Here is a 56,724-nt window from a genome sequence, read left to right as displayed (position 1 = left end):
GCCCTGAACAAGGGAACGCTGACGGGTGCGCTGTCCCGAGCTCGCAAATCAGTGAGGCGTCCTGAATCCGCTGCAAGCCAAGCCCGGCTGCAACCGGCTGCACCCGGCTGCACAGGACTGCAGAATGCGCCGCAGGGCTGCACGGGGCTGCAGATCGCTGCTGCCGACGACATTCCGCTGCATCAGACGTCAAATCGAGGCGATGGGCTTCCGGCCACTGCAACTGGCTGCGGGGTGCTGCAGATCGCTGCGGCCAGCGCCGCACCGCTGCAACCACCTGCGTTGCCGCCCGCTTCGGAGAAAGGGGGAGAAAAAGGGGGGCGCGGCCCTCCCGCTCCGTCGCAAAGGCGCGACGGCGTGTCACCGGCCATGCATCGCGGAGCGAGGCTTTTGGCCCTGAATAATCTGGAGAATAAGCATGACGAAGTCTGACATGGAAGTGGTCGGGAACGGCGCTCGCAAGAGCGGAGCCGGCGACATCAAGCCGCCGCCAGAAGCCTCGGCCAGGGCGACCGTAGCCGCTAACTCTGGGGCGCCGTCGGCTCGGCCGTCGCGGTACTTCTACGACATCACGGCGGACGGGACCCATCAAGGCAAGAGCACGATCGCTACCCGCCTCAGGGCTCATTGCGAGGACGCCGGGCTGTCGGTCACGATGGTTCGCATCGAATCCGAGCACGTCGCGAAAGGTCTCGGTGACGACGACGTCCTCGTGCCGGTCGAGGAAATCGGCCAGGCCGGTAGGGTCGTGGGCGGCATCGTGGGTGTGATGGAGCCCGCATTGACGGCGGTGACGCGCATGATCGAACGCGGTGGCGTTGTCGTTATGGACTGGGGCGGGGGCCTCGGGGAATACCGGCTCGAGCTGCTCGCGGCCACCGGGCTGGATCATGTGCTCGCCCAGGAAAACATCCCCGCCTGGACGATCGTGGTCGCCACGGACATCGAGACGAGTATGGCGCAGGCATTGCGCGTGCTCGAAAGGACCGCGCTGATGGCGCCGGAGTTGCAGCGCGCAGTGGTCTTGAACAGGCTCCATGGAGCTTTCGACGCCGCATCGTCCACGCCTCAGGGCCGCAGGAAAGACGCGCTCCTTTCCCACAAGGGTCTCGGTGCGACACTTAACTTTCCTTTGGTGTCGGGCCAGTCGATGGCGGCGCTGGCTCCGCTCGGGCTCGACCACCGGGCGATGCTGGAACTGATCCCTGAGGAGGTTGCGAGGCGCTTGGGGATCTCGCCTTTCCTCGCTCGCGCGCTGCTGGCTCATTTCGCCGCCTGGTACGCCAAGTCCACGGAGGAGATGGAGAAGATCGCCCCCTTTTCCGAATAGGGATGCGAACACGCATTTTCTTTTGCGCCTTTGGGAAATGGAACGAGCAGGTATCACTGCCACAGCGAAAGCTGTTTACTGGCGCAAAATACGATCGGGCTATGTACATGCTGCTATATCGGATCTCGTCGATCCGACTTGGCGGGCAATATTCACAGTGATTTTTCATTTCGAGAAATGGCTGATGAAACGCCTTGATCTGAAATAGGTGAGCACCAGGGAGGGGGAAAATGCCCCTCCCATTCGATCTTGACTGCCTAGTTGCCGGTCTGTCGGAGATTGAAATCAATGTTTGGACTGCACCCATAACGCCAGACGCGTTCGGTTAGATGTGCAGCCGGAAGGCATCGACTGCGCCTTGCCTCGCGTCGAGCGCCTGCTGGGCACCCAAGCGCTGCGTGCATGGCAGCTGCGGTGCAGTTTGCCCATGGACGGCAGCGAATTCTGTGATGTCGACGGTCAGCGCCGTATCGTCAGCGCGGCCATAGGAGCTCAAAGCTGCGTGGACAGACGTTGCGTCAAAATCCCGCACGGCAACTGCTCTGATACGCCGAATTTCTCGATGTCGTAGTCGATATAGCGATGCTCGGGGCAGGGTTCAGCAGCTGGAGACCCGCAAGAACCTACCGGCAATGCCGATTTTGTGATTCACTTTGGCCTCGGCGCAGTCAGCGGGCGGGCTCATGGACCAGCGTTCGTTTTTCGGGTTGTCGGAGCATCTTAAGCGGTTGAGTGCGAACGGCGATCCTCTTGAGGTTCTGGAGGGCGCCGTCGACTTTGAGTATTTCCGTGGCTGGCTGGTCGAGGGGCTCGGCTACGGCGAGGGGGCCAAGGGCGGACGTCCACCTTTCGACCCGGTCTCGATGTTCAAGGCACTGATCCTGCAGGCGCAGCACAATCTGAGCGATGCGAAGATGGAGTTCATGATCCGGGACCGGCTGTCCTGGATGCGCTTCCTGCGCTTTGATCTCGGCGGGCCGACACCGGACGAGAACACGATCCGGCACTTCCGCAACAGGCTGACCGAGACCGGCACGCTGCGGCGGGTGATGAAGGCCTTCGACTGGCAGTTGCAGAAGAAGGGCTACATCCCGATGTCGGGCCAGATCGTCGATGCCTCGCTGGTGCCGGCACCGAAGCAGCGGAACACGGATAGCGAGAAGGAGGCGATCAAGGCCGGCAAGACGGCGAAGGAGATCTGGCAGGACGAGCCGAACAAGGCGGCGCAGAAGGACGTCGATGCCCGCTGGACGCTGAAGATCGGCGGCAAGATCCGCTATCGGCCCGATGGGACGCCCCTGCCGCAGATCGCCTTGCCGGTCTTCGGCTACAAGTCCCACATCGCGATCGACCGGCGTTTCGGCTTCATCCGGGAAAGCGCAGTGACCTCGGCTTCGCAGGCGGACGGGCGGATGCTGCCGCGGCTGGTGACGACGCAGAACACTTCTTCCGAGGTCTGGGCCGACAGCGCCTATCGCTCGCGGAAGAACGAGAAGTGGCTTTCCGCGAAGATGCTGGTCAGCCGGATCCATCGCCGCAAGCCGCCGGGACGGCCGATGCCGCAGCATGTCGCGCGCGCCAATGCCGGCAAGTCGTCAATCCGGGCGACGGTCGAGCATGTCTTCGCCCATCAGAAGAACCGGTTCGGCCTGTTCATCCGCACCATCGGCCTTGCGCGGGCCGAGGCGAAATTGACCCTCGCCAACATCGCCTACAATTTCGACAGGCTGATCTTCCATGAGCGTGCCGGCGCCAGGGGATGAGTCCGCCCGGAACCCGGTAGACGCACTGAAATCGGCCACCGTCGGTCGCCGATCAGACCCCGCAAACGCCGATCTTCGTTCTCGCGCCCGGCACCACCGTACGCATACGTCGAAATCACCAGGTTCTTGCGGGTCTCCAGCTGACGCACGCTCTCATGGCGCGCAAAGGGTTCACCTCTATCGCCTCTCTCAAAGGAGGCCGCGTCGGCATTCTCAATCAGACCGAAGGTACATTCTCACAGATACGAACGATGCTGGCGCGCCACGGACTTCAATATCCCGGCGATTACAACATTGTCGAAACGGGAGGAGTCCCTGCACGCCATAAGGCGCTGCTCTCTGGGACGATCGACGCGGGCCTGCAGTCGATTCCCTGGTGCTTCGAGGAGGAGGATCTGGGCATGACGAATTTGGGTTACGTCAGCGATGTGATCCCTGACTGGCAATTCGTCTCGGTCAATGCCGACCAGCGTTGGGCGGCAGGTAATGCTGGAGCTGTCGAGCGTTTTCTGAGAGTGCTCCGGGAGGCCACGGAGTGGGTCTACTCAAACAGGGACGCGGCCGCGCGGATCGCTGCGGAAAAATTGCCGACACGGCTCGACTACGCCGGACGCGCTTGGGATCATTATACCAATACCAATGCCCTGACGCGCGACATGCATCCCAGCGAAGCCGGTTTGAGTGAAGTCATCCGCGTCCAGAAGGCGAACGGCATCCTGCCCACGACCGCGTCGAACCAGACAGCGTCCTATTTGGACCTCCGCTATCTGGCCAAGGCCTGATCGGCGTAGCATCGGTCCGGGCCGGACTCCGGATAAATCGATACAAGTCGAGGATGCGGCCGCACCGCATCCGAGCTTTCGGCGGTGCGTCAATGCAACGATGGGCGGCAGGCCAGGATCAAGTCGGGTCAGCGAGCGCTTTCCGCTGCGTTGAGGTTGGCGAGAATCCGATCGAACATCGCGAAGAAGAGCGTATTCTGTTCGGTAGACAATCCCTTGTACGCCGTTTGACAGCCTGCATTCCGACCGGGCGATCTTGCGAAGAGCGACGACGCGCTGGGGATGCGCGCCATCTTTTCAGGCCCGTCGTGGTCAGCGACCGAGGCAGCTATTGAGCGCCGCCACCAGTGCTTGGGGGCGCTGACGGCCGGCCTGGGCCGGATCCATGGCGTTCATGGAGTAGCCGAAGCCGAGATTAAGATCAGGGTCGGCAAAAGCGGTCGCCCCGCCGGCGCCCAACATGCCGATCGTCCTCGGGCCGGTGCTCGGGAAGTTCTCGGTTGGCATGAGGAAACCGAGGGAAAGTGAGAGCAGCCGATCCTGCACGTCCTTCCCTGTCCATTGCACCTCCGCAGCGCGCTCGACGGCTGCCGCGCTCAATAGCCGGACGCCGTCGATCACGCCGCCGCAGGCCAGGACGCCGCAGATTCGCGCGAGCGCACGCGCATTCGTATGGGCGTTGACGGAGGGGATCTCGGCGCGCCGCCACTCGCGGCTGTTGAAATCCTCATCATCCCAGAAGATCTTCCAGCTCTTGGCGAAGATGTTCGTGCCTTCGTCGATCCAGGCCTGCGATATGTGGTCTTCCTTGTCCAGGAAGGTCGCGACACGCGCGTCCTCTTCGTCGCGGAGGCCAATCACGCAATCGATTCCAAGAGGCTCGGCGATCTCTTTGCGCAGGAACTCCCCGACCGAACGGTTCGTCACTCGCCGAAGAACCTCCCCGATGATGAAGCCGTAGTTCGCGGAATGATAACAGGGTGTCGTGCCCGGCTCCCACAGCGGCGCCGTCGCAGCCAGGCCTTCCGTCATGCGCGTCCAGTCATAGGCCATTCCAGGCGTAGCGCCGGCGACGATCGGGATACCGCAGCGGTGGTCCAGCAACCAGCGAACCTTTGTCTTTTCCTTTCCCGCCTGTCCGAACTCCGGCCAGTACGTCGTCACGAGTTCATCGACGTCGATCAGCCCGCGGTCGACGGCCATGTGGAAGGCGAGGGCGGTAATTTCCTTGGAGACCGACTGGACACAGCAGATGGTGTCCTTCTGCCAGGGCTCCTTTTGCGCGGCATCTGTGTTTCCGCCCCAGAGATCGACGACGGTCTCTCCGCGGATGGTCACGGATACCGACGCACCGACTTCACCGCGCGCGGTGAAGTTCTTGTAGAAGACATCCTTTACCGCGGCGAAGGCGGGACTGCAGAAGCCGCTTATTTCGATCGAGCGGTCAGGATTGTTGATGCTGCGCACCATCACGTCGTCTCCAGGAAAGGCATGTGCAAGCGGCGATTGGCGGCGGGAGCCGCCGATGCCGACTATTTGAGGCGAAGGTCGAGGGCCTTGTACAAGGTGACGGCCTGGTTGCCGTGCGCCTTCATGGGGGCGAGGCGAGGGCCCATGATCATGTAGGCCTGATCGTGGACGAGCGGCATCCACACATCGTCCTTGTGCACGATCAGCTGGGCCTGCTTGTAGGCCGCCTCGCGTTTCGCGGGGTCGGTGGCGGACCGTGCCTCCCAGACTAGCTTGTCGAACTCCGCGTTGCGCCAGTTCATGCGGTTCGGGACGGGGATTGCGGTCGATGCAAAGTTCTCCGACATCATCATGCCCGAGGTCAGGTATGGCTGCTGCAGCCCATACATCTCGAAGTCCTGCTGGGCGGCTCGCTGGAAGAACACGGCTCCGTCGAGCAGCTCGAGCTTGGCGTCGACGCCGATCTGGCGCAGAGAGCCCTGAATGGCCTGGGCGACGTCAGCCATGATTGGCGCGGGGATCACCACCACCGGAGCCAGGCGCACGCCGTCCTTGGCACGGAACCCGTCCGCTCCGCGGGACCATCCGGCCTGATCCAGCAACGCATTGGCTTCAGCCAGGTTGAAGCGGGACAGGACCGGCTCGAGCTCGGGATTGTAGTCGGTCGACTGGGGATGCGTATAGCTGTAGGCGGGGTCGGATCGGCCAAAGAACACGGTGCGGGCCAGTTCATCCCGGTTGATGGCCATGTTCATCGCCTTGCGCACGCGGGCGTCCGACACCATCGGGCGATCGGTCTTGAAACCGAGATACAGCAGCGAGAAGAAGGTCGCTGGCCGGACCACGGAGAATTGCCGGGCCGCCTCGAAGCGCGCGATTGACCAGCGCGGCACGTACTGCGTGAGATCCGCTTGCCCGGCCGTCATCGCGGCCATGCGGGTGCCTTCGTCTGGCACCTGCTTCAGGACGATCTGCTCGACATGCGCCGGGCCGCGGTTCTGATAGAAGTCGGGTCCCCATTTATAGTGGGGATTGCGCTTCAGGACGAGTTCGTTGCGGGGCAGCCAGCGCACCCAGCAGAACGGGCCTGTGCCGTTGAAATGCTTGACGCCGAAATCGGTCCCCAGCTTCTCGACCTCGTTGCGATCGATGATGGATGACGACACCTGCGTCAGGTTGATCAGCAGTTCCGAGTGCGGCTCGTTGAGTTCGTAGACGACCGTCGTGTCGCCCTCGGCTCTGATGTCCTTCACGCTTCCGGCCTGGTTTGCGAGCGGAGCCCGCGTCTCCGGCGCGATCCACCGCTTCAGCGAGAAGACGACGTCCTCGGCCTTCATCGGGCGGCCATCGCAGTAGCGGACGTCGTCTCGCAGCGTGAACCTGTAGGTCAGGCCGTCCGGCGAGGTGTTCCATGACGTCGCCAGCAGCGGCTTCACCGTCTTCTGATCATAGTCCAGCGCCAGCAGCGTATCGGCGAGCAGGAACGCGATCTCGGTCATCGGCCGGCTGACGACCTTGTTGGGATCGTAGCGCTCGGCTTCCGCCGCGCGCAGGATCGTGACCTGGCTCGTGCCCTGCGCCGAAGCGCTTGAGCCGGCGAGGGCGAACGCCAGCAAAAGGGTGGCCTTGAGCGATTTCGACATTCCTCTTTCCCTTTCGATCCGGTTCGCGATCAGGAGGCTTCGGCGGCAACCTGGGGGGCGTAGGCTCTTGCCAACGCCGTCAGCCGTGGCGAGACGAGTGCGGCCGGCGGCGGGGCGAATGGCGCAATCGTCGCGACGTGATGGCAGGCGACGACGTGATCGTCGGGCAGACGCACTGCCGGCGGTGGCGTCGTGCAGATTTCGGTGGCGTGCGGGCATCGTCCGCGGAATGCGCAGCCATCGGGTCTGTCGAACGGAGATGGAGGTTCGCCCTTCAGCCGCGCCCTGGCGTCCGGAACCGCACCCGCTCGCGGGATCGATGCCAGCAATGCCTGCGTGTAGGGATGCCGAGCCCCCGAGAACAGAACGTCCGAGGGAGCGCTTTCCACGATCTGTCCGAGATAGAGGACGGCGACGCGGTGGCTGATATGGCGAACCACCGCAAGATCATGGGCGATGAAGAGGTACGAGAGCCCGCGCTGTTCCTGCAGATCCTTCAGCAGGTTGATGATTTGTGCCTGAACGGAGACGTCGAGCGCGGAGACCGGTTCGTCGCAGACGATCAGCTGCGGATCGCAGGCAAGGGCCCGGGCGATGCCGATGCGCTGACGCTGCCCGCCACTGAACTGGTGCGGATAGCGTGAGGCGAGCTCCGGTGCGAGGCCGACATCCTCGAGAAGCCTGTCCACGGCTGCGTTCAGCGGAGCGCCCGAGAGACCGTGGTGAAGGCGCACGGGCTCGGCGATCAGTTGCCGGACGGTGAGGCGCGGATGCAGCGAGGCGTGCGGGTCCTGAAAGATGATCTGGATCTTGCGGCGAATCTCGCCCGAGGTCGCCAGCGCCTGCAGATCCTGGCCTCCGAACGTGATCGATCCGCCGCTCGTAGGCATCAGGCCCAGCAGCATTCGCCCGACCGTCGATTTCCCGCTGCCGCTTTCGCCGACGAGTCCCAGGGTCTCACCACGGTCGATCTCGAAGGATACGCCGTTCACCGCGTGGACTCCCCGACCGGCGCGGCGGAAGAATGACTGGGAGCCGAAGACTTTCTCTAGGTTGCGGACCGATAGAAGCTGTTCCCCATCCGTCATGCGCGGCCTCCGAGTCCGTCGGCGGTCGGTAGCGGCACGCGGAAGCATGCCGCACGGTGATCGGCCGCAGCCTCCAGGAGTGGCGGCGCCTCTCGCCGGCAGGTTTCCAGCACCCAGGGACATCTGTCCGCGAAGCGGCAGCCCGACTTGACGGTCCCGGGCAGCGGCACCCTGCCGCCGATGGTGGTCAGGCGTCGCTCGCGCACGCCGAGCTTGGGAAGCGAGCCCAGCAGGCCGATCGTGTAGGGGTGCTGGGGCTCGCGGAACAGGCTGGCGGCCGGTGCATGTTCGACCACCTGGCCGGCGTACATCACCATGACATGCGTGGCGATCTCGGCGACGGCGCCTAGATCATGCGAAATCAGAATCGTTCCCATCCCGCGCTGATCGCGTAGCGAGCGCAGGAGCTCCAGAATCTGGGCCTGGACCGTGACGTCCAGCGCCGTCGTCGGCTCGTCGGCGATGAGGATCGAAGGGTCCCCCGCCAGCGCGATGGCAATGACCACGCGTTGCCGCATGCCGCCCGACAGCTGATGGGGGTAGGCATCGACGCGCTGGGCCGGATCCGGGATGCCGACCTGGCGCAGCAGATCGATCGCCCGCGCCCGCGCCTGACCACGCGAGACCAGGCGGTGGGTCAGCAGCACCTCCGCGATCTGGTCGCCTATGTTGTAGACCGGATTCAGCGCCGTCATCGGGTCCTGGAAGACCATCGCGAGTTCGGTCCCGCATAGCCGCCGCCGCTGCCGGCTCGAAAGACCGCCGAGCTCTCGCCCGTCGAGCGTGATCGTGCCTCCTGCGGCCAGGTTGGGACCGAGCAGGTCCATCATCGCAAGAGCGGTGAGGCTCTTTCCGCTACCGCTTTCGCCGACGAGGCCAAGTGTCTCGCCGGCGCGGAGGACGAAGGAGACGCCTGCGACCAGGTCCACCCGGGAGCCATCGTCGCCATCGTAGACGACGGTCAGATCTTCGACGTCGAGCAGCGCCGGCTTCATAGGAGCCTTTTGTCCAGTTTGTCGCGCAGGGCGTCGCCGAGCACGTTGAGCGAAAGAACCAGCAGAAAGATCGCCAGGCTGGGATAGGTCGCCACATGCGGGGCAAAGGCCAGCACGTTGCGTCCTTCTGCGGCGAGAACGCCGAGTTCGGCCGTTGGTGGCGCGGCGCCGAGACCGAGGAAGTTGAGCCCGGCTCCGAGAAGGACGATGAATCCGAACCTCAGCGTCAGGAACACGAACACGGTCGGCACGCAGTTCCATGCCAGATACTTGAAGAAGAGCGTCGCGCGGCTGAGGCCGATGGCCTTGCCGCTTTGCATGTATTCCTGACGCGCCACGACCAGGGCGGCGGCCCGGGTGATGCGCCCCACCTCTGGGATCGTCGCGATCGCGAGCGCGATCGTCACGGGCAGGAGACCGGGGCCGAGGCTCGCGCCAAGTGCCAGGCCGAACAGCACGGCGGGAAACGACAGCAGGATGTCGAGCAGGCGGCCGATCGGTCCATCGGACGCTGGGAAGAAGACAGCCACCAGGCCGAGCAGCGCGCCGAAGACACTGCCGATCAGCAATGCGGTCAGGCTGGTGAGCAATGTCAGGCGTGTACCGTACATGATCCGGCTGAGCAGGTCGCGCCCCTGCATGTCCGTGCCGAGCCAATGCTCCCAACTCGGTTCCTGGAGCGCGGACGGCAGGTCGACTTGATACGGATCGTAAGGCGCGAGCTGCGGGGCGAAGATTGCAGCGAAGGTGATGACGCCGATCACTGTCGCTGCAGCGATCGTGGCGATCTGTCCCCGCGCCCGGCGGCGCTTCGATTTGGGGCCGGTCGTTACCTGCTTGGCTGCCACGGCCATCTCAGGACAACCTCGGATCGAGCGCAGAATAGAGGAGATCGACCATCAGGTTCACCATCACGAAAACACAGGCCATCAGCAGCAGCCCGCCCTGCGCGGTCGCATAGTCGCTGTTCATGATCGCGCCCACGATCAACCGCCCGACGCCCGGCCAAGCGAAGATCGTCTCGATGATCACGGTGCCGCCGAGCAGATGGCCGATCTGCATTCCAATCAGCGTGACGATGGGCAGGAGCGCGTTGCGCAGACCGTGCTTGATCACCACCCGGTATTCGGGAACCCCTTTCGCCCTGGCGAGCTTGATGTGCTCGGCATGCAGCGTCTCCAGAAGGGCAGTCCGCGAGATGCGGGCGATAGGCCCGATCAGCGTGAAGGCAGCCGTCAGGGCTGGCAGAGCAAGTCCCTGCAGGCCCTCCAGCGTCCACATGGGGCCGAGCCGCCCCGTGAAGGGCAGCAGCCCCCATTGCACACCGAAGGTGAGGATCAGCATGTAGCCGACCCAGAAGACGGGAAGGGATATGCCTGCGACCGCCAGGGCCATAATGCTTCGGTCGATGATCGTGCCGCGCTGCACAGCCGCGACGACGCCCAGTCCGATGCCGACCGGCACGGCGACGAGCAAAGCGGTCAGCACCAGCTCGGCGGTGGGGCCGAAAGCCTCGATCAGTTCTTCGAGCACGAGGCGGTTCGAGATGATCGACCGGCCGAGGTCTCCGACGATGACATCGCCGAAATAGTGGATCAGCTGGACGATCCAGGGCTTGTCGAGCCCCATCTCGATCCGCAGCTGCGACACCACCTGAGCCGATGCCGACTGCCCGGCAAGCAGCGCGGCCGGATCGCCCGGCACGACCCGCAGCAGCACGAATCCGAAGAGGATCGCTCCCGCCAAAACGGGCACCGACAGCACTAGGCGGGCGGATACGGCCTTCAGCAAGGCTCGACCCGGACAAGCCGGCCCTTTCTGGCGTTAGCGCGCGATCTGCGGAATTTCAGCACGTCCCTCTCCGCGGGGTTATCCCCTACTCGCGTCAGGAAGTTAGTTATGCTAACTAAGTTATAGGCGAAGTCGGGCTTGTCAATCCGGATTGTTGGTCTAAATCGCCGAGCGAGTTTCAAGTGTAGGTAGCGCCGCGTCCTTTTCGCCTCGGCATCTGCGGGAATGGAAGATTTGCACGAGGGCTCGCGGCGGCCGGTGCAGGAAGAATGAGTGGAGCGTCTTCCGGCAATCGCGCCGGGGCCGCGCTCGAAACGGAACGTCGGGGAGGGCCCGCATGGGTGACAGATCGGACACGGCCACGGCCCTGCTGGCTCCCGGCGGGTGCCGTCGACAGAGGCTGTCGGAGGAGGAGCGTCGGGCGCTGTATTCCGGCCCGTGGAATGTCGGATACCTGATCCGAACGGTCAGCCGCCGGGCGCGGGATCAGATCAAGGTTCTGCTCGGCGAGCAGGGTATCAACATCGGGATGTGGCCCTATCTCTGGGCCCTCTACAAGAAGGACGGCGTACCGCAGGTGGTCCTCGGGCGTTCAGTCAAGGCCGTAGGCCCCTCGGTCGTCAGCGCGGTCAACCAGCTCCAGCGCGCCGGGCTTGCGCGGCGCGTCCGGGATGAGCGGGACATGCGGGTCGCCAACATCCATCTGACCGACAAGGCGCGTGCGCTAAGGCCGCGTATCGAACAATGCGTCAGCGACGTGAACGAGCGCGCGCTGCAGTTCCTGTCCGATGAGGAGGTCGCCCTCCTCATTACCATCGTCGAGAAAATCAATGCCGGGCTCGATCAGGATGTTCGCCAGCCTTAGCATTGAAGTTACATAGTCACCGGCGAAACAGAGCCCGCATGCCTGCTGATCTGTTATCGAGTCGCTGCGCGTTGCTAGATCGCCTCGAGCGCGATAGCGATGCCTTGACCGACGCCGATGCACATGGTGGCGAGCGCGCGCTTCTTGCCCGTGAGCGAGAGTTCCAGCGCCGCTGTGCCCGCGATGCGGGCGCCCGACATGCCGAGCGGATGGCCGAGCGCGATGCCGCCGCCGTTCGGGTTTACATGGGCGCCGTCTTCCGGAATCCCGAGTTCGCGCAGGACCGCGATGCCCTGGCTGGCGAAGGCCTCGTTCAGCTCGACGATATCGAAATCGGAAGGCTGCACGCCGATCAGCTTGCAGAGCCTCTGGGTTGCGGGCGCGGGCCCGATGCCCATCACGCGGGGCGCGACGCCAGCGGTTGCGCCGGCCACGATGCGCGCAAGCGGCGTCAGGCCGAAGCGCTTCATCGCCGCTTCGGAGGCGACAATCAGCGCGGCCGCGCCGTCGTTGACGCCGGATGCGTTGCCGGCGGTTACGGTACCACCGTCTTTCCTGAAGGGCGTCGGCAGCTTGGCGAGCTTTTCGATCGTAGTGTCGCCACGCGGATGCTCGTCAGTGTTGACGATTGTCGCATCGCCCTTGCGGCTCGGGATCGTCACCTGGACGATCTCCCTTGCGAGCCGGCCGCTCGCTTGGGCTGCAACCGCCTTCTGCTGCGACCGGACGGCGAAAGCGTCCTGATCTTCGCGTGAGACCTTGTAATCGACCGCGACGTTCTCGCCGGTCTCCGGCATCGAATCGACGCCGTACTGCTTCTTCATCAGCGGGTTGACGAAGCGCCAGCCGATCGTGGTGTCGTGGATTTCGGCATGGCGCGAGAAGGCGCTCTCGGCCTTGGGCATGACGAAGGGCGCGCGGCTCATGCTCTCGACGCCGCCTGCGATGACGAGTTCGGCTTCGCCCGCCTTGATGGCGCGCGCGGCCGTGATCACGGCATCCATGCCAGAGCCGCAAAGCCGGTTCATCGTGGTGCCGGGCACAGTCTCGGGGAGGCCGGACAGCAGCAGCGACATGCGCGCGACGTTGCGGTTGTCCTCGCCCGCCTGGTTGGCGCAGCCGTAGATCACCTCGTCGATCGCGGCGGGATCGAGGTCGGCATTGCGCTCAAGCAGCGCCCTTAGCGGCACCGCGCCAAGATCATCCGCGCGCACAGCAGACAACGACCCACCAAACCGCCCGATCGGCGTGCGGATGTAATCGCAGATATAGGCCTCGGGCATGATCTTCCCTGTCACTCGTTAGGATGTTGGCTTTTCGCCGTCGATCTCGGCGATGAGTTCTGCGGCCTCTGCGAAGGCGGTGTTGCCGGCGGGTACGCCGGCATAGATCGCCGTCTGCATCAGCACTTCCTTGAGATCGTCCTGCGTGAAGCCGCCGCGGCTCAAGCCGGCGCGGACATGCAGGCGAAACTCCTCCCAGCGGCCGAGGCTCGCGGTGATGGCGAGCACCAGCAGGCGGCGCGTGCGGTCGTCCAGCCCGGGCCGACTCCAGATCTCCTGCCAGGCGATGCGCGTGATCATCGCCTGGAACTCGGCGTTGAACGGTGTCCGGTTGGCGAGGGAGCGATCGACCCAGGCGTCGCCCAGCACGCGGCGGCGGTTCTTAAGACCGGCCTCGAACAGCGTTTCGGCGGCGTCGCCGGCGTCCGGTCCCGGCGAGAGGAAGCCGCGCAACGCTCCGACCAGCGCCGCGGGAGCCTCGATGGGCGGGAGGTGGGAGCTGTCGAGATGCACATGGCTCGCGCCGGGAATGGCGGCCAGCAGCTTCTCGCCATGGCCGGCGAGGGGCGTCGAGACGTCGCGCTCGCCAGTGACGACCAGCACCGGGCCGGCGATGCCCGGAAGCCGGCCGATCACGTCCATGTCGCGGATGGCGGCGCCGGCCCCGGCATAGCCCTGCGCCGACTGGGCGACGAGATTGCGCTTGAGGCTCGCTGCGACGGCCGGATTCCCGGCTGCGAAAGCGGGCGACAGGAAGCGCTGCAGGGCGGCATCGGCGATGGAAGCGGTGCCGCCGGCACGCACCTGCGCGATGCGATCCCGCCAAACGGTGCCGTCCATGGTTGCCGAGGTGCAGATCAGGGCTATCGCCGAGACGCGCTCAGGGTGGCCGAGCGCCAGTTCCATCGCGATCATGCCGCCAAGCGAGACGCCGGCGATCGCGGCGCGCTCGATCCCGGCCGCATCCATGACGGCGGTGACATCACCGGCCAGCATCGACAAGATGTACTCGCCATCGGGTGCATCGGAGGCGCCGCTGCCGCGCGTGTCGATCCGCAGCGTGCGAAACGAGGCGAGGAGGCCGGGCATCGCTGCGTCCCAGAGCGACATGTCGGTGCCGATCGAGTTCAGCAGGACGAGAACCGGCCTGTCCTCGGCGCCTTCCAGCTTCCAATAGATGCGGGCGCCGCTGCTTGCTGCGAAGGGCATGACCTGTCCTCAATCGTTGATGACGAGAAGATCGGCAACCAGCGCCGCGCTCTCGCCGATATCCGTGCCGACGCCGGCTGCCGCGAGGTTGCGGGCGATCGCGGCCTCGTCGACCTCCAGCCCTTCCGCGACGGTCGCCATCGCCTCGGTAGCACCGGCCGCGAGCAGGAAGAGATCGGCGAGCGCCGGGCCTTCCGCCTGCCAGCCGCCCAGCCCGCGCTCCTGCTCGGCCGGCAGCCCGGCGAGGATGCCGGCAACGAGGCCGGGGGCGCGCAAAGCGGCCGAAAGGGTGATCTGGCATCCGGTGGGGTTGCGCTTGTGGGCCATGGCGGAGGAGCCGCCACGGCCAGGAATGGCGGGTTCGCGGGCCTCGCCTATGCCGTTCTGGGCGAGAAGCGAAACGTCCCGCGCCATCTTGCCGAGCGAGCCGATCAGGATGGCGAGCGCTGTCGCGATGCCGGCAATGCCGCCGCGGCGGCTCTGCCAGGGCGCGGCATCGGGGAGGGCCAGCATGGCCGCGAGGCGTGAGGCGATGGCGGCAGCCTTGCCGTCCAGTCCGCTGCGGGTTCCGGCCGCACCGCCGAATTGCAGTGTCGCGCTGGTTTCGACTTCACGGCTGAGCCGTGCTGCAGCCTCGGCGATGCCGGCCTGCCATTGCGCGATGCGCAGGCCGAAGCCGATCGGCAGGGCATCCTGCAGCAGGGTGCGGCCGATGGCGGGGGTCGTAGCGTAGCGCCCGGCAAGCGTGGCAAGCGCCGTTGCGAGGCGCGCGAGATCAGCGTCGAGCAGGCGGAAGGCGGCGCGGATCTGGCAGGCGAGAACTGTGTCGGCTACGTCCTGACTGGTCGCGCCCTTATGCAGCACTTTCGCGGGCGCTTCCGGCAAGGCGGCGCGCAGCCGCGCCACCAGCGGGATCGCCAGCGTGCCGGCGAGCGCCGCTTCATCGGCGAGTTCGGCCGGATCGATGACGATCGCGGCGCAGAGCTTCGCGATCGCCTCGGCTTCCGCCGCGCCAATCAGCCCTTCGGCCGCTTCCGTGCGGGCGAGACCCACCTCAAAGGCGAGCGCATGCCGCAGCGTGGCCTCGTCCGCGAAGACGGCCAGCATGGTATCGGTGGTTGCAGGGCGCTGCCTGAGCATAGCGCTCATGGTATCAGGACGCTCACAGATCGAAAAACACCGTCTCGTTCTCGCCGGCGAGGTTGATGTCGAGCCACCACGTTCCGTCCGGCTTGCGCTGGGCGATCAGGGTGTGGCGGCGGGCTTCCGGCACGAGGTTCAGGATCGGGTCGGTCTCGTTGCCCTCGCCATCGGCGAAGTAAAGCCGGGTCGGCAGGCGCTTCAGAAGCCCGCGGCCGAACACCGAGACGGCGACATGCGGCGCCTGCAGCGTATTGCCGGGGCCGGGCACGCGACCGGGGCGGATCGTGCGAAAGCGGAACACGCCGTCCTTGTCGGTCGAGCCGCGGCCGAAACCGACGAAATGCTGGTCGAGCGGCACATACTCGCGGGTATCGTCCGCGCTGGCATAGCGGCCGGCCGCATTGGCCTGCCAGATCTCGATCATGGCGTCGGGGATCGGCTGGCCTTCGGCATCGAGCACCGAGCCGGCGATCTCGATGACCTCGCCCTGCGGCGTGCCCGAGAGGTTGGACCCCGAGAGCAGGAAATGCTCCGGCGGCATCAGGTCGGGCCGGGCGCCCATCTCGGAGCGGCTGACGAGATCGGCGCCGCCCTTCCAGGGCAGCCCGTAATGGAAGTAGGGGCCGACGGTCTGCCAGGGCGTCTGGCCGAAGATCGACGGATCCTGGCTGTCCTGCCGCGGGGCGGCGTTGCGGCTCTCCAGATCAGTGGTCATCGTCATGGTCGTCCTCGAACGGCGTCTGGTCGCGGCCCTTGAGCACGATGTCGAAGACATAGCCCAGCGCCCAGTTCGGCACGGTAGCGTCGATGTCGAAGCGCGAGACCATGCGCTGGCGATAGGGCATCGGCACGGCATTCGCGATCGGGTCGATCTCGATCAGCGGATCGTCCGGGAAATACATCTGCGTCACCAGCCGGGTCGCGAAGGCGGGCCCCAGCAGCGAGAGATGGATATGGGCCGGTCGCCAGGCGTTCTTGTGATTGCCCCAGGGATAGGCGCCGGGGCGGATCGTGACATAGCGATAGCGGCCCTCGGCATCGGTAATGACGCGGCCGACGCCGGTGAAGTTGGGGTCGAGCGGCGCGGGCCAGTCGTCCTTGGCGTGGATGTAGCGGCCGGCGGCATTGGCCTGCCAGATTTCGACGACGGTGTTCGGCACAGGCCGGCCGTTCTCGTCGAGCACGCGGCCGGTGACGACGATGCGCTGGCCCTGCGGTGCAGCCTTGTGCTGCGTCGTCAGGTCCAGCATCGCAGGACCCATCAGCCGGCCCCAATCGCCAGGCCCGGTCACTTCCGTCAGCGTCTGCGGGATCGCGAGCGGCGCCTGCCGCGGGCTGCGCAGCACGGTCGAGCGGTAATCCGGCCAGTGAGAGGGGGGAGAGCCCTCATCGTTGGGCAAATACGGAAAGATGAGCCTGCTCACGCCGCCTTGTCCTGCTTTTCGGTGGCAACCGCGAAGGAGGCGGCCGTCTTGGCCTTGACCTCGTCGAGGCTGACGCCCGGGGCGAGCTCGATCAGGGTGAGGCCGCCGCCATTGGCCTTGTCGCAGGTCATGACGCAGAGGTCGGTGATGATCATGTCGACGACGCCTGCGCCGGTGAGCGGCAGGGCGCAGCGCTCCAGCACCTTGGATTCGCCGGCCTTGTTGGCGTGATCCATCACGACGATGACCTTCTTGACGCCGGCGACGAGGTCCATGGCGCCGCCCATGCCCTTCACCATCTTGCCGGGGATGGTCCAGTTGGCGATGTCGCCATTGGCCGCGACTTCCATCGCGCCGAGGATGGTCAGGTCGATATGGCCGCCGCGGATCATCGCGAAGCTATCGGCCGAGGAGAAGATGCTCGAGCTCGGCAGCATCGTGATGGTCTGCTTGCCGGCGTTGATCAGATCGGGATCGGCCTCGCCCTCATAGGGGAAGGGGCCGATGCCGAGCAGGCCGTTCTCGGACTGGAGCGTCACGTCGACGCCTTCGGGAATGTAGTTCGCCACCAGCGTCGGGATGCCGATGCCGAGATTGACGTAGAAGCCGTCCTTCAGCTCCTTGGCCGCGCGCGCGGCGACCTCCTCGCGGGTCCAGGCCATCAGGCTGCCTCCCTCTTGCGCTCGGTCAGCTTCTCGATGCGCTTCTCGTTGATGGTGCTCTTGATGACGCGGTCGACATAGATGCCGGGCGTCTGGATCGTATCGGGATCGAAGGACCCGACCGGCACGATCTCCTCGACCTCGGCCACGGTCACCTTGCCGGCGGTCGCCATATTCGGGTTGAAGTTCCGCGCCGTGCGCCGATAGATCAGGTTGCCGGCGGTGTCGGCCTTCCAGGCCTTGACGATGGCGAGGTCGGCCCGGAGCCAGGTTTCGCGGACATAGAGCTGCCCTTCGAATTCCTCGACCGGCTTGCCCTCGGCGACGACGGTGCCGACGCCGGTCTTGGTGTAGAAGGCCGGGATGCCGGCGCCGCCGGCGCGGATGCGCTCGGCCAGCGTGCCCTGCGGGTTGAGTTCCAGCTCCAGCTCGCCGGCGAGGTATTGCTGCTCGAACAGCTTGTTCTCGCCGACATAGGACGCGATCATCTTCCTGATCTGCCGCGTCTGCAGCAGCATCCAGAGGCCGAAGCCATCGGCGCCGGCATTGTTGGAGATGACCGTCAGGTCCTTCACGCCGGAATCGCGAATCTCGGGGATCAGGCTCTCAGGATTGCCCGACAGGCCGAAGCCGCCGGACATGATCGTCATGCCGTCGAAAAGCAGGCCCTCCAGCGCCGCTGCGGGGCCGTCATAGATCTTGCGCATCTTTTATCGCTTCTGGTGATTTAGCTGAGGTATTGCGGAGGGGCGCCTCGTTGCGAGCAATATGCCTCCCACGATCACGATGAAGGCGACCGGATGGTACCAGGCGAGACGCTCTCCGAGTAACGCAGCTGCAAGAATGGCGCTGAAGATCGGCATGAGGTGCATGAACATGCCGGTCGTTGCCGGGCCGAGCGTCGCGATCGAGCGGTTCCAGAAGACATAGGCCAGTATCGACGGGAAAATCGCAAAATAGATCAGAGCCGGCAGGCTGTGCAGCGTCGGCACAAAGATACCGCTCGCGGTTGTCTCGACCAGGACGAAGGGTAAGTGGAAGACAATGCCGAAGACGGTCGTCGCTCCGAGCAATGAGAGCGGTTTCAGGCCGAGCGGCCGGCGTCGGACGAGAACCATGTAGAGCGCCCAGAAGCTCATGCCGAGGACGACCAGGATATCGCCCCGACCCACTTCGAGATCGCCCAGAGCGAGAAGGTCACCGCGCGCGATCACGAGCACCGCACCAACAAGCGAGACGGTGATGCCGAGCGCCCGCAGCGGAAAGATCCGCTCGCCCAGAAGAACCCAGGCCAGAATGATCGTCACGACAGGCAGAAGCGAATTCACAAGGGCAGCATTGATGACCGTCGTGTGATGCAGCGCCGTGTAGATGAAGCAGTTGAACGCTGTGACACCGATTGCGCCGAGCAGGGCCAGGAACGGCCATTCCTCCCGCAGCCGCGAACGATCGAGCCGCAGCGAGGACCATGCGAAAGGCAGCATGATCGCCAACGCGAGCACCCAGCGCCAGAACGACATCTGGATCGGTGGAATGTCGTCGCGCATCATCCGCGCAATCAGGAAATTACCCGCCCAGAAGAGCGGAGGCAGCGCGGCGATGACGTAGGCCAGCGGGATGGGACTTGCCGCGGATGCGGCCGGCTTGCCCCTGTCGAGTTCAGCCATCGCTGCGCTTCTTCGCCATACGCACTTCGGTGTAGCGGCCGAGCACGGAGTTGACACCGACTGCCAACAGAAAAACGATCAGCAGCAATGCGTACATGCGGGGCATGTTGAAGGTCGTGTAAGTCTGGATGACGGCGTAGCCAAGCCCCTGGTTTGCGAGCTTGGTCTCTGCCAGCAACGTGCCCACGATGGCGACGCCGAGGCCAATGCGGATGCCGTTGATCACCGGCAGTCGCATCGCCGGAATATAGATCTTGGTCAGCATCTGGGCCGAGGTGAGTCTGAAGGTCATCCCCACACGGATCAGGACCCGATCGATCTCGCGCATGGACGCGGCGACGCTGACGGCCACCGGGAAGAAGCAAGACAGGGCACCCATCGCGACCTTGGAACCGGGGCCGACGCCGAACCACATGATCATGATCGGGAAGAAGATGATCTTCGGCGTCGGACCCAGATAATGCAGGAGCGGCTCGTATGCTGAGCTGAGGAAGCGGTCGCGTCCCAGCACAATGCCGACAAGAACTCCCGCGCCGCCGCCGATGGCGACGGCCAGTGCAACCTCGCCGAAGGTCACCGCGAGGTTGTGGTAAAAGCCGCGATCGATCAGCAGCATCGCCAACTCTCGGCCGATAAGCGGCAGCGGCGGCACCACGTCCCGATACAGCAGGCCCGAGCGGGCCAGGCTCTCCCATCCGATCACGATCGCCAGCACAATGGCGATGCGCGTCAGCATGACTGCTTGCCCTTCCGAAGGGCGTTTCCACGGCGTCGTACGAGACGGCATGGATCCGGCGGCCTGGTTCATGGCTCGGACTCTCGTCACTTGGGGTCTCAGCGGCGCGGCGGAATCTGGATCAGTTCGCCGAGCTGTTCCTTGGTGAGCGGCTGCGCGGTGTACTTCAGCGTCACGGCGTCCGGCACGATGGTGTCCAGCCCGACAATGCGATCGGGATCGAGCGCCTTCTTCGGAAAGAATTCATCGCGGGTACGCTTGGCGATCTCGAGAGGCACGCCGACGAAATCAGCATAGACCTTGAGGGCCTCGTCGCTCGCATACATTGCGTCCACGGTTTCCCGGTAGGCGAGCATGAAGCGCTCGAGCTGCTCCTTCTTGGACTGAAGCACCGACGTGTTCGTGATCAGCAGACGGACGGTCTGGTCCCGGAATGCCTGGGTGTTGTTTCCGGTCGCGATGACGCGGATTTCGCCCTTGCTGAGCTGTTCGAGGCCGAAGGGCGGCGCCGCCCAGCCGACGTCGATCTGGCCCGACATGACCTGCGTGAGCGTCGGAGCCGGCCCCCCGGTGGCGGTCAATTTCGCCTTCAGTCCGTTTTCCTTGACGAAGGCGTTGACGACGCCATGCGTCGAGGACCCGTTTGTCGAATAGGCGACTGTGCGCCCGTCGAAATCCTTCAGGGTTTTAACCGGTGAATCGGACTTCACGTACCAGTACAGATCTTGTCCGCCAGTCGTCTCGGCTCCGATGATACGGATCGGCGCGCCCTTGGAGAACGCCGAGAGCGCGCCCATGATGCCGCCGGCCACGCCGATGTCGACGCTGTTCGACAGCACGGCCTGCTGCGTCTCGCCGCCGCCTTGCGTGTACAGCATCTGAAGGTCGAGCTTGTGCTTCTTGAAGATGCCAAGCCGTGTGCCGATTTCGGCGACCGAGGTATCCCAGTTGCCGCGCTGGCCGACCGCGAGCTTAAGCTGATCCTGTGCGCTTGCCGGACCTGCCGCGAGTGACAGAAGACCGGCAAATGCGCCCGCCAGAACCGTTCGCTTCGTCAAGGTCATATCTTTCCTCCCTCATTTTTTGATGGTCATCGCAGATTTCTTGGATGCTGCGTTTGCCGTGCACGTTAGATCTTGAAGGCCTCCAACGTGGGAGCGGGAAACAGATCCTCGACGCCAAGGCGCCGCGACGACAAGCCATGCGTGTGATGCGCCTGAAGGAACGCGTCCAGCACGTGCCGGTTCGCCTCGACACCATAGGACCAGAAATCGTTGCCCATCAGCTTCTTCGCCGATTGCAACTGCTCCTCGACGAATGGCAGCGTAACCTTCGTGGCCGATGTATCGGTGAGCCGCGAGAGAGCGATCCGCTTCGACTGCTCGAACGCCTTCAGGAGAGCGGCCGGCAGCCATGGCTGGTCTTCGACGATCGTGCGTCGCGCACCGATCACATGCATGATCGGGAAGATGTTCGTGCGGCGGTAGTAGTCGGAGGCCGCCGCCGTAGGCGTGGCAAAGAGTCGTGCGATCTTCAGGTGGCCCGCCTCGAAGGCGGAGGGCGCCCTCGGGCCGATAAAGCCGTCAATCTCACCGTCGGCCAGCATTTGGTTTAGGGATCGGTCCGCGGGAGCCTGCTCGACCCGGATGTCAGAGGGGAGTGAAACCGCGATCTTCTCCGCGCGCCCGGGCTGTTCGATACCACCGCGGACCCATGTCACGTCGGTGGGCCGCACGCCATAATCGTCCTCGAGCATGGAGCGGATCCAGACGCATGCCGTGAGCTGGTACTCGGGGCACCCGATACGCTTCCCCTTCAGGTCCTCCGGCTTCTCGATCCCGCGGTCGGTCCGGATGAATATCTCGGAATGCCGGAACGCGCGCGACACGAACGCAGGCACGCCCACATACGGGTTGGTCCCGTGATCGACCTTCACCGCGAAGCTCGACAAGGATGCCTCGCAGACGTCGAATTCGGCATGCCGGAATGCGCGGAAGAAGATCTCCTCCGGGAAAAGCTTCATGAACACGGGGTCGACACCGTCGATCTGAACTTCGCCGTCAAGCAATGGTCTATTGCGGTCGTAATCTCCGATCGCGATGGAAAGTCGCAGCTTCGACAATTCTTCCTCCCGAGGCGGGCATCATCGGCCCAGCTTTCAGGCAGGATGCGCCCGGGGCGCGGCTCGGACAAAGACTTCTGCGAGATGCCAGTGAGACCTCGACGGTTTGGCGCCCGTCCTCGTCGCGCCAGCGTCACGCGCACCGTGCAGGCGATCAGCCTCTCCGTAAGGTTCTGTTCGCCGCAGCGGCCCGTCGAAGATTCCGGATGGCGCTACGACCTTCAAGACGATTTTCTTATACGAGAAGGAACCAAAATATACTTGATGTCGCTGCTGAAAGGCGCGGTCATCGTGCCCGACCCAACGCTGGGATGCGATCGATGATGCCGTGATCTCGGCTGGGCGACTCTCGACGTTTTAGCATCGCACAACAATGCATGTCCGCGCGGCGCGGATCCTTTTGCAACGGCACCGCGTCTCTCTGCCGCTGCGTGCGCGAGGGGGGCGGTACCGTCCACCAGGGGAAGGCGCCGCAGCGGAGATCAGGGAGGAATATCCATGACCAGATCATTCCGGGCCATCACCCTCGCGCTGCTGGCAGGCGCGGTTCTCGCCGCCCCCTCGGCGGCGAGAGGCCAGGAGGCAGGCCAGGGGAAGCGCACCTACTTCGCCCTGGGTCCAGCGACCGCCGTCTATGCGGAGCCCGCCGCGCGCGCCAAGGTCGCGGCCCTCGTCATCCATCGCACCGCCAACTACACCACGCATATCGCCTGCAATGAACTGCCGAAGCGTGGTATCGCGGCCCTGTGCATGAGCACGCGCTTCACAAACAACGAGTTCGCGGTCGACTGGGACCGGATCGCGCTGGACGTGAAGGCCGGCGTCGAATTCCTGCGCAAGCAGCAGGGTATCGAGAAAGTCGTGCTGTTCGGCCATAGCGGCGGTGGCCCGACCACAAGCTTCTATCAGGCGGTGGCTGAGAACGGACTCGGCTTCTGCAAGGATCCGCAGAAGCTGGTGCCCTGCCGCGACGATCTCGCCGGAATGCCGAAAGCCGACGGCCTGATTCTCGCCGATGCTCATCCGGGCGTGCCGGTCATTCTGCTGCGCAGCCTGAACGGGTCGGTGCTCGACGAGACGGCCGGCAAATTCGATGCCGCGCTCGACCCGTATCTGACGAGTAACGGCTATAGCGCGACAGCGTCGTCAACCTATTCGCCGGAATTCCAGACCCGCTATTTTGCTGCGCAGTCGGCGCGCATGAACGCGCTGATCGCGACCGCACAAGGGCGCGTGAAAGCCATCCGGGAGGGCAAGGGGACCTATCCGGACAATGACCTGTTCGCCATCCCGCATGGCGGTAATCCCGGCGCGGGTCCCGGCGGCGCATCGCAACTGCACAGCCTCGATACGGCGATCTCGCTTCGGCGCACGCGCGCGCCGCAGAAACTGGTGCGCAACGACGGCAGCATCGTCGAACAGATCGTCACCTCCGTCAGTCCGCCAGAACTCGACACGAAGGAGACGACCAACAGCTTCGATCGCGGCACAAAAATCCTGTCGCTTCGCTCGTTCCTGAGCACTCAGGCCGTGCGCTCTAGCAACTCTCTCGATGGTATCGACCATTGCTCCAGCAACAATTCCACCATTTGTGCGGTTCGCTCGATTGCCGCACCGACGCTCGTGGTCGGCATGGGGGGCTATCTGTTCATTCGCGACTCCGAAGAGGAATACGAGAACAGCGTCGCCGCCAAAAAGGAACTCCTTTTCATCGAGGGCGCCAGCCACGGCTTCACCCCGTGCCGGAACTGCTCGGCCGACCCTGACGCCTATGCGAACAGCGTGCGCAACCTGTTCGACCAGGTGAAGAACTGGGTCGACGCGACGATGCGCTGAGGGGCTGGTACGGGCCGCCGTTGCCAGAATATGCGTGGTTTCGATGGGGCCGCAGCGTCCTTCCGGCGCATGCCGGGAATGGGCTCGGAATTCAGAACCAAGGCCATCTGCGTCGACCAGCCGCGGCATTCGCGTGCTGTTCGGCGGCCCGCGTCGGTTCTGGGTTCCGGGCTCGATCCTATGGACCGCCCCGGAATGACGGCGTGTTTCGAAATGAAGTCCGCGCGCTCTAGATACCCACGCGCCGCGCCAGGGGGCCCAGGGAGTCGAGCAGGCGCCGCACGATCCCATCGATGAAGTGATCGATCAGATCCTGGCTTCTGAAAGAGGCCGCGTTAGATGGCCTCAGCAGATAGAGGGTTCGGGTCAACGGGATATCGGACACACGCTGCATCACCAGCTTCCCGGCCCTTATCTCCTCACTGGCGGTGCCGTAGGGCATCATGCTGGCAGCCGCTCCGCGCACCACCAGGCTGCGCATCGCCGGAATCGATTCCGCCTCGTAGACGATCCTGAGATCGAGCGAATAGCGGGCTGCGGCGTCTCTCAGCAACCGCTGAACCATGTCGCGCTCGCCGGCCTGCACGAGGTCATGAGAGAGCGCGTCCGCCAGAGTTAGGGTAGGGGGCAGAGGCTCTCCCGTCGCCGGACGAGCAAAGATCAGCTCCTCCACCAGCAGCGGGCGTCGGCTGACTCCGGGGCGGGCTTCGTCCACGCCGTAAGCCAGCGCATAGCTGAGCTCGCCCTGTTCGAGGGATGTCGTCAGTGCCCGACTCAACGCTTCGACGAGGCTCAACGATACGGTGGGCATCGTCCGTTTGGCATTGAGCAGCATGTCGGGGTCCATCTGCAGCATGATGCTGGGCGTGAGGCCCAAGATCATCATCTCTTGTTCGGGACTGACATTGCCGATGATTTCGCGCTTGAGCTCCTCCACATCCTGCAGGATACGGCGGGCCCGATCGAGCAGAAGCCTGCCGGCCTCGGTGAGTTCGACGCCGCGCGAGTGGCGCACCAGGAGTTCCGTCTTGAGCTCCTGCTCGAGCTGACGGATCTGCAGACCGAGCGCTGGCTGTGCGACGTTGAGCTGTTCGGCAGCCCGGGTGATGTTGCCGACTTCCGCGATCCGCACGAAGTAGCGCAGCTGCCTGAGATTGATCGCTTCCTCCTGTCGATGTTCGCCGTTGCGCCGGAGTATGGCGCAGACGGGCGCACTCAGGAAGGCGTCGGCCCTGTGCCGGCGCGGCTGCGGCAGCCGAGCCTGATTCAGCGTGCGGGTCGCATCCAGCGCTCGAGCCATTCCAGGGCCGAGAAAATGACGACGCTCACGAGTATGACGAAGATGATCGTTGCGAAGACGCCGGGCAGATCATAGCGTTCGGCCAAGTCGTTGATGAGCTGACCAAGACCACCGAAGTTGATCAGGAACTCTACGCCGATGAGATTGATCAAGGTGAAGATCAGGCCCAAACGTATTCCGGTGAAGATCGTCGGTATCGACGCCGGAAACTGGATCTTCCAGAACAGCTGCGACGGATTCAGATTGTAGGTGCGCCCAACGTTTAAGAACGTCTTCTTCACGCCCTGGAAGCCCTCGATGGTCTTGAGCACCACGGGCGCGAGTCCCGCGACGAATCCCATCGCGATGATTGTCGCGGAGCTTCGTCCAAAGATGACCAGGAAGAGGGGATAGGCGAGCACAATCGGCGCTGCGGCGGCAGCTGCGATCCAGGGTTCCACTGCAAGTTTGAGAATGCGTCTCTCGTGCAGAAAGATTCCGAAGCCGACACCCACGATAATGACGAGCAGACTTGCCGCGACTGCCTCGGATCCGGTCACAAACAGCCGATGAGCCAGTTGCTCCTCGCTAAACAGGCGGCCGAAGCTGCCTATCACGGCGGAGGGAAACGGGATCACGAACTGGTTGAGCAGCCCGGTGTAGAGCAACAGCTCGACACCGCACAGCACAAGCCCAACGGTGGCCAGCCCGAATATGATCGGAGGAAAAGCGAGGATCCGCATCGTCAGCCTTTTCTCGCGCGGGCTGCTTCCTCGGCATCGGCCATTCCGCGCGATGCCTCTTCTCGCAGATCGTTCCAGATCTCTGCCACATACCGGCCGAACGCATCGCTGCCGACGACATCGCTGCTGCGTGGGCGCGGCAGGCGGATGTCGACGATCCGCTTCACCTTGCCGGGACGGAACGTCATGATCAGCACCCTGTCCGAGAGCTGCACGGCTTCGGTGATGTTGTGGGTGATGAGCAGCGTCGTTTGCCGAAGATCCTGTTGGATCTTGAGGACTTTGTCGCCCAGCAGCACACGGGTCTGTTCGTCGAGTGCAGCGAAAGGCTCGTCCATCAGCAGGATCTTGGGCTCGAACACCAGCGTCCGGGCCAGCGCGACGCGCTGGCGCATGCCGCCCGACAGTTCCGACGGGTAGCGCTGCTCGAAGCCAGAAAGGCCGACCATCTCGATGAATTTGCGGGCCGTCGCGTGGCGTTCTTCCTTGCCCACACCCTTCACTTCGAGCGGAAAGGCAACGTTGTCGATGACCGTCCGCCAGGGAAAGGTCGATTCTTCTTGGAATACCATGCCGATGGACGGATGCGGGCCCGAGACGCTCTCGCCGCCGACGGTCACGGTGCCTTCATAGCCGCCTACAAGGCCGCCCATGATGTTGAATACCGTTGACTTGCCGCAGCCCGACGGGCCGATGATCGAAACGAATTCGCCGCGCTTGATCTCGAACGACATGCCATCGACAGCAGTCACAGTTCCTTCGCGCGTGTCGAAGCGCATCGAAACGTCCTTGATGACGACATCGATCTCGTCGATGGTCTCGCTCGCAAGACGCAGTTTGGCGTTAGCCCCCCGCATGTGCCTTTCGTCCTCCAGATCGTTGCCGCTCATGAGTTGCGCCCCTGCATCCTGTCACGCCAGTGCGTGTCGGGGCGTTCGGCCCATGCGGTCTTGAATGGATTGATGGCAGGCATTCATCTCCTCCAGCGAGGTCGTTCTCGAAGGTTGCCCGCTTGTAGGCGACGCTAGGGTGGCCCCTCACCGTGGTCCAATACTATATCGCTTTGTCTTCCAAACATTTGCGTAGCGGTCGAAACGGCAACAAAATGCCGTGCTCCAACGTCCAATGGGCGTTAAGGTCCGATCGAAAGAACGGAGTGAAATGCCCGAAACAAACTCAAAGGCCCCTGTGCCGCCCGCCGAGCAGCGCTACGATCTCCCGCTCGAGGGAAGCGTCGGCTATCAGCTCCGGATGGCCAACAGAGCCGTGCAGCGCAATCTGCAATCGCAGATCGAGCCGCATGGTGTCACGCTAGGCATGTGGTATTTCTTGCGGGCTCTCTGGCTGGAGGACGGCCTGACCCAGCGAGAACTTTCCCAGCGAATCGGAACCATGGAGCCGACGACGCTGTCCGCGCTGGCGACAATGGAGAGGTCCGGTCTCGTGACCCGTGAGCGGGATCCGCACGACCGGCGGAAGCTCTGCGTCAGGCTGACCGAACGTGGCCGCTCGCTGCAGTCGAAACTGATACCCTGCGCCAACGAAGTCATCGAGCGCGCGACAACCGGGATGAGCGGCGAAGAAAGGGCTCGCCTGATCAGTTGCCTGGCGCAGGTGCAGCGAAATCTGGCGGACGCGCCTTCCGGGGGCAGAGACATCGACTGAGGCGCCATGCGTTAGAGCAGGCGCATGGGGCCGGGTTTCACGGGCCACCCTGCGCTGGAGCAAGTCGAATGCTCCAGCGTCCCGCCCGCGCCAGCCATATCGGAAAGCGGGCTCTGCTTCTGTGTCGGCGAATTAGTCGCCGACTTTTCCGGTGCCTTCGCGCGTCATCCCTGCTGCCATGGCCGGGTTGTAGCCCGGCTTCACCCGTGCATCGATAACGACCGACGCGCCGTTGCGAGCAGCCTCGACCCCTTTCCGGATCGCATCGATCAACGCGTCTGTGGTCGAGACTGGCCCGATCCCGACAAGTCCCTGAGCGCTGGCCATGGCGGCGATGTCGATGTCGGGATCTCCGATACGCTGCCCGATCCACTTGTTCTCCACCGGCCGATCGCGCGTGCGCGCGACGCGTTCCTGATGGATCTCGTCATTGTAGAATGAGCGATTATTGGCGACGATGGCCAGGAAAGGCAGCTTGTAGTGTGCGGCTGTCCAGAACGCGGAAACGCCCATCATCGTATCGCCGTCGCCCAGAACGGCTACGGGCAATCTGTCTGAGCCGGCAAGCGCGAGCGCTGCGCCGGCCAGCATGCCGGGCCCCGACCCGATGCCGGCGCCGCCATCGGTGCCGAGATAGTCGAGCGGATGGCGGAAGTGCCAGCTTTCACCGGCCCAGCCGAGAGGCAGCCGGACAAGCGACACGACTTCATCGCGCAGCACTGTGCCCATCGCCGCCGCGAGCGAGACGATGTCGAGCTCGCGTGATTCGCCGGGCAGGTCGAATGCCGGCAATGCCGTCAGGTCGGCCGGCTCGGAACCAGGACCGACGCCGAGTTCGTCAGCGAGCAGATGGAGCGCCGCGTTCGGATCGCTGCTGAAATGCAGGTCGGCGGGCGGCAGCGCCTGGTGGTCCATGCTCCAGCCGTTGTGAAGCTGATGGTCGAGCTGGATATTGATGATCTTGGTCGCGGCCGAACAGCCGCCCTGTTTCAGGGTGCCGGCGAGATCGACCCAGTCGAGCGCCAGGATGACGTCGGCGTCCGCGATCCGCTTCGCGCCGGTCTCGTCGAGGAAGTGCCCAGGCTTGGCGCAATGCAGCCTGTGATTGGTCGGGAAGGCTGCGCCCACCTTGATGTCCGTGAGCACCGACGCGTTCAGCGCTTCCGCGAGGGCCACGCGACGCGCCCAGTCGCGGGTGCTGCGCGAAACCCTGCCGATCAGAAGCATCGGCCGCTCGGCGTTCCTCAGAAGCGTCGCGGCGGCTTTGATGTCCTGGGCCGCCGGGATACCGGGGGAGGGCAGGGCGAAGCGTTTGGGATCGGGCAACTCGGGCATCTGCTCCAGGCGGCGCTCCTGCATGGAGACATCGAGGCAGACATAGGTCGGCGCCGCCGGTGCGGCGCGGGTGATGTTGTTCGCCCGCACCAGAGCCTCCAGCGCAGCTGGGACGGAGACCGGCTGATCGTCCCACTTGATATAGGGGCGGATCATGGCGGCCTGGTCCTTGGAGGTGTGCAGCCAGTCGATCCAGGGGCGGCGCTCGGCAGCATCGACGGGACCCGTCGCGCCGAGGATCAGCATCGGCACGCGGTCGCACCAGGCGTTGTAGATCGCCATCGTGCCGTGCATGAGCCCGACATTGCTGTGCAGCACCACGCCCATCGGCCGCTCGGTGACCTTGGCGTAGCCGTGAGCCAGAGCGACGGCATGCTCCTCATGCAGGCAGAGCAGCATCTGGGGGTCCTGGTTACCCAGGTGGTTGACGAGGCTGTCATGCAGCCCGCGGAAGCTCGAGCCGGGATTGAGCGCGAGATAAGGAATGTCCAGCAGCCGCAGCATCGAGGCAATGGCGTCGCTGCCCCAAATGCCGTTGTCCTGCGATGCGACAGGCGTGTCGATGCCGTCGATCGGAGTGCTCATCGTGTATCCTTTGCTTGTCTGGTCGGCAATCGGGCCGTCCGAGGGCCGCAACGCAGGGTCTCGCATGTGATTGGATGCCACGGCGCCGGTCAGCCGCCGCGGAGGCTCACATGGACGTTCTTCTCCTGGGTGAACGCGAGGAGCTCGCCCAGGCATTCCTCGCGGCCCAGCCCGGACTGCTTCCAGCCGCCGAAGGGCGCACCGAGAAAATGCTTGGAGACCTCGTTCACCCAGACAAACCCGGCCTCGACGGCAAGCGCCGTGCGATGGGCCTTGCGCAGGTCGTTTGTCCAGATGGAGCACGTCAGGCCATACTCGACCTCGTTGACCTGGCCGAGCATCGTCGTCTCGTCATCCCAGGGCAGGACTGCAAGGACCGGCCCGAAAATCTCCTCGCGAGCGATGCGCATCGTCGGCGTGACATCGGCGAAGATGGTGGGCTCGACGTAAAATCCCTTCGTCAGTGCCGGATCAGTGGGCGCAGCACCGCCGGTTATGAGCCGTGCTCCCTGTTCCTTCGCCGAGGCGATGTATTCCAGGACGCGCGCGTGCTGCTGCCGGCTGATGATGGCGCCCATGGTAGTCCGGTCGTCCGTGGGGAGGCCCGGGACATAGTGCCCGGCCAGCGACGGCAGCCTGGACAGCACATCCTCGTAGATGTCCCGGTGGATGAACGCGCGGCTCGTCGATCCACAGGACTGGCCGCACCAGGTGAAGTTCATTCCGCCGATCACGGCCGAAGCCACGGTCGCGGGGTCGGCGTCGGGGAACGCGATCAATGCGTTCTTGCCGCCGAGTTCCAGCAGAACCGGCTTGATGGTGTCGCTGGCAGCCTTCATCACGGCACGACCGGCGCCGACGCTGCCGATGATCGCGATCTTGTCCACCCCCGGGTGGGAGGCAAGGGCCGCGCCGGCCTCGCGCCCGCCGGGCAGAACGCTGAATACGCCCCTCGGGAGGATATCCTGTACCAGTTCGGCCAGGCGCAGCGAGGAAAGCGGCGCCTGCTCGGGCGGCTTGACGATGACCGTGTTACCCGCTGCCAGCGGGGCGGCGATCTTGCCGGCGCAGAACATGAAGGGATGATTGAAGGCGAGGATGCGCGCGACGACACCCAGGGGCTGACGGAGCGTCATGTTGATGACGTCCGGCCCCATCGGGATGGTCTCGCCCTTCATCTCCGTCACGAGCCCGGCGAAATAGTCGAGCTGCGCGGCGGCGATCGTGGCATCGCCCATCATTTCCCGAACCGGATTGCCGCAATTGGCTGCGTCGAGGGCCGCGAGTTCGCGCGCATTGGCACGGACGACGGCCGCGACTTCCTTCAGCAGACGGGCCCTTTCGAGCGGGGCGACGCCGCGCCACGAGAGAAAGGCCTGCCGTGCGGACTTGACCGCGGCATCGACGTCGCTGGCGCCAGCCTCCGCAACCTCGGCGATCGGCTCGTCGAGGCCCGGATTGGACGTTGCGGCGTAGCGCCCCGATATCGGATGGCGCCATTCACCCCCGTAGTAGAGGCTGCGGCCGGCCGGAGCTGGCTTGTCGAGCATAAGAAGACCCCAATGCGTTTCCAGGGCTCTTGCTCCGGCCCTCCAAGTCCAGTTTCGCGCAGCGCCGCCGGCGCTTCCAAGACTTTATCCCTTGGGCACCCAAGCCGATATGATCGTTCGGGCTCGCCGTCGGGTTCAGCTGCCCGCAGCCGCCATTTCCGCCTCGGTGTCGTCCTGCTCCATGCCGTCGAGCAGCGCGATTTCCTCATTGGAGGCGCCGAGCCTGCGCCAATCGTCGCTCTTGGGAACGATGCCCTGATAAGAACGCAGCTTCGCCTGCGGGATATGCGGCTCGACGAGACCGAGCGGGGAAGCGCCGGCGGCATGCTTGCGCGCTGCATCGATCATCACCCGGCGGAACTGCACGATCGCGATGTCGCTCGCGCCGAGGCGCTCGCTGGTACGGTCGGCGATCGGGCCCATCGACTCCCACATCATGATGTCCTGGTTGGGAATTCCGGGCACGCCGGTGAAATCCCCCAGCTTCATCGCCTTGCGGTCCTGCAGGTAGTTGTTCTCCCGCTTGCGCAGCATTGGCTTGTAGGTCTTGTCGAGATCGATGCCGACCTGCGCCACGCAGAACTTCCGCCAGCTTTCCTGATCGATGCAGTCGTCATTGCCCCATGCGATGAAATGGAAATAGCTCGACACGTCGTCCTTCGGCACGATCACCGTCGCGACGTTATAGGAAGAGTTGGGGGGGATCAGCGCGGCGAAAGGCGCAACGAATACGGTCAGCCTCACATAGTCGTGGGTCTGCGCATTGGTGATCGGGCGGCGCAGCGCAGCGTAGCGGAAGCCGTAGTTGGTCAGCTGGACCTGGATGCGCGGGTTCTTGTCGGTCGACGGACGCGTCCAATGCGTCGCGGTCGCGCCGGCGGTCGTCACGCGCGAGGGCTTCATGTCGGAGGAGTGCAGGCTCGAGGAATGAGCCGAGTCGATCTGTCCTTCCATGATCTGGGCCCAGTTGCAGGGCAGATCGATCTTCACGATCGAGACCTTCGCCTCGGGCGTGGGCGCCCACGGCGGAGCCTCGAATTCCGGCATTTGGTCCTTCGGACCCATATAGACCCAAATGAAGCCTCCCGCCTCCTGGGTCGGATACGCCTTGTGCTGGACCTTATCGGCAAAGCCGCTTTCTGCCGGCTCCGACACCATTTCGAGGACCTTGCCGTCCACGTCGAACTTCCAGCCGTGATACAGGCAGCGAAGGCCACACTCCTCGTTGCGGCCGAAGAACAGCGAAGCCTTGCGATGCGGGCAGTACTCGCCGAGCACCCCGATCCGTCCGTCGGTATCGCGGAAGGCAACGAGATCCTCGCCGAACAGACGGACGCGGACAGGCGCGCCGTCGCTTTCGATGAGCTGCTCCGACAGCAGCGCGGGCACCCAATGACGCCGCATGAACTGACCCATCGGGGCCTCGCCTTCCACGCGGCAGAGCAATTCGTTCTCTTCGTGGGTCAGCATCGCATTCGCTCCAGATTTGACGGCCGGGCTAGTCAGCCGGATAATACTTAGATATCTAAGTCTCACATTATTCGGAATTCAAGCGCTTGTCGAGACGGCGCCGCGCGGAGGTTTGGATGAGCGATCAGGAGCAGTGGCTAAAGGCCAGGATCGTGGGGAAGGAGGCGGTCGCCGACGACATCGTCATGTTCGATCTCAGGCCGCTGGATGAGAACATGCTCGAGCCCTACACCCCCGGGGCTCACCTGGCGGTCAAGGTGCCGAACGGCGAGACGCGGAAGTACTCGCTCTGCAACGGTCCGGACGAAGCCGAGGGCTATGTCATCGCCGTCAAGAAGGAACATGGCGGCCGGGGCGGGTCCGTCAGTCTGATCGATCAGACCAATGTCGGCGACGAGATCCTGATCTCGGCGCCGCGCAACGATTTCTCGCTGAAGGACGGCCCGTCGAGCTACATTTTCATCGCAGGCGGCATCGGAATCACGCCGATCCGCTCGATGATCCGCCATCTGATGGCGACGCGCGGGAAGCCCTTCAAGCTGTATTACTTCACGCGCACACCGGCGATGATGGCCTTCCGGGAGGAGTTCTCCGGGCCGGAATTCCGGGGCAAGGTCGTCATCCACCACGATAACGGCGACCCCGACAAGGCGTTTGACCTCTGGCCGGTCCTTGAAGACCCGAAGGGGGCCCATCTCTATTGCTGCGGCCCGCGGGGCCTGATGGAGGCGGTGCGGGACATGACCGGCCACTGGTCCTCGGCCGCCGTCCATTTCGAGGATTTCGGTGCGGCCAAGGCGAAGCCGGAAGACAACACGCCCTTCACCGTCGAACTGGCCAAGAGCGGCGAGATCTTCGAGATTCCCGTCGACAAGTCGATCCTCGAGGTGCTGCGCGAGGCGGGAAAGACGCTGCCCAGCTCCTGCGAAAGCGGGACTTGCGGCACCTGCAAGACGCGATTGGTCTCAGGCGAGCCCGACCATCGCGATCTTGCGCTCTCCGAGCAGGAGAAGGCGCGAAACATCATGATCTGCGTCTCCCGCGCCAAATCTGGCGCCCTCGTTCTCGATCTCTAGCGAGGCAGTGGTGAGCGAACCTTTGCGATTGGGCGTGGTCGGGCTCGGCCGCGCCTTCATGCTGATGCTGCCGACATTCGCTCAGCATCCCCTCGTCCGACTGGTCGCTGCGACCGATCCGCGTCCGGAGGCGCGGTCGCGGTTCGTCGAGGAATTCTCGTCGAACGGGTTCGCCGCAAAGGCCTATGACACTCTCGACGGTTTGCTGGCAGACGAAGCGGTCGAGGCCGTGTACGTGGCATCTCCTCACCAGTTCCATGTCGCCCATGTCCGCAGTGCCGCTGCGGCCGGCAAGCACATCCTGGTCGAGAAGCCGATGGCGCTGCGGCTGGAAGACTGTCGCGCCATGATCGATGTGGCTGCAGAGGCCGGTGTCCACTTGGCCGTCGGCCACAGCCATTCTTTCGATCTGCCTTATCTACGCACCGCCGAGCTGATCCGATCGGGCCGTTTCGGCCGCCCGCGCCTGATCGTTGGAAGCAACTATACGGACTTCCTGTACCGGCCGCGGCGGCCCGAGGAACTGGACACGGCCCGAGGTGGCGGCGTCGTCTTCAGCCAGGCGGCGCATCAGCTTGATGTCGTCCGCCTTCTCGCTGGGGCGGAGATCGAGTCACTGCGGGCGGTTACCGCGCGCCTCGACCCCGCCCGGCCGACGGAAGGCGCCTATCAGGCCTTCCTGCTGTTCGAGAACGGAGCCAGCGCGACGCTGACGTATAGCGGGTATGGGCGGTACGACACCGACGAGCAACTCGGCTGGTTCGGCGAGCTCGGGCAGCGTCGCGATCCATCGCAGTACGGCGCCGCGCGTCGGGCCCTCGCGCCGGTCTCGACGCCGGAGGAGGAAGCTGCGCTCAAGGAGGAGCGCGCCTATGGTACGTCCGCGACCGTTGCGGGCCGGACGGCACCCGCCGCTCATAATCATTTCGGCCATTTCCTGGTCTCCTGTGACGGGGCCGACCTGCGCCCCATGGCGGATGGGGTCCGTGTCTATGCCAATGATCGAGAATGGCTCGATCCATTGCCGGCGCCAGCTGTGCCGCGCGCTGAGGTGGTCGACGAGCTGCATGCCGCGGTCAGGTTCGGCGTCCCGCTGCTTCACTCCGGCGAATGGGGTATGGCGACGCTCGCAGCTTGCCTCGCGATCCTCGAATCGGCCGCCACCGGACGAGAGGTTCGGCTCGGCAGCCAAAGCACGGCCTCTGCTCGCGGCTGAGTACAACGCGTTGTTCGGCGTCGCGTGCGGATAGGGAAATAGGCATGGCTTGGTTTGCGGGCAGGCTGGGCGAGACCTTCGCCATTCTCTCTGTCCTGGCCTTCGCTTATGGCGGGGTCTCGATCGCAAAGGCGAAGCTTTACGGAAAGGGCGACGGCGGCGCCGTGCTTTCGGTGGTGTTCACGACGCTGCTGTCGGCCCTTGTCTGGGCGGTGGCGGGAACCCCGGCCGGCAGCTTGCCGGACACGCCGGACTTGATGATCGGGCTTGCCTGGTTCGCCGTCTCCGGCCTGCTCGCCACGGCGCTGGCGCGCATCCTCTACTTCATGTCGGTGCGCGATCTGGGTGCAGTGCGCGGATCGGCCGTGAAGCGTGCCATCCCATTCTTCGCGGCAGTCTTCGGGTTCCTTTTTCTGGGTGAGACGCTGAACTCCAATAAGCTTCTCGGTCTGGCATTGATCGCCGTCAGCATCGCGGTTCTGGTCGCGGTCGACCTGGCTCGCCGCGGCGGCAGCGAGGCGGATGCGGTGGCGTCGATCGGCTACGCATGGGGGACTGCATCGGCACTGTGCTACGCCTCGGCCTATGTGGCCCGCAAGTTGGGCCTCGGCTATGTGCCTGATGGCGCACTCGGCACCTTCGTCGGCTCCATGGCGGCCGTGGCCTATTACACATTCGCGGTCTCCTTCAATGCCCGCGCGAGAACGGCGACGTTCGCTGCCCTGTCCCTGAAGAACAACTGGGCGGTGGTGGCCGCCCTCTGTTTCTCTATCGGCCAGATCTGCAACTTTTATGCGATCCAGCACACCGCCATCTCGACTGTCGGGGCGATCCAGTCGCTCGAGGTTTTCGTCTCGATGGTGATTGCGACGGTCGTGCTTCGGACCGAACGCGCGCCCGGCTGGATCACGATCGCAGCGGCGGTGGCAGCCACCATCGGCGTATTGCTTGTTGTCGCCTGAGCAAGCCGGCCTGCCGCCGCGAGAGCATGGTCGCTGCGGCGCGCCGCCTTAACCCTACGCAGGCTCGCGCAGGACGCGCTCGAAGAAGCCCGACAGGCGCTCTACCCCGGTGAGCGGGAGCACGTCGGCGACATACTGATCCGGACGCACGACGACCATGCAACCTTGCTCGCGGTCGATTCCGCGCAGGTCGAAGATATCGCTGCCTGGGCGCTGGTCCGCGCAGTGCACCTTCTCGTAGTCCGTCAGGCCGTATCGGCCCTTGGCCGGCTGGAGGAAAGGCGGAACGCGCGCCAGATCGGCTTCGCGATGAGCCTGCTGCAGCACTGCGATAACCTCGATCACGGCGTCCGCATCCCCGGGCGGCGTGTAGCGCCGCACCGGAGAGGCCTGGTCGTGGTCGAGAAAGTTGACGAGCTCCGACAGGCCCGACCCGCCGTCGAACGGATCGCCGGCTCCAGCGAAGGCGACAATGCGCCAGCGCCCATCGGCCGGGATGCGATGTGAGAGTTCCAGGGGCTTGGCATCGGCGAGCCTGACCACCGGTGCGGAATGAAACCGCATGCCGATCTGGTAGCCCGATGCCAAGCCCTGATGCATGCCGTCGGCGCAGATCGCGGATGGCTCGTAGCGCACGGCTGTCCCGGCGGTGAAGCGACCCTGCTTGACGAAATAGCGCTGGAACTCGGCGGGATCCCGGGCGCGTTGGGCGTCGGGCCCCGGGCCGGCTGGACGAGCGCTGAACATGGCCGCGAACTCCCGGTCGAAGTCGATCAGTTCCTGGGCGAGCTTCCGGCGTTCCGCGGAGTAGCTGAGCAGCAGTTGCGCGGGGCTCGTGCCTCTTATGACGGCTGCCAGCTTCCATCCCAGATTGAAACCATCCGCCATCGAGACGTTCATGCCTTGCCCGGCCTTTGGGCTATGCGTGTGGCAGGAATCGCCGGCGATGAAGACACGGGGTGGCCGGCCAGCGTCCTCGCAGCCGTCGTCAAACCGGTCGCACAGCCGCTGGCCGATCTCGTAGACCGACCACCATGCCACTTCCTTGACGTCGATCCGGTAGGGGTGCGCGATGCGGTTCGCGGCAGCAACAAGGTCCTCGACCTCCAGCGACCGCGAAGCGACGCGCTCGTCTTTCGCCAGCTTGTCGAGCTCGACATAGAATCGCACCAGATAGCCGCCCTCCCGCGGTATCACCAGCATGCTGCCCTGGCTGGCCGACTGGATCGCGGCCTTCATGCGGATGTCTGGGAAATCGGTGATGGCGAGGACGTCCATTACGCCCCAGGCGCTGTTGGCCGAGTCACCGCGCAGCTCAAGTCCGATCGCCTTGCGAACGGCACTTCGCGCCCCGTCGCATCCGACCACGTAGCGCGTTTTCACGACCTCCTCGCGCTCCGAGCCAGCCGGCCCGAGCCGCTTCAGCCGAACCGTGACGGGGTGGCTTTCAGCCTCGGTCCTATTGGCTGGCCGGTCCAGCCCGATGAACTCCACCGCGTAGTCCGGCTCCAGCCTGCTCGCAGAGTTGCGCATGGTCTCCAGCAGGAAATCATGTACCCGCGCCTGATTGAGGATGACGTGCGGGAACTCGGAAAGCCCGTCCTCAGTATCCTGGATGCGGCTATGGCGCGCGATGCGCCGGGGATCTGCAGCGTCGGGCTTCCAGAACGTGGTCTCGTTGACCCAGTAGCTTTCCCTGGCTACCCGTTCGGCGAAGCCGAAGGCCTGAAACATTTCCATGGTTCGGCAGGCTATGCCGTCGGCCTGGCCGATCCGAAGAGGGCCCGGCTTCCGCTCTACGATCCGGACGCGGATGTCAGGAAAAGCGGACAACTGGGCCGCGAGGGTGAGGCCAGCCGGTCCGCAGCCGACGATCAGCACATCGACGTCCGACAACCCGCTCGGAGCGCGGCTTGCCGGGACCGGAAGAATGGAAGGATCACCGGGCAGGAAGCCGTTCAAATGAAACTGCATCAGGGCACCTCGCAGCTTCCCTTGGCCGTCAGGCCCGGCCCCCGGACCGCCTCTGGCGGGTCTGCTCGAGCCAAAGATCCCACGGTCGCTGGACCTGGCCCTCAACCCGGTCGACGCAAGCCCGGCATTCGTCCTCGGTCAGGTATGTCACTTCGCCCAGCTGAGTGGCCTGCAGCTGATATCGGGCATTGAGCTCTGCGTAGACGGCCCGGTAGACGGCGTTCTTCACCGTCGGTCCAACGACGGTCGATCCATGGCCGCGCATCAGGACGATGTCGCTGTTGCGGAAATGCTCGGCCAGCGCACGCCCAAGTTCGGGGCTGCTGATCAGCAGGTCGGTCGCGTCACCGCCTGTCGCCCGGATCTCGAAGACAGGCGCTTCCTTTCCGATGAAGCCGGCCATATGGAAGAGCGCCCTCAGCCTGGTTCCCTTCACGACGCTCAACGGAACGATCGAATGGGAGTGGCTGTGAACGATGGACTGGACGTCGGGCCTCGCGCGGTAGATCTCGCTGTGAATGAACCGCTCCAGGTAGACACCGCGGCCGTTCGCATCGACGGGCTGGCCCGAGAGATCGAACTCAACGATGTCCTCTGCCGTTACACGCCCCGGCGCCATATTGCGCGCCAGCAAGAACCGATCCGGCCGCTTGTCGTGGCGCACGCTCACATGGCCGAACGCGTCCACTACGCCCTGGTCGAACAGGATGTGGTTGGCTGCGACGAGCTCGTCCATGAGTTCCCGCGCCGGCGGCGTTCCTGGTGCGGCGCCATCCGGAACAGTGACGGCGGTTGCGGTGTCACACATGCGGATTTCGCCTCCTTGCGACGATTCGAGGACGCCCTGCCTCGCTGGCCCGGGCTTCACTATTCAAGTTCGAGGGCGCGAACTGGAAGACATTTTCGGCTTGTCTTCCAGACCGCAAACCGGCCAGCGCCGCCTGGCGGGGACGGTGCGGCCGCTCAGGCATAAGGCAGGGGCTCGGGCTCGAACCCGAACATTGATGCGAAGCGACGGCTGAACGCAGGCCACGCCTGAGGGTTGACCACTCGCGGCGGCGCACGGCCGTTGAAAAGCTCAATCCATTGGTCCGCGGCGGAGGATGACATCTGCTCCAGCGCTTCCTGTGTAATCCCGGCGGTGTGCGGCGTGGCGATCACGTTGTCGAGGGACAGGAGCGGATGATCTGGCGGTGGCGGCTCCTTGAGAAAGACGTCGATGCCTGCGCCAGCGATGCGGCGTTCTCGAAGCGCTGTCTCGAGCGCCGGTTCGTCGTGGATGCCCCCACGCGCGGTATTGATGAAATAGGCGCTCGGCTTCATTGCGGCGAACTGAGCCTCTCCGAACATGCCCAGTGTCTCCTTGGATCGCGGGCAGTGCACCGAAACAAAGTCCGAGCGCTGCAAAAGCTCCACCAGACTTGCGCTGGTGCCGTGCCGCCGAACGATTTCCGCACTGTCGAGATAAGGATCGTAGGCAAGCACCGTCATCCCGAAGAGCCCATGGCAGAGTTCGGCCAGCCTCCCGCCGATAGCGCCGAGCCCGACGATGCCCACCGTCTTGCCACGAATGTCGTTGCCTTGCAGGGCGTACCGGTCGATCTGCGCTCCGTGCCGCCGCAACAGCTTGTCTGCGATGCCGATCCGCTTGGACAGCGACAGCATCAGGCCCAGAGCATGTTCGGCCACGGCCTCGGTATTGGTGCCGCCCTGGTTGCAGACAAGGATGCCGGCGGCGGTGCAGGCCTCGACGTCGATATAGTCGTAGCCGGCACCTGTGGAGCTCGCCGCGAGCAGGTTCGGGCAACGGGCGATCAGTGCTGCATCGGGGAACCAAGGTTCGCGCAACTCCGTTCGCGCCTGGACCTGATAGCCATGTGCTCTGGACATCACGTCCCAGTTGTCCGCCTCGACGGTCGAGTAGCTCAGTTTCCGCAGGTCGACGTCGTCTCTTCCACCCAGGATGTCTTCGGCGATCGGATCGACCCAGCTCTCGAAGAACACCAGACCTGCCTTTTGTGCTGCCCGGACCGCCATTTTCTCTCCCTTCGACGTCTTTTGAGGGCATCCGCAGTCGCAGCGCGCGAGGTTACGGCGAGCCCCTTCGTTGCCTCATCATGAATGCGGGTTGAAAGCTGCGCAATTGTAAATTAGTTTCCTAAGTAATCATTATAACAAAACGAGTGTGGAGGATGACACCATGGGCGGAAGGTGGATGCTTGCCTTGATGATTGCGGCCTTTGGCTGGGTCTCGGCACACGCACAGGAGGTTCGCAGCGGCGCAGCCGGGAACCGGATCGACCTCGCCATCGTCTCGCGCACCGTGTTCTACCTCCCGCTCTGGCTGGCGGCCGAGAAGGGATACTTCGCGGAGGAGGGGATCGATCTGCGTATCGAGGTCTTCGACAACGCGGAAAAGATCAATGAAGCGCTCAGGTCGGGGGCGGTCCAGATCGCCATGTCGACACCCGAGAGCATCATGGCCGATGCTCTCAAGGGGGGCAGCCTCCGGGTGGTCGCGGGCAATGCCGGACGCTTACCGCACTTCATCATCGCCCGGCCGGAAATCCGGACGATCGCCGATCTCCGCGGCAAGACGATCGGTGTCCTCTCGGATCAGGAGGGCACGACCCATCTCGTGCCCGAGGTGACGCGCAGTGCCGGGCTGAAGCCGGGCGACTATGTCGTCAAGGCGGTTGGAGGCGCCCCGACCCGCTGGCGCCTCCTGCGATCGGGCGAGATCGACGCCGGGTTGCAGCCGTTTCCCTTGAGCTACGAGGCGGAGGCGGCGGGCTTCAGTAACCTGGGGCCGCTGTCCGGCTTCGTCCCGGAATGGCAGTTCACCAGCGTGAACGTCGACATGCGCTGGGCCGAAGCCAATCGGAATCGACTGACGGCGGCGCTGCGCGCATTGCGGCGCGGCCTCGACGCTATCGCCGCGGAGCCAGCCACTGCAGCCGCCGTTGCCGCGCGCGAACTGAAGACGTCCGAGCCCCTCGCTGCTCGCGCTATCGCCGACACCGCCCGCCTCGGGATTCTGACGCCCGGCATGGAGGTATCGCTGCCGGGGTTGAAGAAGGTGCACGAGGCGCTGGTGGCGGCAGGCCTGGTCGCGAGCGAGCCGTTCGACGCAGGCCGCGTGGTCGATGCGTCCTTTCTGCGCGCCAGCCGCTGAGGCCAACTGTACCGAAGGTCTCGCGATCAGTCGGGCGCGCGATCCAGCACAGGAAAATGCCGCCGCGGCGGCGATGCATCCAGGAGGTTGTCTTTGGCCTATGATCTTGAGGTCGCCAATGTCTCCAAGCGCTATGGCGATCGGTCGAGCGGTCTACTGGCCGTCAGTGATGTCAGCCTGTCGGTCCGGAAAGGCGAGTTCGTGTCGGTCATCGGGCCGAGCGGCTGCGGCAAGTCCACGCTCTTCGGAATTATCGGCGGTCTGATTGGTGATTACGACGGAGAGGTTCGCGTCGGCGGGCAGTCTCATGTCGGCACGCATCGCGACATCGGAATCGTCTTTCAGGAGGAATCGACGCTGCCGTGGCGAAGCGTTCTGGCCAATGTCGCCCTGCCGTTGGAAATCCAGGGCATGCCACGCGCCGAACGCGAGGAACTGGCGCGGCATTACATCGATCTCGTCGGTCTTACGGGCTTCGAGGCGAGCAAGCCCGCAGCCCTGTCGGGCGGCATGCGCCAGCGCACGGCGATCGCGCGCACGCTGGCCTTCAAGCCCCGCGTGCTGCTGATGGACGAACCGTTCGGGGCGCTGGACGAGCAGACTCGCCTCCTGCTCGGTGATCGGGTGCTGGCGATCCATACCGAATTGCAACAGACGACGCTTCTGATCACCCACAACATCACCGAGGCGGTTCAACTGAGTGACCGCGTCGTCGTGATGTCCTATCGGCCGGGCCGCATTCTCAAGGTCATCGACATCGATCTGCCGCGCCCGCGAAGCTCGGAAAGCATCACTGACGAGCGCTTCGGACGCTATGTCGCGGAGATCTGGGGGGATCTTCGTGCCGAAGCCAGCCGTGGGATGCAGGAGGGTGAGCGCAAGCGGGCCTGAAGTTCAGCTGTGCCAGAGGGAGGACGACCACGATGAATACCGAACGAAAGAACTGGATCGGACCGACGCGGCGGACGGCTATTGCCGGTGGCTTGGCCGCCGGCCTGATGCCGCGCGTCGCCCGCGCCGCCGACAAGATGCGCATCGTCAGCAGCCAGAAGGGTTTCTGGGACACCACTCTCATCCTGTTCGGCCAGCAGAAGGGCATTTTCGCCGATCACAAGCTCGATCTCGACATCATCTGGTCGGATGGTGGGTCGGACATTCAACAGGCAGTCATCACCGGTTCGACCGACTTCGGCGTCGCGCCCGGAATTCTTGGCGCGTTGAGCGCATTCGAAAAGCGCGCGCCGATCGCCGTGACGAACGCGGCCATGACGGGTTCGAGCGACCTGTTCTGGTACGTGCGGGCGGAAAGCCCGATCCGTAGCCTTGCTGACTGCAACGGCAAGACGATTGCATTCTCGCGCCCCGGCGCATCGACCGAGCTCATTGCATCGACCCTGATCGACCATGCCGGAGTTAAGGCCAAGCTCGTCGGAACCGGCGGTCCCGGCGCCACACTGACCCAGGTGATGTCCGGCCAGATCGATGTCGGCTGGTCCGCACCTACGGTGGGGCTCGCTGAGGAACGCGCCGGCAAGCTGCGGATCATCGCGCGCGGCAACGACGCGCCAGGGCTTGCGGCGCAGACTGTCCGCGTCGGAATGACGAATAGCCGGTTCCTGGCCGAACGTTCGGAGTTGCTCGCGCGCCTGTCGAAGGGAATGCAGCAGACCATAGACTGGGCCTATGACGGCGACGAGGCTCTGCAGATGTATGCCGAGCTAAACCGTGTCGATATCGCGACGGCGCGGCAGGCCCGCGACACCAACTATCCGAAGGCCGCGCTGGCGCTGGCGCCGATCGGGAACATCGAACTGAGCATCGCTCAGGCTGTGAAGGATAAGCGTCTGTCGAAGCCGCTGACACCGGACCAGATCAAGGCGTTCACTGCCAATGTCGGGCGATTCCTCGCATGAGGCTCAGCGGAAGTTGGGCCAGCCTTGGCCTTCTTGTCGTCGCGACAGCAGCTCTTGAGGCGTTGTCGCGCGGCGGTTGGGTTTCGACCTTTGTTATGCCGCCGCCATCAGAGACCCTGGCCGCGATACCCGGGCTCTTCCTGCACGAGGGGCTCGGATATGCCACATGGGTGACCTTTCAGACGACGCTGCTGGCGACCACGCTTGCTTTGCTCGTCGGGGTGCCCGCCGGTGCTCTGCTCGCGAGGCACCGCAGATTCGGGCAGGCCTATGAGCCCTGGCTCGAGGCGGCCTTCTCGGCGCCCATCATCCTGCTTTACCCGCTGTTCCTGATCTTCTTCGGACGCAGCCTCGTAACCATCGTGGTGATGGGTTTTGTCGTTGGGGTCATCCCAGTGATCATCAAGACCCGCGAAGGGATCGTGAACCTGCGGCCGGTATTCCACAATCTCGCGCTCTCCTTGCACATGAGCGATGTGCAGAGCCTGATCAAGATTATCCTGCCTGCAGCTTTGCCAAGCATTTTCGTCGGACTGCGGCTCGCGCTGATCTATGCGATGATCAACATCGTCGCGGTCGAGTTTCTCGTCGGTTTGGGTGGGCTCGGTTATCTCGTAGCCGATATGTACGATCGCTACGACATTCCTTCGATGTATTCCGCCATCGTCTTCGTCGTCGTGCTCAGCAGCGCATTCTTTCTCGTCATCGAACGGAGCGAAGCATGGTTGCGATCGGCATGACGCCGCCCGCCGCGGCCGCGGACCGGGGGTTGTCCGTGGGTGCCATCAGGCTGCTGACCTTGACGGGTCTGCTCGCCGCCTATCAGGCAATCTCATCCTCAGGGCTGGTCTTCGAGGGCGCGATGCCAGGGCTGCCGGCCATCGCTGTCGCATTGCTGCGCCAAGTCGCCGATCCCGCGTTCTACCCGCATCTCGGTCGCACTGCATACGAGGCCGCGGCGGGGGTCGCGATCGGCGCCAGCTTGGGCGTGGCTTGTGGGGTGTCGCTGGGCGCGTCCCGCTTCCTCGCGGCAATGCTGGACCCGTGGATCCGTGCCCTGGCCCCCGCGCCGAAGATCATCTTCCTGCCTGTGCTGATCCTCGCCTTCGGCATCGACGCCGGACCGAAGATCGCAATGGCTGCGATTTCTTCCTTCTTTCCGGTTGCGGTCGCCACCTTCGGCGGCATGCGCGAGGTCCGGCGGATCCTGGTGCAGGTGGTGCGGAGCTTCGACGCCTCGACCTTGCAGCTGGTGCGGATCGTCTACCTGCCGTCGATTGTGGTTCCTCTGCTCGGAAGCCTGCGTCTTGCCGTGGGCGTGGCCCTGATCGGGGCACTGCTCGCTGAAGTAAAGATGTCGAACAAGGGGCTCGGGTACCTGATCATCCAGGACTATAACGCCTTCCGCACCGCGGAAATGTACGCGCTGCTGCTCCTGGTATTTGCGCTGGCACTCAGCATCAACGCCGTCCTGCGCGCCATCGGCCGGCGCTACGGTGTTCCCTGAGGATTCTTATCAGCGCCACGTGACGAGGGTCGGGCGCATAATCCGGATAAAATCAGATGAGCCTGCTCAAGACCGCAACGAATGTCGCCGATTTCGCGGCGGCCGCGCGACGCCGTCTGCCGCGCGTTGTTTGGGATTACCTCGACGGCGGGGCGGAAGACGAGACCACGCTGCGTGACAACCGCGCCGGGTTCGAGCGGCTAAAAATCATGCCGAGGGTCCTGACGGGGAATGCGAAGCGCGACCAGTCAGTCGAGTTGTTCGGGACACGCTTCGCCTCGCCCTTCATGATCGGGCCTACCGGCCTCAACGGCCTGTTCTGGCCTGACGCGGATCTGGCACTGGCGCGGGCAGCTGCATCTGCGGATGTCGGGTTCGCGTTGTCGACAGCGTCCAACAATTCGTTGGAAGAGGTCGCGGCCACCGGGCCGGGCACTCGCTGGTTCCAGCTCTATCCGTGGGGTGATGCCGCCTTCTCGGCGCGGTTGCTCGAGCGGGCTAAGCGCTCCGGCTACAGCGCGGTGATCGTGACCATCGACACCTTGACCGCAGGCAAGCGCGAGCGCGATCTGCGGAACGGATTCTCTCACGAACTCCGGATCACTCCCCGCGTGGTGCTCGACGGTTTGGCCCATCCTGCCTGGCTGCGCTCAGTCTGGCTCGGCCGGGGCATGCCTCGCTTCGAGAACCTGGCGGAGTTCCTGCCTCCGGGCGCGTCCGCGTCTCAACTCGCGGACTTCACCCGCTCGCAGCGTAACCCGTCCTTCGCCTGGGAGGATATCGAACGGCTGAAGAGGACTTGGGAGGGGCCGCTCCTGGTCAAGGGCATCCTGGCCTCGGCCGACGCCGTCAGCGCGCTTGAGGCCGGGGCAGACGGGGTGGTGGTTTCGAACCACGGCGGCCGGCAGCTCGATGGTGTCCCAGCGACCATAGACGCACTTCCGGACGTCGTCGCTGCAATCGGCGGACGGGGACGCGTCCTCGTCGATGGAGGGTTGCGGCGTGGCTCGGACATTGTCAAAGCCGTAGCTCTGGGCGCTGATGCGGTGCTACTTGGGCGATCGACCCTTTACGGGCTGGCCGCTGCCGGCCAAGCCGGCGCCACCAGGGTCCTTGCGATCCTGCGTGATGAGGTCGACCGGACTTTGGCGTTGGCCGGAGCCCGCAGTCTCGTCGACCTGCAGCAAATGCAGATCGTGTCGTCGCCGCCATCGCAGCTTCGCCACGGCGCGCTCGGCCGCGTCGTCTGATGGTGTGAACGTCGCGATATCAGCGTCTGTTGGCAGGCTCTTCGGGGGCCGGATTGTTCGCCGTGGACGCCAGAATGGCGATCGTGTCCTGCTCGGCGGCGGCGGCGCTCTTATAGCGCGGTGCCGTCGTGACCAAGGGCCGTTCGGCGTCTGCAGGATAGTAGATCTCGATCGCGAACCGGCCGGAAGCGGCGTCCTCGACAGACTCAATCCGGATCAGTGGCATGGTCATTCTCCGTTCGGCGTCGCCTCAAGGCAACCTGCCCGATTCTTGGACCATCGTGGTTGGTTGGTCCAAAACAAAAGCAGCCTTGCTGCCATTCGGCTTTCCGTTCGAGGACCAGGAAAGCGTCGCCCGTATCCGATAGTTCGGCGTAAGGCAGCGATGCCGACAGAGCCAGATTGATTCCGTCTTTCAGGTCAATCTCAACGGTTTGCCTAAATAATAGCCAGCTATGCGCAGGTGCCTACGATGTCAGAGAGAAGCTCGCTTCTCCAAACATTTACTCGGTTCGCTGCAACGCGATCGCTTCGTGGTCGAGCAGCGTTTCGCAGCCGAGAAGCCGCCTGCCACGGGCTTTTGGAGACGCCTGGCGCTCTCTTTGCCTAGTTTTCGAGCAGTTTCTGCGGGGCGCAGCTAACAGGGTCGTCCCGGCGCCTTGACACTAGAACGCCCCTAAAGTCGTATTCGTATGCTGGTATACCGTTTGACAACGGTGATGCTGCCCATCCGAGGAATGTTTCGTGACCCAGCCCTGTGATCTGACCGCGTCCGAGGCGCGCTTTCTAATCGGCGCGAAGCAGCTTTCTCCCGTGGAGTTGCTCAACTCCTGCCTGTCCCGCATCGAGGAGGTGAACGGCGCCGTGAACGGTGTCGTCGCTCTTGATGCCGAAGGCGCGACAGAAGCGGCGAAAACAGCCGAGAAGGCCGTTCTGTCGGGCGAGGCGCTGGCGCCGCTGCACGGCTTGCCGGTTGGCGTGAAAGACCTCAACGATACGGCCGGGCTGCGCACGACCTACGGTTCGAAGCTCTACGAGGAGAATGTTCCGGCCGCGGACGAGCATCTGGTCGCCAATCTCCGCCGCCAGGGCGGCATTGTTTTCGCGAAGACCAACACGCCGGAATGGGGCGCGGGCGGTAACACTTTCAACCCGGTCTACGGCGTCAGTGCAAACCCCTTCGATGTAGCGCTGACGTGCGGCGGCTCCTCGGGCGGCTCCGGTATCGCCCTTTCATTGGGCATGATGCCGCTCGCACACGGCTCGGACAATGCGGGCAGCTTGCGCATCCCGGCGTCATATTGCGGCGTGGTCGGCTTCCGCCCGACGGCGGGCATCGTGGCTTCGGAAAAGCGCCTGATCGGCCTGTCGCATCTGCCGGTGCAGGGGCCGATGGCGCGTAACGTGGCAGATGTCCGGCTGATGCTGAATGCGATGTCGACCTCGGCCTCCATCGACGCCCTCGCGACCCCGCTTGCCCTGCGAGATGACCGCCCGATCGATCCTTCGACACTGAAGGTCGCCTTCTCGCAGGATCTCGGCTTCGCCCCCTGCGAGCCTGGGCTGCGGAACGTGTTCGACGAAAGAACAGCCGCGTTCGCCTCGATCTTCCGGTCCACGGCCAAAGCACACCCGGATTTCGGCGACACCCGCCATGTCTACGAGGTGCTGCGCGCCGTGAATTACATCGGCATGTTCGCCGATCGGCAAAAGCAGAAGCCCCGGCAGTGGGGGCCGCTGGTCCAGCAGAACCTCGACCACGCATCGCGCTTCAGCCTCGAGGATGCGTCGCTGGCGTTCATCGAGCACAGCCGTATCTATCAGCGCGTGCAGGCGTTCTTCGAGGAGTACGACCTCCTGATCACGCCGACGGTCGGCGCCTATCCGTGGCCAAAGCACGATATGTATCCAGCCTCGATCGAGGGCAGGGCGATTGCCAACTACTTTGACTGGGTGGGCCTGACCTATGGTATCACGCTGATCAATCATCCCTGCATCTCGATCCCCTGCGGCCTGGACGACCGTGGCCTGCCGTTCGGCCTGCAGATCGTCGGGCGCCGGAACTCGGATCTGCATCTGCTGCGCTGCGCCGAGGCGATCGAGACCGTGCTCGCGCGTTCGCCCGTTCTCGCCAGGCCTTTGCCGGATCTCGCCTATCTTCGCGCGACCCATGCCGATGATCGGATGCGGCCCGTGGCAGCGATCGGCTGACAGCCGAGCTGGAGGAAGCGTTTAGTCATGCTACGAACCCTCGCCACGCGGATCCTGGGAGCCGTCCCGGTCGTTCTCCTGGTCTCACTCGGCATCTTCGCTCTCGTCAGGCTCGCGCCCGGTGACGCAGCCAGTACCCTCGCCGCCGAGGATGCGAGCGAGGCGGATATTGCTCGCATGCGCGCGCAATGGGGGCTCGACCAGCCGGTCCTGGTGCAGTTCTTCTACTTCCTGGGCAATCTCGCGCGCCTCGATATGGGCACGTCCTATCGCTACCATGCGCCTGTTGCCGAGCTGATCGGCCAACGGCTGCCCGCCACTCTCGAACTGGCTCTCACCGCCCTGCTGCTGGCTGCCGTGATCGCGGTGCCGCTCGGCGTCGCGACCGCGCTAAAGAAGGGCAGCTGGCTCGATGGTTTGGGCTCGCTTCTGGCTGTCCTCGGCGTCAGCGCTCCATCCTTCTGGGTCGGCATTCTCCTTGTGCTGCTGGTCTCGGGCCATTTCAATCTCCTGCCGTCCAGCGGCCGGATACCGCTCGACGTGCCGATCCGGGAGCTGACAGGCTTTATCCTGCTGGACAGTCTCCTTCAGGGGCGGTTCGACCTGTTCCGTCAGGCGCTGTCCTTCATCGTCCTGCCGGCCGCCACACTGGCTTTCGGCATGATCGGTATCATCGCGCGAATTTCGCGGTCCGCCGTCATCGATGTCGGGCAGGAAGAGTTCGTGCTTACCGCGGTTGCCAAAGGATTGAAGCGCCGCGAGGTGGTCTCTCGGCATCTGCTGCCGAACGCGACGGTGCCGATCGTCACGATCATCGGCCTGGAACTTGGCACGCTGATCAGCGGCAGCATCGTCGTCGAGGTGGTGTTCTCTTGGCCGGGGCTGGGCTCGCTGCTCTATGCCGCGGTGACCGCCCGCGACATTCCGCTGACGACGGGTATCGTCATCTCCTACACATTCATCTTCATCTTCATGAACATACTGGTCGATCTGATCTACGTCCTCGTGGATCCGCGGCTGCGCGTCGCGAGGACGTGACGATGCAGCCCTGGCGCTTTCTCGAGATCAAATTCGTCATCGGCACCATCTGCCTGGGAGCGATCGTTCTGCTCGCACTCCTCGGCGGCCTCGTCGCCGGACATGATCCCAACGAGCAGAACCTCATGTTTGCGCTCGAGCCGCCATTCGGCATCGAGAGCGGCTATTATCTGGGAACGGACCATCTTGGCCGCGATCTGTTGGCACGGATGACCTCTGGCGCGCGCATTTCCCTGGCGATCGCCGGGTCGGTGGTCGTGCTGTCGGGGGTCGTCGGGGTGTTGATCGGAGCGCTGTCGGGCTATCTCGCTGGTGCGCGCGACGCGGTCATCCAGAAGGTCGTCGAGACGTTCTGGGCGTTTCCGCCAATCCTGCTGGCGATCGCGATCCTCGCGTTCTTCGGGCCGAGCCTGGGCAACGTCATCATCGCACTCACGATCCAGCGCTGGATTCCCTATTGCCGGATAGCCCGCGCGCAGGCGCTCATGCTCCGCTCCCGGGAATACATCTCGGCAGCAAAGATCATGGGCGGCGGTACCGGCTGGATCCTGCGTCACCATGTGCTGCCGAACCTGCTCGCTTCCGCGATCATCATCGCCACCTTCACGATGGCCACCGCAATCCTGGCGGAATCGAGCTTGAGCTTCCTGGGTTTGGGCGTGCCTCCGAACGTCCCGACTTGGGGCGGCATGCTCGCGGAGGGCCGCTCCTACATCACACGCGCATGGTGGCTGGCTGTCCTGCCCGGCCTCGGCATCTTCCTTACCGTGCTTGGCCTCAACCTGCTTGGAGACTGGCTGCGCGATCAGCTCGATCCCAAGGCCGCTCTAAACCTGTCGTGACAAATGCCAATGCAAGCGACCCCTCCACGCATGAACGGTTCAACTTCAACACCGGTGCTGCAGGCCGAGGATCTCTCGCTGTTTCTGCGCACGCATCAGGGCGGGCATCTGAAGATCGTCGACGGCGTGACGTTCACAATCGGCAAGGGCGACTTCTACGCCGTCGTCGGAGAAAGCGGCTCAGGCAAGACTGTGCTTGGACGCTCGATCATGAGGTTGTTTCCGCCGTCCATGCTGCGCATGGAGGGGAAGCTGTCCCTGAACGGCGTGGACCTGGTGTCGGCGCCTTCGTCCCAGGTCCAGACGATGCGCGGTCGTGTGGTCAGCATGATCTTCCAGGAGCCCATGACCTCGCTCAACCCGTTGATGACGGTCGAGCGGCAGATCGCGGAGGCTCTCGCCGTCGCGGGCGGAGGCAGCAGACGCGAGTGCAGCGAGCGGGTCCTCGACCTGCTTGCGAGCGTCCAGTTCGCAGATCCGAAGAGCGTGCGCTCTATGTATCCCCATGAGCTCAGCGGCGGCATGCGTCAGCGCGCGATGATCGCCATGGCACTGGCCAACAATCCCGCGCTGCTCATCGCGGACGAGCCGACGACGGCGCTCGACGTCACGATCCAGCAGGAGATCATGCAGCTATTGTTGCGCCTGCGCGATCAGCATGCGCTCTCGATCCTGTTCATCTCCCACGATCTTTCTCTGGTGCGCCGTTACGCGGATCGCATCGGCGTTCTCTATGGCGGCGTTCTGATGGAGAGCGGCCCCGCGGACCAGCTGATCGACCACCCGACGCACCCCTATTCGCGAGCGCTCGTCGATTGCATCCCGCGTCGGCGCGAAGGCGGGCGGCGCCAGGCCGGCATCGAGGGCCAGGTGCCCGGGGTGGCCAACTGGTTTGAGGGCTGCCGCTTCGCTCCGCGTTGCCCTCGCGTCCAGGACGATTGCCGCCGCGGCGAGATTCCGCTGCGGACAACCAAGACTGCGCAGGCGGCCCGATGCCTTTATCCACAATGACCCCCGACCATCCGGTGCTACGCGCCGAGGGTCTCAGCAAGACCTATGCAGGGCGCGGCGGCCTGTTTAGCAGCAAGCCCGGCGTGACGGCTCTGACCGACGTCTCATTCGAGGTCCCGCGGGGCGAGATCCTGGGCATCGTCGGGGAATCCGGCTGCGGAAAATCGACCCTCGCGCGGATCATCGTCGGACTCGAGCAGGCAAGTGGCGGGCGCCTGGCCTCGGAGGACCGGCCATTGGTGGACGTCGCAGCGGGTATTTCGCTGCCAGCCGCTTCCCGTCAGATCCAGATGGTGTTTCAGGATCCATACTCGTCTCTCAATCCGCGGATGACCGTCGCGGATGTGATCAGTGAAGGGTTGCGTATCGCCGGCGAGCGAAACAAGCGGGTACTGGCGGAGCGCGTCCGGGAGATGCTGCAGCTGGTCGGGCTGCCGGGCGAAGCCGGATCGCGCTATCCATTCCAGTTCAGCGGCGGACAGAGACAGCGCATCGGCATCGCCCGTGCGTTGATTACCGACCCGCGACTGCTGATCGCAGACGAGGCGGTGTCGGCCCTCGACGTCTCCGTGCAGATGCAGATCCTCAATCTTCTGCTCGACATCCGCGACAGGCTCGGCCTGACGATCCTGTTCATCAGCCACGACATCGGCGTGATCGACTATCTCTGCGACAAGGTCATCGTTCTCGCGCACGGGCGCGTGGTCGAATCCGGCGCAGCGAGCGCCGTCATTTCCAACCCCGAACATGCTTACACGCGAAAGCTGATCCAAGCCGTCCCAAGAATGGCTGGGTGAGCCGACGTACACGGGCCAGCAGCCCATAACGCCGGAGGAGCCAGGATGTCACATAAGAGCAGCCCCGTTCTCGCAGCGAGCTTGATCGCTGCCGCCATCGCTATCGCAGCGCCCGCCTCAGCCCAGACCGCGCAACGGCCGGCCAACGAGACGCTCGTCGTCACGACTGCGGATACGCTGGTGACGCGTCACCCCTACGCCGAGAGCAGCGCCCAGATGTACTCGATCTGGTGTCAGGTCTACGGCTGCCTCGGCCGCTACGACTATGCGCAACGCAAGTTCGTGGGCCAGCTCGCGGAACGCTGGGAGCAGCGCGATGACGTCACCTGGCGCTTCCATCTGCGTAAGGATCTCGTCCGGCACGATGGCGGCCCCGGTCCCACCGTTGCCGACGTCCTGCATTCTTACAACCAGGTCATGACCGATCCGCAAAGCCAGGGGCGGTTCTATCTTTCGAGCGTGAAGGAAATCCGGCGCATCGACGACCATACCTTTGACGTTGTTACGAAAGAGCCGGCGTCGTCGCTGCTGGGGCAGCTGTTCGACAAGTTCACGATCACCAGCGAAGAGATCTTCAAGACGCAAGGAGGCGTCGCCAGCTACAACTCGGCGCCGATTGGATGGGGCCCCTATAAGCTCACAAACTTCGCCATCAGTGACCGGATCGCGCTCGAACGGCATGATGCCTATCCTGCCAAGGTCGAAACCTCTTCGCGTAACGTGCTGTTCCGGCGTATCCCCGAGCCGGATCAGCGCGTCACGGCCCTGCTGAACGGCGAGGTTCAGATCGCGCGGCTGATCCCTCCGCAATTGGTCGGCAGGCTGGAGAACGTGCCTTCCGTCGAGATCCGGCGCGCGCCCTCGAACGAGCCGATGTTCATCGGCTTCAGCGTCAAGACCAAGCCTTGGGACGACCCGCGCGTACGGAGGGCCGCTGCGATGGCGATCAACAAGGATGTGATCATCCAGCGCATTCTGTTTGGGATGGCGGACCGGCTCGATGGTCCGGTTGGAGCGCAGCAGATTTGCTACACGACTCCGATCGACCAAAAGACGCCGTATGATGTCGCGGGAGCACGGAAGCTTCTTGCCGAGGCCGGCTATGCGGGTGGTGGGCCGGTCGTCGACTTCTTCACCGCCACCGGCCGCTACATCTCCGATCGACAGATCGCCGAGGCGATCACCCAGATGTTGAACCAGGCTGGTTTCAAGGCAACGCTCCATACGCCGGAGTTCGCGGGGCTCTGGGCCAATGTCAGGGCGGGCAAAGCGCCCATGTACTACATGGGGCGCGGCTTGGCGCTCGAGCCGTCCGAATGGCTGTCGCAGTATTTCGAGACTGGCGTCACGCCGCGCATCGGCTACGACAATCCTAAGCTGAACGAGCTGTTCGAACGCGAGCGCAAGACCTTCGACATAACCGAACGCTGCAAGATCATCCGTGAGATCAGCCAACTGATCGAGACCGAGGCACCAGGCATCTTCCTCTGGAATCACCAGTACGTCAGCGGCGTCCGCAAAGGTGTGCGCTACGTGCCGGATGCTTCGGGCGAGATCTGGCTGCCCGACGTCCGCCTCTGATGACAGTCCGCTATCCCGCTACAAACGAAGGCGATTCAGCCATGACCGACCCGACCAAGCGCGGCCCGTCGAGGCGCACCATCATGGGTGCGGCCGCGGCCGCACTGATGCCGCTGCCGCTGATCCCGACCGCTGCCTCCGCACAGGGCAAGGCGCTCACGATCACGACGACGGGCATCCTGAACAACGTCAATCCCTACGCCCACTCGAGTATACACCTCTACTATATCTGGAGCCAGATCTACGGGAGCCTCGGCCGGTACAACTACGCCGCCAAGGCCTATGAGGGCGTGCTGGCAGAGAGCTGGGAAACCGTCGAGCCGACACGCTGGCGGTTCAAGCTCAGAAGCGATCTCAAGCGCCACGACGGCGGTCCGGGCCCCACATCAACTGACGTCGTGCACTCCTGGCGGCGCATCCTGAGCGACCCAGCGAGCCAGCAGGCGTTCTTCCTCACCGAGGTCGACAAGTTCGAACGCGTCGACGATCGGACTTTCGACATCGTCACGAAGCGCCCGGTGGCGCAGCTGCTGTCGCTCCTGTTCGACCGCTTCGTGGTGACGAGTGCTGATCTTCACGAGAAGCACGGCGCAAATGCCGACAAGGCTGCCGCCTTCGGCTGGGGCCCCTATAAGCTCGACCGTTTCGACATCGATCGCAGCGTGATCGTCGCCCGCAATCCGTCATGGCCGGGTATGCCGGCCTCGGCACCGGAGACGGTGATCTATCGCCAGATTCTGGAAGCGGAGCAGCGCGTCACGGCTCTCCTCAACAATGAGGCGCAGATCGCGCGCCTGATCCCGCCGCAACTGGTCGATCGCCTGAAGTCGAACCCGGCCGTGAAGGAGGTCGAGACGGGCTCGCTGGAATGGATGTTCCTGGGCATGAACGTCAAGATCAAGCCCTTCGACGATCCGCGGGTGCGCCGGGCGGTGGCGCATGCGATCAATGCCGATCTGATCGTGAAGCGGCTGCTCTTCGGGCTGGCGGATCCGATGCAGGGGGCCATCGGCAAGCATCAGGATTGCTTTGCTCCGAGCGCGGCCCGGCCCGAATATGATCCCAAGAAGGCCAAGGCGCTGCTCGCGGAGGCGGGCTTCCCCGATGGTTTCGACGTCGAGTTCGCGACCGCGAACGGGCGTTACGTCTCGGATCGGCAGGTCGGCGAAGCGTTGGCTCAGATGCTCCGGCAGGTGGGTATCAGGGCCAAGCTCAACACGCCCGATTACGCCAACTTTACCAATGACATCCGTCAGGGAAAGTTGCCGCTCTACTATACCGGCCGGTCAGCGGCCAACGACCAGCTCGAAGCTCTGGCACAGTATTTCGAGACAGGCGGCTCGCGGCGAACGAACTACTCGGATCCCGAGGCGGACCGGCTGTTCCGTGAAGTTAGGGCGGCGTTCGACACCAACGTCCAATGCGACCTCCAGCGGTCCTTGAGCGATAAGCTTTCGCAGGATTCGCCAGTGGTCTTTCTCTGGACGCATCGTTTGGTGAACGGCGTTCGCTCGAACATCAACTGGCCGGCGGATGCCACCGGCGAGCCTTGGCTCACGGACATCACGGTATCCTGAGTTCTGCACCGGCCGGTCGAGCGACCGGGCCGGTGTGACGCTCCGCGAAGTCGGCGCTCGTGACACCCGAGCGCCCCGAAACGGTATTGGATTGAGACGATGACGGTACGCGAACAGGTCCTGCGCCGCGCACGCGGGTATATCGACGATGGCAGCTTCCTGCGGCAACTCGCGGATCTGGTGGCCTATCAGACCGAGAGCCATCCTCCCGGCAGAAAGAAGGAACTGGAACGCTACTGCGCCGAGGGACTGGGACCGATCGTCTCGAAACTCGGCTTCTCGGTCGAAATCCTGCCAAATCCGTTGGAGGAACACGGGCCCGTCCTCCTCGCGACGCGGCATGAGGGCGATGGCCTGCCCACCATCCTGATCTACGGCCATGGCGACGTCGTTCGGGCCATGCCGGAGCGTTGGCGTGCGGATCTCGATCCATGGAAGCTGAAGGTCGAGGGCGACCGTGTTTATGGCCGCGGCGTCGTCGACAACAAGGGCCAGCACCTGCTGGCGATCGAGGCGCTGCGTGCAATCCTGGAAGAAAAGGGATCGCTCGGTTTCAACGCCAAGATCTTCGTCGAAACCGGAGAGGAGGCTGGCTCGCCGGGTCTGAAGGCGTTCCTGGAGCGCCATCGCGAACGCTGCGCCGCCGATGTGTTCATCGCGCTCGACGGCCCGCGTCAGAGCATGCAGGTTCCGGACATAACACTCGGCACGCGGGGAGGGCTGGCGGTCGATCTGATCGTCGATCTACGCGAGGGATCGCATCATTCCGGCCACTGGGGCGGGCTGCTCAAGGACCCCGCCGTGATCCTGGCGCATGCGATCTCGACGATTATCTCGCGCGATGGCCGGATCCTGGTTCCAGGATGGACGCCGAAGTCGGTGCCGGAATCGGTCACACGGGCCAGCCGCGCCGTCGTGATCGAAGATGCGCCCGGCGCTCTGAAGCCTGACGAGGGCTGGGGGGAGCCTGGTCTCTCTCGCACCGAGAAAATCTATGCCTGGAGCAGCGCCATCGTGCTGGCCTCCGTCAGTGGTCAGCCGGAGGCGCCGGTGCCGGCGGTTTCCGGGTTTGCCAAGGCGCGCATCCAGCTCAGGCACACGGTCGATGTCGATGCTGTCGAAGTCGCGCCGGCGTTGAAGCGTCATCTGGCGGAGCAGGGCTTCACCGAGGTCGAGGTGCGGCCGGTGGTGGAGCGGGACATGTTTCCGCCCTCGCGTACGGATCCCGATGATCTCTGGGTTCGCCGTGTGGCGGAATCGATGGAGACGACCGTCGGGCGCCCGCCGAACCTCATCCCCAACATCGGGGCTTCGGGACCGTCGGAGTTCTTCAAGCAGACGCTCGACGTGCCGATTCTCTGGATCCCGCAGTCCTATGGAGGCTGTGGTCAGCATGGCCCGGATGAACATGGGTTGATCTCGCTGTTCCATGACGGGCTAGGGATCATGGCTGGTGTCTTCTGGGACATCGGGGCTGAAACGACCGCGAAGTCCGCTGGCAACCCCGGCTAATTGCCGCGAAGCCGTAATCTGTCTACGAGGGGCGGCGTGACTGCTAGGGGGGCGGTGCCACGCCGATCCACTTGAAACCAGATATTATCGCCATGAATGACGTGCCCTCACTGCGCGTAGTCCAGGATAAGGTCAGCTTGCGAGAACGCACCACGGCCGTGCTTCGCAACGCCATCCTTACGATGCGCTTCAAGCCTGGTGAACGCCTCGTCGAGCGGCAGCTTTGCCTTGAGACCGGCGTAAGCCGGACCTGCATTCGGGAGTCGATGCGTCACCTCGAGGCAGAGGGCCTGGTCCGCCGCGAGCACAATAAAGGCGTCGTCGTTTCAAGCATAACCGCAACCGAGGCGTCCGAGATTTATGAGGTCCGGCGGATTCTCGAAGCCAAGATGCTGGAAAAAATGATCCGGCGGCTCGACACCGACATTGTCCGGCGGCTCGAGGCTGCGCTCCTGCGTGCCGAAGAGTGCATAGGGCGCCCGATCGAGTATGTGAGTGCAATCGGCGATCTCATCGAGGTGAACCGCCCCGGGTTTGTCGGAGGCCCCAACTCCTGAGAGGATGGGGCTATGACGAACAAGACGACGAACAAGTTCTCGCCTGAGGTGCGTGCCCGGGCTGTGCGGATGGTGCTGGATCACGAGGC

Annotated in this window: 52 protein-coding genes (1 of these 52 only partly in view); 25 read left to right on the top strand and 27 right to left on the bottom strand. The window is 64.2% G+C overall.

The window, feature by feature from the left end; genetic code table 11:
* From IED13_RS17515 to IED13_RS17500, 4 genes are all read left to right on the top strand, one after another.
* Positions 1-432 carry the 3' portion of a hypothetical protein gene (locus IED13_RS17515; protein WP_191124919.1) on the top strand. It extends 219 nt beyond the left edge of the window, so only the last 432 of its 651 coding nucleotides appear in the window; its start codon lies off the left edge, out of view; the stop codon is at positions 430-432.
* A complete protein-coding gene (locus IED13_RS17510) occupies positions 419-1,330 on the top strand; it encodes a hypothetical protein (protein WP_191124918.1) in 912 nt (303 codons plus the stop codon). The genes IED13_RS17515 and IED13_RS17510 overlap by 14 nt, the downstream gene beginning before the upstream one ends.
* A gap of 683 nt (positions 1,331-2,013) precedes the next feature.
* Complete coding sequence (locus IED13_RS17505) at positions 2,014-3,093, top strand: transposase (RefSeq protein ID WP_191124917.1); 1,080 nt, start codon at positions 2,014-2,016, stop codon at positions 3,091-3,093.
* A 155-nt stretch (positions 3,094-3,248) separates the two neighbouring features.
* Complete coding sequence (locus IED13_RS17500; protein ID WP_191124916.1) at positions 3,249-3,875, top strand: ABC transporter substrate-binding protein; 627 nt, start codon at positions 3,249-3,251, stop codon at positions 3,873-3,875.
* Positions 3,876-4,187: 312 nt separating this feature from the next.
* Here the strand turns inward: IED13_RS17500 and IED13_RS17495 are convergent, their stop codons facing one another.
* The 6 genes from IED13_RS17495 to IED13_RS17475 form a co-directional block, all read right to left on the bottom strand.
* Positions 4,188-5,345, bottom strand: coding sequence for a serine hydrolase domain-containing protein (locus IED13_RS17495; RefSeq protein WP_191124915.1), 1,158 nt, complete (start codon positions 5,343-5,345; stop codon positions 4,188-4,190).
* Positions 5,346-5,407: 62 nt separating this feature from the next.
* On the bottom strand, positions 5,408-6,844 hold the full coding sequence (locus IED13_RS28905; RefSeq protein WP_248312652.1) for an ABC transporter substrate-binding protein: 1,437 nt from the start codon (positions 6,842-6,844) through the stop codon (positions 5,408-5,410).
* 173 nt (positions 6,845-7,017) lie between these two features.
* A complete protein-coding gene (locus IED13_RS17490) occupies positions 7,018-8,076 on the bottom strand; it encodes an ABC transporter ATP-binding protein (RefSeq protein ID WP_191124914.1) in 1,059 nt (352 codons plus the stop codon).
* On the bottom strand, positions 8,073-9,071 hold the full coding sequence (locus IED13_RS17485) for an ABC transporter ATP-binding protein (RefSeq protein WP_191124913.1): 999 nt from the start codon (positions 9,069-9,071) through the stop codon (positions 8,073-8,075). The genes IED13_RS17490 and IED13_RS17485 overlap by 4 nt, the downstream gene beginning before the upstream one ends.
* The gene (locus tag IED13_RS17480; protein WP_191124912.1) at positions 9,068-9,925 is read right to left on the bottom strand and encodes an ABC transporter permease; all 858 of its coding nucleotides are present in this window, start codon (positions 9,923-9,925) and stop codon (positions 9,068-9,070) included. Before IED13_RS17480 ends, IED13_RS17485 begins: the two co-directional genes overlap by 4 nt.
* A 1-nt stretch (position 9,926) precedes the next feature.
* Positions 9,927-10,862, bottom strand: a complete 936-nt coding sequence (locus IED13_RS17475; protein WP_191124911.1) for an ABC transporter permease — start codon at positions 10,860-10,862, stop codon at positions 9,927-9,929.
* 337 nt (positions 10,863-11,199) lie between these two features.
* Between IED13_RS17475 and IED13_RS17470 the strand changes: the two genes are divergently transcribed.
* The gene (locus IED13_RS17470; RefSeq protein WP_191124910.1) at positions 11,200-11,727 is read left to right on the top strand and encodes a MarR family winged helix-turn-helix transcriptional regulator; all 528 of its coding nucleotides are present in this window, start codon (positions 11,200-11,202) and stop codon (positions 11,725-11,727) included.
* A gap of 74 nt (positions 11,728-11,801) precedes the next feature.
* On the opposite strand, the gene pcaF is transcribed toward IED13_RS17470, so the two are convergent.
* The 11 genes from pcaF to IED13_RS17415 all read right to left on the bottom strand — a co-directional run bounded on the left by pcaF (position 11,802) and on the right by IED13_RS17415 (position 21,973).
* Positions 11,802-13,010 (bottom strand): 3-oxoadipyl-CoA thiolase, encoded by a 1,209-nt coding sequence (gene pcaF / locus IED13_RS17465; protein WP_191124909.1) that lies wholly within the window; start codon positions 13,008-13,010, stop codon positions 11,802-11,804.
* Between the two features lie 18 nt (positions 13,011-13,028).
* Complete coding sequence (gene pcaDC / locus IED13_RS29245; RefSeq protein ID WP_191124908.1) at positions 13,029-14,219, bottom strand: bifunctional 3-oxoadipate enol-lactonase/4-carboxymuconolactone decarboxylase PcaDC; 1,191 nt, start codon at positions 14,217-14,219, stop codon at positions 13,029-13,031.
* Positions 14,220-14,228: 9 nt separating this feature from the next.
* Positions 14,229-15,368 carry a lyase family protein gene (locus IED13_RS17455; protein WP_191124907.1) on the bottom strand — a complete coding sequence of 380 codons (1,140 nt, stop codon included), beginning with the start codon at positions 15,366-15,368 and terminating at the stop codon, positions 14,229-14,231.
* Positions 15,369-15,381: 13 nt separating this feature from the next.
* Positions 15,382-16,083, bottom strand: coding sequence for a protocatechuate 3,4-dioxygenase subunit alpha (gene pcaG, locus IED13_RS17450; protein WP_248312647.1), 702 nt, complete (start codon positions 16,081-16,083; stop codon positions 15,382-15,384).
* Positions 16,067-16,786 (bottom strand): protocatechuate 3,4-dioxygenase subunit beta, encoded by a 720-nt coding sequence (gene pcaH / locus IED13_RS17445; RefSeq protein WP_260368450.1) that lies wholly within the window; start codon positions 16,784-16,786, stop codon positions 16,067-16,069. The genes pcaG and pcaH overlap by 17 nt, the downstream gene beginning before the upstream one ends.
* Positions 16,783-17,448, bottom strand: coding sequence for a 3-oxoacid CoA-transferase subunit B (locus tag IED13_RS17440; protein WP_191124906.1), 666 nt, complete (start codon positions 17,446-17,448; stop codon positions 16,783-16,785). Before IED13_RS17440 ends, pcaH begins: the two co-directional genes overlap by 4 nt.
* Positions 17,448-18,155 carry a CoA transferase subunit A gene (locus IED13_RS17435; RefSeq protein ID WP_191124905.1) on the bottom strand — a complete coding sequence of 236 codons (708 nt, stop codon included), beginning with the start codon at positions 18,153-18,155 and terminating at the stop codon, positions 17,448-17,450. Before IED13_RS17435 ends, IED13_RS17440 begins: the two co-directional genes overlap by 1 nt.
* Before the next feature lie 3 nt (positions 18,156-18,158).
* A complete protein-coding gene (locus tag IED13_RS17430; RefSeq protein WP_191124904.1) occupies positions 18,159-19,115 on the bottom strand; it encodes a DMT family transporter in 957 nt (318 codons plus the stop codon).
* Positions 19,108-19,923, bottom strand: a complete 816-nt coding sequence (locus tag IED13_RS17425) for an ABC transporter permease (protein ID WP_248312646.1) — start codon at positions 19,921-19,923, stop codon at positions 19,108-19,110. The genes IED13_RS17430 and IED13_RS17425 overlap by 8 nt, the downstream gene beginning before the upstream one ends.
* Positions 19,924-19,949: 26 nt before the next feature.
* Positions 19,950-20,915: an ABC transporter substrate-binding protein gene (locus IED13_RS17420; RefSeq protein WP_191124903.1), complete on the bottom strand. Its 966-nt coding sequence runs from the start codon at positions 20,913-20,915 to the stop codon at positions 19,950-19,952.
* A 65-nt stretch (positions 20,916-20,980) separates the two neighbouring features.
* The gene (locus IED13_RS17415; protein WP_191124902.1) at positions 20,981-21,973 is read right to left on the bottom strand and encodes an ABC transporter substrate-binding protein; all 993 of its coding nucleotides are present in this window, start codon (positions 21,971-21,973) and stop codon (positions 20,981-20,983) included.
* 498 nt (positions 21,974-22,471) lie between these two features.
* Between IED13_RS17415 and IED13_RS17410 the strand changes: the two genes are divergently transcribed.
* The gene (locus IED13_RS17410; RefSeq protein ID WP_191124901.1) at positions 22,472-23,809 is read left to right on the top strand and encodes an alpha/beta fold hydrolase; all 1,338 of its coding nucleotides are present in this window, start codon (positions 22,472-22,474) and stop codon (positions 23,807-23,809) included.
* Between the two features lie 229 nt (positions 23,810-24,038).
* Here IED13_RS17410 and IED13_RS17405 read toward each other — a convergent pair whose 3' ends face one another.
* The 3 genes from IED13_RS17405 to IED13_RS17395 are packed head-to-tail and all read right to left on the bottom strand — an operon-like array spanning position 24,039 to position 26,721.
* Positions 24,039-25,109 carry a LysR family transcriptional regulator gene (locus tag IED13_RS17405; RefSeq protein WP_191124900.1) on the bottom strand — a complete coding sequence of 357 codons (1,071 nt, stop codon included), beginning with the start codon at positions 25,107-25,109 and terminating at the stop codon, positions 24,039-24,041.
* Positions 25,076-25,831: an ABC transporter permease gene (locus IED13_RS17400; RefSeq protein WP_191124899.1), complete on the bottom strand. Its 756-nt coding sequence runs from the start codon at positions 25,829-25,831 to the stop codon at positions 25,076-25,078. Before IED13_RS17400 ends, IED13_RS17405 begins: the two co-directional genes overlap by 34 nt.
* Positions 25,832-25,833: 2 nt before the next feature.
* The gene (locus tag IED13_RS17395; protein ID WP_248312645.1) at positions 25,834-26,721 is read right to left on the bottom strand and encodes an ABC transporter ATP-binding protein; all 888 of its coding nucleotides are present in this window, start codon (positions 26,719-26,721) and stop codon (positions 25,834-25,836) included.
* A 271-nt stretch (positions 26,722-26,992) separates the two neighbouring features.
* On the opposite strand from IED13_RS17395, the gene IED13_RS17390 reads away from it, so the two are divergent.
* Positions 26,993-27,496, top strand: coding sequence for a MarR family winged helix-turn-helix transcriptional regulator (locus tag IED13_RS17390; protein ID WP_191124898.1), 504 nt, complete (start codon positions 26,993-26,995; stop codon positions 27,494-27,496).
* Between the two features lie 132 nt (positions 27,497-27,628).
* Here the strand turns inward: IED13_RS17390 and IED13_RS17385 are convergent, their stop codons facing one another.
* The 3 genes from IED13_RS17385 to IED13_RS17375 form a co-directional block, all read right to left on the bottom strand.
* Positions 27,629-29,416, bottom strand: coding sequence for a thiamine pyrophosphate-binding protein (locus tag IED13_RS17385; RefSeq protein WP_191124897.1), 1,788 nt, complete (start codon positions 29,414-29,416; stop codon positions 27,629-27,631).
* An 89-nt stretch (positions 29,417-29,505) separates the two neighbouring features.
* Positions 29,506-30,966: an aldehyde dehydrogenase family protein gene (locus tag IED13_RS17380; protein ID WP_191124896.1), complete on the bottom strand. Its 1,461-nt coding sequence runs from the start codon at positions 30,964-30,966 to the stop codon at positions 29,506-29,508.
* Between the two features lie 135 nt (positions 30,967-31,101).
* Entirely contained in the window at positions 31,102-32,436 is a 1,335-nt protein-coding gene (locus IED13_RS17375) for a Rieske 2Fe-2S domain-containing protein (protein WP_191124895.1), read from the bottom strand.
* A 116-nt stretch (positions 32,437-32,552) separates the two neighbouring features.
* Between IED13_RS17375 and IED13_RS17370 the strand changes: the two genes are divergently transcribed.
* From IED13_RS17370 to IED13_RS17360, 3 genes are read left to right on the top strand one after another with little or no spacing between them, the layout of a single operon-like run.
* Complete coding sequence (locus IED13_RS17370; protein ID WP_055727165.1) at positions 32,553-33,512, top strand: PDR/VanB family oxidoreductase; 960 nt, start codon at positions 32,553-32,555, stop codon at positions 33,510-33,512.
* A gap of 34 nt (positions 33,513-33,546) precedes the next feature.
* Entirely contained in the window at positions 33,547-34,728 is a 1,182-nt protein-coding gene (locus tag IED13_RS17365; protein WP_260368449.1) for a Gfo/Idh/MocA family oxidoreductase, read from the top strand.
* A 44-nt stretch (positions 34,729-34,772) separates the two neighbouring features.
* Positions 34,773-35,690 (top strand): DMT family transporter, encoded by a 918-nt coding sequence (locus tag IED13_RS17360; protein ID WP_191124893.1) that lies wholly within the window; start codon positions 34,773-34,775, stop codon positions 35,688-35,690.
* Positions 35,691-35,744: 54 nt separating this feature from the next.
* Here the strand turns inward: IED13_RS17360 and IED13_RS17355 are convergent, their stop codons facing one another.
* The 3 genes from IED13_RS17355 to IED13_RS17345 all read right to left on the bottom strand — a co-directional run bounded on the left by IED13_RS17355 (position 35,745) and on the right by IED13_RS17345 (position 39,701).
* Complete coding sequence (locus tag IED13_RS17355; protein ID WP_191124892.1) at positions 35,745-37,664, bottom strand: FAD-binding monooxygenase; 1,920 nt, start codon at positions 37,662-37,664, stop codon at positions 35,745-35,747.
* Between the two features lie 28 nt (positions 37,665-37,692).
* Positions 37,693-38,472: a class II aldolase/adducin family protein gene (locus tag IED13_RS17350; protein WP_191124891.1), complete on the bottom strand. Its 780-nt coding sequence runs from the start codon at positions 38,470-38,472 to the stop codon at positions 37,693-37,695.
* A 155-nt stretch (positions 38,473-38,627) separates the two neighbouring features.
* On the bottom strand, positions 38,628-39,701 hold the full coding sequence (locus tag IED13_RS17345; protein ID WP_191124890.1) for a hydroxyacid dehydrogenase: 1,074 nt from the start codon (positions 39,699-39,701) through the stop codon (positions 38,628-38,630).
* Positions 39,702-39,879: 178 nt separating this feature from the next.
* Between IED13_RS17345 and IED13_RS17340 the strand changes: the two genes are divergently transcribed.
* From IED13_RS17340 to IED13_RS17315, 6 genes are all read left to right on the top strand, one after another.
* The gene (locus tag IED13_RS17340; RefSeq protein ID WP_191124889.1) at positions 39,880-40,839 is read left to right on the top strand and encodes an ABC transporter substrate-binding protein; all 960 of its coding nucleotides are present in this window, start codon (positions 39,880-39,882) and stop codon (positions 40,837-40,839) included.
* 93 nt (positions 40,840-40,932) lie between these two features.
* Positions 40,933-41,730 carry an ABC transporter ATP-binding protein gene (locus tag IED13_RS17335; RefSeq protein WP_248312644.1) on the top strand — a complete coding sequence of 266 codons (798 nt, stop codon included), beginning with the start codon at positions 40,933-40,935 and terminating at the stop codon, positions 41,728-41,730.
* A 92-nt stretch (positions 41,731-41,822) separates the two neighbouring features.
* Positions 41,823-42,752, top strand: a complete 930-nt coding sequence (locus IED13_RS17330; protein WP_191124887.1) for an ABC transporter substrate-binding protein — start codon at positions 41,823-41,825, stop codon at positions 42,750-42,752.
* A complete protein-coding gene (locus IED13_RS17325; RefSeq protein WP_191124886.1) occupies positions 42,749-43,492 on the top strand; it encodes an ABC transporter permease in 744 nt (247 codons plus the stop codon). Before IED13_RS17330 ends, IED13_RS17325 begins: the two co-directional genes overlap by 4 nt.
* Complete coding sequence (locus IED13_RS17320; RefSeq protein ID WP_191124885.1) at positions 43,474-44,259, top strand: ABC transporter permease; 786 nt, start codon at positions 43,474-43,476, stop codon at positions 44,257-44,259. Before IED13_RS17325 ends, IED13_RS17320 begins: the two co-directional genes overlap by 19 nt.
* Before the next feature lie 56 nt (positions 44,260-44,315).
* Complete coding sequence (locus IED13_RS17315) at positions 44,316-45,509, top strand: alpha-hydroxy acid oxidase (protein ID WP_191124884.1); 1,194 nt, start codon at positions 44,316-44,318, stop codon at positions 45,507-45,509.
* A 19-nt stretch (positions 45,510-45,528) separates the two neighbouring features.
* On the opposite strand, the gene IED13_RS17310 is transcribed toward IED13_RS17315, so the two are convergent.
* Positions 45,529-45,735, bottom strand: a complete 207-nt coding sequence (locus IED13_RS17310) for a hypothetical protein (RefSeq protein WP_156367018.1) — start codon at positions 45,733-45,735, stop codon at positions 45,529-45,531.
* A gap of 518 nt (positions 45,736-46,253) precedes the next feature.
* On the opposite strand from IED13_RS17310, the gene IED13_RS17305 reads away from it, so the two are divergent.
* From IED13_RS17305 to IED13_RS17265, 9 genes are all read left to right on the top strand, one after another.
* Positions 46,254-47,720 carry an amidase gene (locus IED13_RS17305; RefSeq protein WP_191124883.1) on the top strand — a complete coding sequence of 489 codons (1,467 nt, stop codon included), beginning with the start codon at positions 46,254-46,256 and terminating at the stop codon, positions 47,718-47,720.
* Between the two features lie 27 nt (positions 47,721-47,747).
* Positions 47,748-48,758, top strand: a complete 1,011-nt coding sequence (locus IED13_RS17300) for an ABC transporter permease (RefSeq protein ID WP_191124882.1) — start codon at positions 47,748-47,750, stop codon at positions 48,756-48,758.
* Between the two features lie 2 nt (positions 48,759-48,760).
* Positions 48,761-49,600, top strand: coding sequence for an ABC transporter permease (locus IED13_RS17295; protein ID WP_055727151.1), 840 nt, complete (start codon positions 48,761-48,763; stop codon positions 49,598-49,600).
* Positions 49,601-49,630: 30 nt separating this feature from the next.
* Positions 49,631-50,611 (top strand): ABC transporter ATP-binding protein, encoded by a 981-nt coding sequence (locus tag IED13_RS17290; RefSeq protein ID WP_191124881.1) that lies wholly within the window; start codon positions 49,631-49,633, stop codon positions 50,609-50,611.
* On the top strand, positions 50,608-51,408 hold the full coding sequence (locus tag IED13_RS17285; protein ID WP_191124880.1) for an ATP-binding cassette domain-containing protein: 801 nt from the start codon (positions 50,608-50,610) through the stop codon (positions 51,406-51,408). The genes IED13_RS17290 and IED13_RS17285 overlap by 4 nt, the downstream gene beginning before the upstream one ends.
* Before the next feature lie 45 nt (positions 51,409-51,453).
* Positions 51,454-52,989 carry an ABC transporter substrate-binding protein gene (locus tag IED13_RS17280; protein WP_191124879.1) on the top strand — a complete coding sequence of 512 codons (1,536 nt, stop codon included), beginning with the start codon at positions 51,454-51,456 and terminating at the stop codon, positions 52,987-52,989.
* Positions 52,990-53,030: 41 nt separating this feature from the next.
* A complete protein-coding gene (locus tag IED13_RS17275) occupies positions 53,031-54,566 on the top strand; it encodes an ABC transporter substrate-binding protein (protein ID WP_191124878.1) in 1,536 nt (511 codons plus the stop codon).
* A 99-nt stretch (positions 54,567-54,665) separates the two neighbouring features.
* Positions 54,666-56,078, top strand: a complete 1,413-nt coding sequence (locus IED13_RS17270) for a M20/M25/M40 family metallo-hydrolase (RefSeq protein ID WP_191124877.1) — start codon at positions 54,666-54,668, stop codon at positions 56,076-56,078.
* A 92-nt stretch (positions 56,079-56,170) separates the two neighbouring features.
* Positions 56,171-56,635 (top strand): GntR family transcriptional regulator, encoded by a 465-nt coding sequence (locus IED13_RS17265; protein ID WP_191124876.1) that lies wholly within the window; start codon positions 56,171-56,173, stop codon positions 56,633-56,635.
* Positions 56,636-56,724 lie beyond the last annotated feature (89 nt).

It is taken from the genome of Allobosea spartocytisi (assembly GCF_014764685.1).
Taxonomy (GTDB): Bacteria; Pseudomonadota; Alphaproteobacteria; order Rhizobiales; family Beijerinckiaceae; genus Allobosea; species Allobosea spartocytisi.
The sequence above is the reverse complement of the archived record's forward strand: the minus strand, read 5'-3'. Positions and strand labels throughout refer to the sequence as shown.

Excerpts from the sequence above, each read along its gene's own strand:
- IED13_RS17385 (WP_191124897.1), bottom strand. The coding sequence starts at position 29,416 with ATGAGCACTCCGATCGACGGCATCGACACGCCTGTCGCATCGCAGGAC.
- IED13_RS17355 (WP_191124892.1), bottom strand. The coding sequence starts at position 37,664 with ATGCAGTTTCATTTGAACGGCTTCCTGCCCGGTGATCCTTCCATTCTT.
- IED13_RS17275 (WP_191124878.1), top strand. The coding sequence starts at position 53,031 with ATGACCGACCCGACCAAGCGCGGCCCGTCGAGGCGCACCATCATGGGT.
- IED13_RS17480 (WP_191124912.1), bottom strand. The coding sequence starts at position 9,925 with ATGGCCGTGGCAGCCAAGCAGGTAACGACCGGCCCCAAATCGAAGCGC.
- IED13_RS17290 (WP_191124881.1), top strand. The coding sequence starts at position 49,631 with ATGAACGGTTCAACTTCAACACCGGTGCTGCAGGCCGAGGATCTCTCG.
- IED13_RS17280 (WP_191124879.1), top strand. The coding sequence starts at position 51,454 with ATGTCACATAAGAGCAGCCCCGTTCTCGCAGCGAGCTTGATCGCTGCC.
- IED13_RS17505 (WP_191124917.1), top strand. The coding sequence starts at position 2,014 with ATGGACCAGCGTTCGTTTTTCGGGTTGTCGGAGCATCTTAAGCGGTTG.
- IED13_RS17470 (WP_191124910.1), top strand. The coding sequence starts at position 11,200 with ATGGGTGACAGATCGGACACGGCCACGGCCCTGCTGGCTCCCGGCGGG.
- IED13_RS17300 (WP_191124882.1), top strand. The coding sequence starts at position 47,748 with ATGCTACGAACCCTCGCCACGCGGATCCTGGGAGCCGTCCCGGTCGTT.
- IED13_RS17490 (WP_191124914.1), bottom strand. The coding sequence starts at position 8,076 with ATGACGGATGGGGAACAGCTTCTATCGGTCCGCAACCTAGAGAAAGTC.
- IED13_RS17340 (WP_191124889.1), top strand. The coding sequence starts at position 39,880 with ATGCTTGCCTTGATGATTGCGGCCTTTGGCTGGGTCTCGGCACACGCA.
- IED13_RS17395 (WP_248312645.1), bottom strand. The coding sequence starts at position 26,721 with ATGAGCGGCAACGATCTGGAGGACGAAAGGCACATGCGGGGGGCTAAC.
- pcaDC (WP_191124908.1), bottom strand. The coding sequence starts at position 14,219 with ATGCCCTTCGCAGCAAGCAGCGGCGCCCGCATCTATTGGAAGCTGGAA.
- IED13_RS17380 (WP_191124896.1), bottom strand. The coding sequence starts at position 30,966 with ATGCTCGACAAGCCAGCTCCGGCCGGCCGCAGCCTCTACTACGGGGGT.
- IED13_RS17320 (WP_191124885.1), top strand. The coding sequence starts at position 43,474 with ATGGTTGCGATCGGCATGACGCCGCCCGCCGCGGCCGCGGACCGGGGG.
- IED13_RS17265 (WP_191124876.1), top strand. The coding sequence starts at position 56,171 with ATGAATGACGTGCCCTCACTGCGCGTAGTCCAGGATAAGGTCAGCTTG.
- IED13_RS17495 (WP_191124915.1), bottom strand. The coding sequence starts at position 5,345 with ATGGTGCGCAGCATCAACAATCCTGACCGCTCGATCGAAATAAGCGGC.
- IED13_RS17310 (WP_156367018.1), bottom strand. The coding sequence starts at position 45,735 with ATGCCACTGATCCGGATTGAGTCTGTCGAGGACGCCGCTTCCGGCCGG.
- IED13_RS17485 (WP_191124913.1), bottom strand. The coding sequence starts at position 9,071 with ATGAAGCCGGCGCTGCTCGACGTCGAAGATCTGACCGTCGTCTACGAT.
- IED13_RS17390 (WP_191124898.1), top strand. The coding sequence starts at position 26,993 with ATGCCCGAAACAAACTCAAAGGCCCCTGTGCCGCCCGCCGAGCAGCGC.
- IED13_RS28905 (WP_248312652.1), bottom strand. The coding sequence starts at position 6,844 with ATGACCGAGATCGCGTTCCTGCTCGCCGATACGCTGCTGGCGCTGGAC.
- IED13_RS17370 (WP_055727165.1), top strand. The coding sequence starts at position 32,553 with ATGAGCGATCAGGAGCAGTGGCTAAAGGCCAGGATCGTGGGGAAGGAG.
- pcaG (WP_248312647.1), bottom strand. The coding sequence starts at position 16,083 with ATGACGATGACCACTGATCTGGAGAGCCGCAACGCCGCCCCGCGGCAG.
- IED13_RS17350 (WP_191124891.1), bottom strand. The coding sequence starts at position 38,472 with ATGTGTGACACCGCAACCGCCGTCACTGTTCCGGATGGCGCCGCACCA.
- IED13_RS17325 (WP_191124886.1), top strand. The coding sequence starts at position 42,749 with ATGAGGCTCAGCGGAAGTTGGGCCAGCCTTGGCCTTCTTGTCGTCGCG.
- IED13_RS17400 (WP_191124899.1), bottom strand. The coding sequence starts at position 25,831 with ATGCGGATCCTCGCTTTTCCTCCGATCATATTCGGGCTGGCCACCGTT.
- IED13_RS17285 (WP_191124880.1), top strand. The coding sequence starts at position 50,608 with ATGACCCCCGACCATCCGGTGCTACGCGCCGAGGGTCTCAGCAAGACC.
- IED13_RS17500 (WP_191124916.1), top strand. The coding sequence starts at position 3,249 with ATGGCGCGCAAAGGGTTCACCTCTATCGCCTCTCTCAAAGGAGGCCGC.
- IED13_RS17295 (WP_055727151.1), top strand. The coding sequence starts at position 48,761 with ATGCAGCCCTGGCGCTTTCTCGAGATCAAATTCGTCATCGGCACCATC.
- IED13_RS17510 (WP_191124918.1), top strand. The coding sequence starts at position 419 with ATGACGAAGTCTGACATGGAAGTGGTCGGGAACGGCGCTCGCAAGAGC.
- IED13_RS17430 (WP_191124904.1), bottom strand. The coding sequence starts at position 19,115 with ATGGCTGAACTCGACAGGGGCAAGCCGGCCGCATCCGCGGCAAGTCCC.
- IED13_RS17345 (WP_191124890.1), bottom strand. The coding sequence starts at position 39,701 with ATGGCGGTCCGGGCAGCACAAAAGGCAGGTCTGGTGTTCTTCGAGAGC.
- IED13_RS17405 (WP_191124900.1), bottom strand. The coding sequence starts at position 25,109 with ATGGCTCGAGCGCTGGATGCGACCCGCACGCTGAATCAGGCTCGGCTG.
- IED13_RS17315 (WP_191124884.1), top strand. The coding sequence starts at position 44,316 with ATGAGCCTGCTCAAGACCGCAACGAATGTCGCCGATTTCGCGGCGGCC.
- IED13_RS17420 (WP_191124903.1), bottom strand. The coding sequence starts at position 20,915 with ATGACCTTGACGAAGCGAACGGTTCTGGCGGGCGCATTTGCCGGTCTT.
- IED13_RS17440 (WP_191124906.1), bottom strand. The coding sequence starts at position 17,448 with ATGGCCTGGACCCGCGAGGAGGTCGCCGCGCGCGCGGCCAAGGAGCTG.
- IED13_RS17375 (WP_191124895.1), bottom strand. The coding sequence starts at position 32,436 with ATGCTGACCCACGAAGAGAACGAATTGCTCTGCCGCGTGGAAGGCGAG.
- pcaF (WP_191124909.1), bottom strand. The coding sequence starts at position 13,010 with ATGCCCGAGGCCTATATCTGCGATTACATCCGCACGCCGATCGGGCGG.
- IED13_RS17425 (WP_248312646.1), bottom strand. The coding sequence starts at position 19,923 with ATGAACCAGGCCGCCGGATCCATGCCGTCTCGTACGACGCCGTGGAAA.
- IED13_RS17270 (WP_191124877.1), top strand. The coding sequence starts at position 54,666 with ATGACGGTACGCGAACAGGTCCTGCGCCGCGCACGCGGGTATATCGAC.
- IED13_RS17410 (WP_191124901.1), top strand. The coding sequence starts at position 22,472 with ATGACCAGATCATTCCGGGCCATCACCCTCGCGCTGCTGGCAGGCGCG.
- IED13_RS17455 (WP_191124907.1), bottom strand. The coding sequence starts at position 15,368 with ATGAGCGCTATGCTCAGGCAGCGCCCTGCAACCACCGATACCATGCTG.
- IED13_RS17360 (WP_191124893.1), top strand. The coding sequence starts at position 34,773 with ATGGCTTGGTTTGCGGGCAGGCTGGGCGAGACCTTCGCCATTCTCTCT.
- IED13_RS17435 (WP_191124905.1), bottom strand. The coding sequence starts at position 18,155 with ATGCGCAAGATCTATGACGGCCCCGCAGCGGCGCTGGAGGGCCTGCTT.